This is a genomic window from Mesoplasma corruscae, from assembly GCF_002930145.1.
Classification (GTDB): Bacteria; Bacillota_I; Bacilli_A; order Mycoplasmatales; family Mycoplasmataceae; genus Entomoplasma; species Entomoplasma ellychniae.
The window spans coordinates 288358-346028 of the sequence record NZ_PHNF01000001.1; the positions used below are offsets into that span (position 1 = coordinate 288358).

At 26.8% G+C, this 57671-nt stretch carries 50 protein-coding genes, 1 other RNA gene, 1 pseudogene and 3 riboswitches (2 of these 55 only partly in view); of the genes and pseudogenes, 19 read left to right on the forward strand and 33 right to left on the reverse strand.

Features of this window, described 5'->3' with window-relative positions:
* The 7 genes and pseudogenes from lpdA to metG all read right to left on the reverse strand — a co-directional run.
* Window positions 1–1449 carry the 5' portion of a dihydrolipoyl dehydrogenase gene (lpdA, locus tag MCORR_RS01365; protein WP_104207808.1) on the reverse strand. 399 nt of this gene lie to the left of the window's left edge, so the window shows 1449 of its 1848 coding nt (coding positions 1–1449); the start codon lies at window positions 1447–1449; the stop codon falls past the left edge of the window.
* A 12-nt stretch (window positions 1450–1461) separates the two neighbouring features.
* Window positions 1462–2367 (reverse strand): annotated as a pseudogene (locus tag MCORR_RS01370) (dihydrolipoamide acetyltransferase family protein); the annotation flags it as partial.
* A gap of 26 nt (window positions 2368–2393) precedes the next feature.
* On the reverse strand, window positions 2394–3383 hold the full coding sequence (locus tag MCORR_RS01375) for an alpha-ketoacid dehydrogenase subunit beta (protein WP_104207810.1): 990 nt from the start codon (window positions 3381–3383) through the stop codon (window positions 2394–2396).
* Window positions 3383–4501 carry a pyruvate dehydrogenase (acetyl-transferring) E1 component subunit alpha gene (pdhA, locus tag MCORR_RS01380; protein ID WP_104207811.1) on the reverse strand — a complete coding sequence of 373 codons (1119 nt, stop codon included), beginning with the start codon at window positions 4499–4501 and terminating at the stop codon, window positions 3383–3385. The genes MCORR_RS01375 and pdhA overlap by 1 nt, the downstream gene beginning before the upstream one ends.
* A gap of 31 nt (window positions 4502–4532) precedes the next feature.
* Window positions 4533–5534 carry a lipoate--protein ligase gene (lplA, locus tag MCORR_RS01385; RefSeq protein ID WP_104207812.1) on the reverse strand — a complete coding sequence of 334 codons (1002 nt, stop codon included), beginning with the start codon at window positions 5532–5534 and terminating at the stop codon, window positions 4533–4535.
* A complete protein-coding gene (locus tag MCORR_RS01390) occupies window positions 5534–6898 on the reverse strand; it encodes an FAD-dependent oxidoreductase (protein ID WP_104207813.1) in 1365 nt (454 codons plus the stop codon). Before MCORR_RS01390 ends, lplA begins: the two co-directional genes overlap by 1 nt.
* Before the next feature lie 279 nt (window positions 6899–7177).
* Window positions 7178–8707 carry a methionine--tRNA ligase gene (gene metG, locus MCORR_RS01395; protein ID WP_104207814.1) on the reverse strand — a complete coding sequence of 510 codons (1530 nt, stop codon included), beginning with the start codon at window positions 8705–8707 and terminating at the stop codon, window positions 7178–7180.
* 70 nt (window positions 8708–8777) lie between these two features.
* A riboswitch (TPP riboswitch) is annotated at window positions 8778–8866 on the forward strand.
* 28 nt (window positions 8867–8894) lie between these two features.
* Between metG and MCORR_RS01400 the strand changes: the two genes are divergently transcribed.
* Window positions 8895–9548, forward strand: coding sequence for an energy-coupled thiamine transporter ThiT (locus MCORR_RS01400; protein ID WP_104207815.1), 654 nt, complete (start codon window positions 8895–8897; stop codon window positions 9546–9548).
* Between the two features lie 70 nt (window positions 9549–9618).
* A riboswitch (TPP riboswitch) is annotated at window positions 9619–9707 on the forward strand.
* 27 nt (window positions 9708–9734) lie between these two features.
* The gene (locus MCORR_RS01405; protein WP_104207816.1) at window positions 9735–10388 is read left to right on the forward strand and encodes an energy-coupled thiamine transporter ThiT; all 654 of its coding nucleotides are present in this window, start codon (window positions 9735–9737) and stop codon (window positions 10386–10388) included.
* A 19-nt stretch (window positions 10389–10407) separates the two neighbouring features.
* Here MCORR_RS01405 and MCORR_RS01410 read toward each other — a convergent pair whose 3' ends face one another.
* The 3 genes from MCORR_RS01410 to MCORR_RS01420 all read right to left on the reverse strand — a co-directional run bounded on the left by MCORR_RS01410 (window position 10408) and on the right by MCORR_RS01420 (window position 12289).
* Window positions 10408–11079, reverse strand: coding sequence for a hypothetical protein (locus tag MCORR_RS01410; RefSeq protein WP_104207817.1), 672 nt, complete (start codon window positions 11077–11079; stop codon window positions 10408–10410).
* 276 nt (window positions 11080–11355) lie between these two features.
* Window positions 11356–11841: a peptide-methionine (S)-S-oxide reductase MsrA gene (gene msrA / locus MCORR_RS01415; RefSeq protein ID WP_104207818.1), complete on the reverse strand. Its 486-nt coding sequence runs from the start codon at window positions 11839–11841 to the stop codon at window positions 11356–11358.
* A gap of 10 nt (window positions 11842–11851) precedes the next feature.
* The gene (locus MCORR_RS01420) at window positions 11852–12289 is read right to left on the reverse strand and encodes a MarR family winged helix-turn-helix transcriptional regulator (protein WP_104207819.1); all 438 of its coding nucleotides are present in this window, start codon (window positions 12287–12289) and stop codon (window positions 11852–11854) included.
* A 124-nt stretch (window positions 12290–12413) separates the two neighbouring features.
* Between MCORR_RS01420 and MCORR_RS03860 the strand changes: the two genes are divergently transcribed.
* Window positions 12414–14372, forward strand: a complete 1959-nt coding sequence (locus MCORR_RS03860; RefSeq protein WP_104207820.1) for an ABC transporter ATP-binding protein — start codon at window positions 12414–12416, stop codon at window positions 14370–14372.
* A 69-nt stretch (window positions 14373–14441) separates the two neighbouring features.
* Here the strand turns inward: MCORR_RS03860 and MCORR_RS01430 are convergent, their stop codons facing one another.
* The 5 genes from MCORR_RS01430 to MCORR_RS01450 are packed head-to-tail and all read right to left on the reverse strand — an operon-like array spanning window position 14442 to window position 19147.
* The gene (locus tag MCORR_RS01430; RefSeq protein ID WP_104207821.1) at window positions 14442–15254 is read right to left on the reverse strand and encodes a MurR/RpiR family transcriptional regulator; all 813 of its coding nucleotides are present in this window, start codon (window positions 15252–15254) and stop codon (window positions 14442–14444) included.
* Window positions 15255–15288: 34 nt separating this feature from the next.
* The gene (locus MCORR_RS01435) at window positions 15289–16404 is read right to left on the reverse strand and encodes a mannitol dehydrogenase family protein (protein ID WP_104207822.1); all 1116 of its coding nucleotides are present in this window, start codon (window positions 16402–16404) and stop codon (window positions 15289–15291) included.
* Window positions 16395–16814 carry a PTS mannitol transporter subunit IIA gene (locus MCORR_RS01440; protein WP_104207823.1) on the reverse strand — a complete coding sequence of 140 codons (420 nt, stop codon included), beginning with the start codon at window positions 16812–16814 and terminating at the stop codon, window positions 16395–16397. The genes MCORR_RS01435 and MCORR_RS01440 overlap by 10 nt, the downstream gene beginning before the upstream one ends.
* Window position 16815: 1 nt before the next feature.
* The gene (gene srlD, locus MCORR_RS01445) at window positions 16816–17562 is read right to left on the reverse strand and encodes a sorbitol-6-phosphate dehydrogenase (protein ID WP_104208014.1); all 747 of its coding nucleotides are present in this window, start codon (window positions 17560–17562) and stop codon (window positions 16816–16818) included.
* A 10-nt stretch (window positions 17563–17572) separates the two neighbouring features.
* Window positions 17573–19147 (reverse strand): PTS transporter subunit EIIC, encoded by a 1575-nt coding sequence (locus MCORR_RS01450; protein ID WP_219818479.1) that lies wholly within the window; start codon window positions 19145–19147, stop codon window positions 17573–17575.
* 229 nt (window positions 19148–19376) lie between these two features.
* Between MCORR_RS01450 and MCORR_RS01455 the strand changes: the two genes are divergently transcribed.
* The gene (locus MCORR_RS01455) at window positions 19377–19502 is read left to right on the forward strand and encodes a helix-turn-helix domain-containing protein (RefSeq protein ID WP_104207824.1); all 126 of its coding nucleotides are present in this window, start codon (window positions 19377–19379) and stop codon (window positions 19500–19502) included.
* 566 nt (window positions 19503–20068) lie between these two features.
* Here MCORR_RS01455 and MCORR_RS01465 read toward each other — a convergent pair.
* From MCORR_RS01465 to MCORR_RS01520, 12 genes are all read right to left on the reverse strand, one after another.
* Window positions 20069–22330: a S8 family peptidase gene (locus MCORR_RS01465; protein ID WP_104207825.1), complete on the reverse strand. Its 2262-nt coding sequence runs from the start codon at window positions 22328–22330 to the stop codon at window positions 20069–20071.
* On the reverse strand, window positions 22314–23375 hold the full coding sequence (locus tag MCORR_RS01470; protein WP_104207826.1) for an ATP-binding protein: 1062 nt from the start codon (window positions 23373–23375) through the stop codon (window positions 22314–22316). The genes MCORR_RS01465 and MCORR_RS01470 overlap by 17 nt, the downstream gene beginning before the upstream one ends.
* A gap of 78 nt (window positions 23376–23453) precedes the next feature.
* The gene (gene lysS, locus MCORR_RS01475) at window positions 23454–24953 is read right to left on the reverse strand and encodes a lysine--tRNA ligase (RefSeq protein ID WP_104207827.1); all 1500 of its coding nucleotides are present in this window, start codon (window positions 24951–24953) and stop codon (window positions 23454–23456) included.
* Window position 24954: 1 nt separating this feature from the next.
* Complete coding sequence (gene dusB, locus MCORR_RS01480) at window positions 24955–25932, reverse strand: tRNA dihydrouridine synthase DusB (RefSeq protein ID WP_104207828.1); 978 nt, start codon at window positions 25930–25932, stop codon at window positions 24955–24957.
* Between the two features lie 2 nt (window positions 25933–25934).
* Complete coding sequence (locus MCORR_RS01485) at window positions 25935–26252, reverse strand: DUF1904 family protein (RefSeq protein WP_104207829.1); 318 nt, start codon at window positions 26250–26252, stop codon at window positions 25935–25937.
* 68 nt (window positions 26253–26320) lie between these two features.
* Window positions 26321–27448: a ComEC/Rec2 family competence protein gene (locus tag MCORR_RS01490; protein ID WP_104207830.1), complete on the reverse strand. Its 1128-nt coding sequence runs from the start codon at window positions 27446–27448 to the stop codon at window positions 26321–26323.
* Between the two features lie 2 nt (window positions 27449–27450).
* Complete coding sequence (locus tag MCORR_RS01495) at window positions 27451–28596, reverse strand: carbohydrate ABC transporter permease (RefSeq protein ID WP_104207831.1); 1146 nt, start codon at window positions 28594–28596, stop codon at window positions 27451–27453.
* A 10-nt stretch (window positions 28597–28606) separates the two neighbouring features.
* A complete protein-coding gene (locus MCORR_RS01500) occupies window positions 28607–29647 on the reverse strand; it encodes a carbohydrate ABC transporter permease (RefSeq protein WP_104207832.1) in 1041 nt (346 codons plus the stop codon).
* Window positions 29637–31772 carry an ATP-binding cassette domain-containing protein gene (locus MCORR_RS03920; RefSeq protein ID WP_104207833.1) on the reverse strand — a complete coding sequence of 712 codons (2136 nt, stop codon included), beginning with the start codon at window positions 31770–31772 and terminating at the stop codon, window positions 29637–29639. Before MCORR_RS03920 ends, MCORR_RS01500 begins: the two co-directional genes overlap by 11 nt.
* 20 nt (window positions 31773–31792) lie before the next feature.
* Complete coding sequence (locus MCORR_RS01510) at window positions 31793–34093, reverse strand: lipoprotein (protein ID WP_104207834.1); 2301 nt, start codon at window positions 34091–34093, stop codon at window positions 31793–31795.
* A 106-nt stretch (window positions 34094–34199) separates the two neighbouring features.
* Window positions 34200–34260, reverse strand: a riboswitch (nucleoside riboswitch).
* Between the two features lie 90 nt (window positions 34261–34350).
* A complete protein-coding gene (locus tag MCORR_RS03970; protein WP_425437730.1) occupies window positions 34351–35316 on the reverse strand; it encodes an ABC transporter ATP-binding protein in 966 nt (321 codons plus the stop codon).
* A 614-nt stretch (window positions 35317–35930) separates the two neighbouring features.
* A complete protein-coding gene (locus MCORR_RS01520; RefSeq protein WP_104207835.1) occupies window positions 35931–36788 on the reverse strand; it encodes an Hsp33 family molecular chaperone HslO in 858 nt (285 codons plus the stop codon).
* 79 nt (window positions 36789–36867) lie between these two features.
* Here MCORR_RS01520 and serS point away from each other — a divergent pair, with 79 nt between their 5' ends.
* The 3 genes from serS to MCORR_RS01535 are packed head-to-tail and all read left to right on the forward strand — an operon-like array spanning window position 36868 to window position 40324.
* Entirely contained in the window at window positions 36868–38133 is a 1266-nt protein-coding gene (serS, locus tag MCORR_RS01525; RefSeq protein WP_104207836.1) for a serine--tRNA ligase, read from the forward strand.
* A gap of 15 nt (window positions 38134–38148) precedes the next feature.
* Window positions 38149–39507, forward strand: a complete 1359-nt coding sequence (gene mnmE, locus MCORR_RS01530; RefSeq protein ID WP_104207837.1) for a tRNA uridine-5-carboxymethylaminomethyl(34) synthesis GTPase MnmE — start codon at window positions 38149–38151, stop codon at window positions 39505–39507.
* Window positions 39508–39559: 52 nt separating this feature from the next.
* Window positions 39560–40324 (forward strand): hypothetical protein, encoded by a 765-nt coding sequence (locus MCORR_RS01535; RefSeq protein ID WP_104207838.1) that lies wholly within the window; start codon window positions 39560–39562, stop codon window positions 40322–40324.
* A gap of 11 nt (window positions 40325–40335) precedes the next feature.
* Here the strand turns inward: MCORR_RS01535 and MCORR_RS01540 are convergent, their stop codons facing one another.
* The 5 genes from MCORR_RS01540 to rpmH form a co-directional block, all read right to left on the reverse strand.
* Window positions 40336–40773 carry a nucleoside deaminase gene (locus MCORR_RS01540; protein WP_104207839.1) on the reverse strand — a complete coding sequence of 146 codons (438 nt, stop codon included), beginning with the start codon at window positions 40771–40773 and terminating at the stop codon, window positions 40336–40338.
* Between the two features lie 9 nt (window positions 40774–40782).
* Window positions 40783–40878, reverse strand: an RNA gene (ffs, locus tag MCORR_RS01545) — signal recognition particle sRNA small type.
* 17 nt (window positions 40879–40895) lie between these two features.
* A complete protein-coding gene (gene yidC / locus MCORR_RS01550) occupies window positions 40896–42146 on the reverse strand; it encodes a membrane protein insertase YidC (RefSeq protein ID WP_104207840.1) in 1251 nt (416 codons plus the stop codon).
* A 22-nt stretch (window positions 42147–42168) separates the two neighbouring features.
* A complete protein-coding gene (rnpA, locus tag MCORR_RS01555; protein ID WP_104205891.1) occupies window positions 42169–42498 on the reverse strand; it encodes a ribonuclease P protein component in 330 nt (109 codons plus the stop codon).
* A gap of 28 nt (window positions 42499–42526) precedes the next feature.
* Window positions 42527–42661: a 50S ribosomal protein L34 gene (gene rpmH, locus MCORR_RS01560; RefSeq protein WP_104205890.1), complete on the reverse strand. Its 135-nt coding sequence runs from the start codon at window positions 42659–42661 to the stop codon at window positions 42527–42529.
* A gap of 265 nt (window positions 42662–42926) precedes the next feature.
* On the opposite strand from rpmH, the gene MCORR_RS01565 reads away from it, so the two are divergent.
* Together MCORR_RS01565 and dnaN are read left to right on the forward strand one after the other, a co-directional pair.
* Window positions 42927–44249 (forward strand): DnaA ATPase domain-containing protein, encoded by a 1323-nt coding sequence (locus tag MCORR_RS01565; RefSeq protein ID WP_104208017.1) that lies wholly within the window; start codon window positions 42927–42929, stop codon window positions 44247–44249.
* Window positions 44250–44446: 197 nt separating this feature from the next.
* Entirely contained in the window at window positions 44447–45556 is a 1110-nt protein-coding gene (gene dnaN / locus MCORR_RS01570; protein ID WP_104207841.1) for a DNA polymerase III subunit beta, read from the forward strand.
* 25 nt (window positions 45557–45581) lie between these two features.
* On the opposite strand, the gene MCORR_RS01575 is transcribed toward dnaN, so the two are convergent.
* The gene (locus MCORR_RS01575) at window positions 45582–46547 is read right to left on the reverse strand and encodes a rod shape-determining protein (protein WP_104207842.1); all 966 of its coding nucleotides are present in this window, start codon (window positions 46545–46547) and stop codon (window positions 45582–45584) included.
* A 66-nt stretch (window positions 46548–46613) separates the two neighbouring features.
* Between MCORR_RS01575 and rnmV the strand changes: the two genes are divergently transcribed.
* The 10 genes from rnmV to tilS all read left to right on the forward strand — a co-directional run.
* The gene (rnmV, locus tag MCORR_RS01580) at window positions 46614–47147 is read left to right on the forward strand and encodes a ribonuclease M5 (protein ID WP_181021212.1); all 534 of its coding nucleotides are present in this window, start codon (window positions 46614–46616) and stop codon (window positions 47145–47147) included.
* 1 nt (window position 47148) lies between these two features.
* Complete coding sequence (gene rsmA / locus MCORR_RS01585) at window positions 47149–47961, forward strand: 16S rRNA (adenine(1518)-N(6)/adenine(1519)-N(6))-dimethyltransferase RsmA (RefSeq protein WP_104207844.1); 813 nt, start codon at window positions 47149–47151, stop codon at window positions 47959–47961.
* A gap of 170 nt (window positions 47962–48131) precedes the next feature.
* Entirely contained in the window at window positions 48132–50039 is a 1908-nt protein-coding gene (gyrB, locus tag MCORR_RS01590) for a DNA topoisomerase (ATP-hydrolyzing) subunit B (RefSeq protein ID WP_104207845.1), read from the forward strand.
* Between the two features lie 17 nt (window positions 50040–50056).
* Window positions 50057–52537, forward strand: a complete 2481-nt coding sequence (gyrA, locus tag MCORR_RS01595) for a DNA gyrase subunit A (protein ID WP_104207846.1) — start codon at window positions 50057–50059, stop codon at window positions 52535–52537.
* Between the two features lie 115 nt (window positions 52538–52652).
* Window positions 52653–54641 (forward strand): DNA polymerase III subunit gamma/tau, encoded by a 1989-nt coding sequence (gene dnaX / locus MCORR_RS01600; RefSeq protein WP_104207847.1) that lies wholly within the window; start codon window positions 52653–52655, stop codon window positions 54639–54641.
* 4 nt (window positions 54642–54645) lie between these two features.
* Window positions 54646–55236, forward strand: coding sequence for a recombination mediator RecR (recR, locus tag MCORR_RS01605; RefSeq protein ID WP_104207848.1), 591 nt, complete (start codon window positions 54646–54648; stop codon window positions 55234–55236).
* Window position 55237: 1 nt separating this feature from the next.
* Window positions 55238–55864, forward strand: coding sequence for a dTMP kinase (tmk, locus tag MCORR_RS01610; protein ID WP_104207849.1), 627 nt, complete (start codon window positions 55238–55240; stop codon window positions 55862–55864).
* On the forward strand, window positions 55852–56601 hold the full coding sequence (locus MCORR_RS01615) for a DNA polymerase III delta subunit-related protein (RefSeq protein ID WP_104207850.1): 750 nt from the start codon (window positions 55852–55854) through the stop codon (window positions 56599–56601). Before tmk ends, MCORR_RS01615 begins: the two co-directional genes overlap by 13 nt.
* Window positions 56602–57324, forward strand: coding sequence for a tRNA1(Val) (adenine(37)-N6)-methyltransferase (locus MCORR_RS01620; RefSeq protein WP_104207851.1), 723 nt, complete (start codon window positions 56602–56604; stop codon window positions 57322–57324).
* A 1-nt stretch (window position 57325) separates the two neighbouring features.
* On the forward strand, window positions 57326–57671 hold the 5' end (the start) of the coding sequence (gene tilS, locus MCORR_RS01625; RefSeq protein WP_104207852.1) for a tRNA lysidine(34) synthetase TilS. 842 nt of this gene lie beyond the right edge of the window; only the first 346 of its 1188 coding nucleotides appear in the window; its start codon is at window positions 57326–57328; its stop codon lies beyond the right edge, outside the window.

The window sequence follows — 57671 nt, forward strand, 5'->3', positions numbered from 1 at the left end:
TGGTTTGTTTGATTTAAATGCAATTCTATTTGCTGCAATAACACCCATATGTGATGCTACGTGAGCTAACATAATTTGACTAGTTACGTCACCAATAGCATAAACATTTTCTAGGTTTGTTTCACCATACTCATTTGTAACAATTGATTTTCTTGGACTTAATTCTAATCCAATTTCTTCAAACCCTTTAGTTACAGTTTTACGCCCAATTGATTCTAAACAGTAATCTGATTTAATTGTTTGGTCTTTTCCATCAACTTCAAAAGTAACTTCTTTACCTTTAATAGATTTAACTTTTGCATTAGTGTGAATAGTCATACCATTTTTTGTAGTTAATTCTTTTGTGATTAAAGAAATAATATCTTGATCTAATAGTGGAAGGATAGTTGGTGCTCCTTCAAGAACAGTAACTTTTGAACCAAGTGAAGCAAACAATGCTCCAAATTCAATACCAATAACTCCACCGCCAATAACTGTTAATGATTTTGGTATTTTAGGAATATTTAATATTTTAGTTGAATCAATCAAGAAACCAGATTTTCTTCCTTCTTCAAAACCAGGTAATGGTAATTCATTTGGAACTGATCCAGATGCAATAATTAAATTTTGAGCATAATATTTATCACCATTAACTTCAATAATATTTTTATTAATTGCTCTAGCTTCACCAATAATTTGGTCAACTTTGTTTTTAGTTAATAACATTTTAACTCCACCAGTTAATTTTGAAACAACTCCATCTTTTCTTTGAAGAGCTTTTGTTCAATTGACTGTAGGTTTTTTATTTTCACCCATTTCAATACCAAGGTTTGCAGCTTTATGAACTATGTCTTCGAAAACTTTTGCTGTTCTTAACAATGACTTTGTGGGAATACATCCAACATTTAAACAAACACCACCATAGTATTGCTTTTCAATAATTAATGTTTTAAATCCTGCTTGTGCAGTTTTAATAGCAGAAACATATCCACCAATTCCAGCTCCAATAACAATAACGTCATACTTTTCTTTAACACCAGTCATATCAACTGGTGCTGCTTGAGCAATGGATTGTGTTGGGGTTGGGGTTGGTTTTGATGCTTGTGGTGAAGGTCCTCTTGAAGGTATTACATCATTTGAAACCGGAGTTGATCCAACAACACTTGCATTTTCTTCAATAGGTTCATTTTTAGCAGCTTCTGGTTTGGTTTCTTCAACTGGAGTTGAATCACCTTTTCCATCATCAATTTCAACTACAACTTCTCCAACTTTGATTTCTTGTCCTTCAGTTATGTTAAGTTTTGCAATTTTTCCAGCAACTGGTGCTGGAATTTCTGAGTTAACTTTATCAGTTTCAACAAAGAATAAAGCATCACCTTCTTTAATTTCTTGTCCTAATTTAACAAGAACTTCGGCAACTTTACCCTCTGTTAATCCTTCTCCGATATCGGCGAATTTTACTTTATACATTCTATAATCTCCTTACATTAATAATAGAGCTGGATTTTTTAAGTAGTTTTCTAATTTCATTAAAAATCTACCTGCATCTCCACCATCTATAATTCTATGGTCACATGTCATTGAGAATGGCATTATTCAACCTGATTTTATTTCATCTTTAACAAAGATTGGTGTTTTTGTCATTGTTCCAACACCTAATATAGCTGATTCGGGTGAGTTAATAATTGGAGTTGCATAATCTAAGCCAACAGCTCCAAAGTTTGAAACTGTAAAAGTTGCATCTTTCATCTCACTCATTGCTAATTTACCTTCTCTTGCTTTAGAAGCTAGATCAGATATTTGAACAGCTATTTCAAACATAGTTAATTGATCTGCTCCTTTAATTACAGGAACCATTAACCCTTTTGGAGTATCAACAGCAACACCTATGTTAACATTGTGTAATTGTAAAATTGCATTATTTTCAACATCAGCTCTCACATTAACATTTGGCATTTCTTTTAAAATTTTTGCAGCTGCTTTAATAATAAAAGCTAAGTAAGTTAATTTGATCCCATTTGCTTCACAAGAATCTTTTAGCATTGCGCGCATGTTGTATGTTGATGAAATGTCTATATTTTTCATTCCAGTAAATGCTGCATTTTCTGTTTTAGATTTAACCATTGCTTTAACTGTTGCTTTTCTTATTCCATTCATAGGAACTGAATCTCATGATAAAGGTGCATCAATAGCTACAGATTTTGTTAAAGCAGGTTGAATATTATTTGAAGTTCCAGTGTTTGCGTTTGTTGGAATGCTTGTTGAAACATTATCTAAATCTTTAACTAAAATTCTCCCATGTGGACCAGTCCCAGTTAAAGTACTTAGGTCTATATTTTTAGCTGCAGCCATTTTTCTAGCTAATGGCGTAGCTTTAAAATTGTTTGTACTCATTTTTTAATGTACCTCTCTAATTAAAATTTGTAGTCTAGTACGTTTTGCATAGCTACCAATATTTTTTGTGGGTTTACTTGATGAAAACCTTCACCTCTGTCATAAGGAATAATAACATCATATCCTGTACATCTAGATAATGGTGCTTTTAAATATTCAAAGCATTTTTCATTAACTGTAGTTATAATTTCAGTTGAAACTGAAAATGATCTAACAGCTTCATGAACTACTAATAATCTACCTGTTTTTTTAACTGATTCGATTACCATTTTTTTATCTCATGGTTGAATTGATCTTAAATCAATCAATTCAATTGTTGCGTTCGGATGTGAAACTTTTAATAATTCAACAGCTTTCATACAATCGACAGTTTGTGAACCATAAGTTACAACAGTTAAATCGTTTCCTTCAAAAATTTTAAAACCTTCACCAATTGGCACAGTAAAATATCCTTCAGGAACTTCTTGTTTAAATGCTCTGTATAGTTTTGTTGGTTCTAAAACAATAACCGGGTCTGGTGATTCAATTGCTGCTAAAATTAATCCTTTTGTATCATATGGGGTTGATGGTAAAACAGTTTTAATTCCTGGTATATGTGCATAAATTACTTCTAATGCTTCAGAGTGATGTTCTAATGCTCTAATTCCCCCACCCATTGGCATTCTAATAACCAAAGGTGCAGTTCATTTACCACGACTTCTATTTCTCATACGTGAAATATTTGTAATAATGTTTTGCAGTGATGGTAAACCTAATCCTTGAAATTGTAATTCAATAACTGGTTTCATTCCATTCATAGCCATCCCTAACCCAACACCAGCAAACATTGCTTCTGATATTGGTGCATTGAAACTTCTTTCAATACCATATTTTTGTTGTAGTCCTTGAGTAGCTCTAAAAACTCCACCTTCAAGTCCAACGTCTTCTCCAAAAACAATAACATTTGGATCACGATCCATTGCTACATCAAGAGCTTCTGTTACAGCTTTAATACTATTGATAATTGCCATTAGTGGTGTCCTCCATCTTTTGATTCTGGGTATTTTGCAAAAAATTCTTTTGCTTCATTCATTTGTTCTTTTAAATCTTCAGTTAATTCAGAATATTGATAATTAAATATATCTTCAATTCCGTAGTTTTTATTTTCTTCTACTCAAGCAAACTCTGCAGCAATATGAGCTGATTGTTCTTCATCTAATTTGACTTGTTTTTCTTCACTTCATAATTTTTTATCAATTAAATATTGTTTCATTCTAATTAATGGGTCATAAAGTTTAGCATTCTCAAATTCAGGTTTTGGTCTATAAACATCTGGTGAGTCCGATGAAGAGTGAGCGCCTAATCTATATGTATCATATTCTATAAACACTGGTCCATTTCCTGATCTTGCGAATTCAACAGCTTCTTTAGCAACAGCTCATGAAGCTAAAAAATCATTACCATCAACTTTTATTGAAGGAATACCAGTTGCAATTCCTTTTACAGCTAAGTTTATAGATTTTGTTTGTTCATAAGTTGGTGTTGAAATCGCTCATTTGTTATTTTCAGTTATAAAGACAACGGGAACTTCATGAATTTTTGCAAAGTTCATTGATTCATAAGTTTCACCTTCACTCATTCCACCATCCCCAGTAGTTGTTAAAGCAACACCATCACGTTTTTGGTATTTTTCTGCAAAGGCTAATCCAGTTGCTTGTGAAAATTGAGAACCAATAATAATGTTTGGTGGTAAAGAATTAACCCCATCTGGTGCTTTAGCACCCATTTCATTTCCAGTTCAGTAAAGCATGATGTTTCTAATTGGTTGCCCCATAGTTAATCATGCTGCATTGTTTCTATATCCAGAAACAAAAAAATCTTTTTTGGGATCTAAAACCATTGTATACGCAACTTCACAAGCTTCTTGACCTGTTGAAGAAAGAAAAGATAATAATCTTCCTTGTCTCTGCATTTTATTTTGATAATCATCTTGTCGTCTTGATAAATTCATAATTGAATAAGCTTTAATAAGCTCTTCATCAGAAATTTTTGGCATTAAAGTTGGATTTATAACTTTACCATCTTTATCAATAACTCTAACAACCTCATCTTTTAAAGGATCGAATTTTCCGATATATTTTGTTTTCATTTATTTTATACTCTTTCTAGTTTATTTTTTATTAGAGGATTAAACCTAAAATATCTTCTATTTCAAATGCTTCCCCAAAAATTTGTTTCAAATCAAAATTATTTAATACATCTTTGATTTGTTGGTAATCATATGAAATGTTTGTTAAATGTTTTTCAAGTTCTTCAGTTCCTTCATAACCTAAAAAATCACCATATATTTTTATTTTTGAAATATTACCTTTATCAATATTTAGCTTTATTTCAAGCAATCCTTTTGTTTCTAAATATGCTTTTTTTGATAATTCAAAATCTTCATTTTTTCCAAATGTTCATTCTCTTAACTTGTATTTATTTTCTCATAAATTAGTAACTATATCTTGTTGGTTTGAATTCAAATTAATCCACTTAACTTCTTCATTAACTGTATAACTTTTTATAACACCTTCAATAAATGCTTCTATACTTACATCTTTGTTAATATCAGTTAATAATCTTTTAATATTTGCTACTCTTGCTGGTTTTGATTTAACTTTTTGGTGTTTTATTTTTTCAGGATCAACATTTAAATATTTAAGAATTTTAGGTAATTCAACATCAAACAATAAGGTCCCATGTTGTAAAACCTTTTCTTTACTTTTTAATTGTGCATTTCCAGAAATTTTATAACCATCAATTTCAATATCATTTCTCCCAGAAAAATTAGCATTTAAATTTTCTGATTGTAAATATTTGATAATTGGTTTTAAAACATCAGCAAAACTCGTTTCAGTATTTTTGTCGTTATTAACAATCAATGAATAACATACATTACCCATATCATGAAAAACGGTTCCTCCACCTGTATTTCTTCTTATAATGTGAACATTATCTTTCATAGCTTCATTAATATTAATTTCAGCATATGTATTTTGATTTCTACCAACAACAATAGTGTTAGCATTTTGCCAAATATATAATATTGGGTCATTAGTTTTAAAATGATATGTTAAATATTCTTCAAGCGCTAAATTGTATGATGGGTCATTAGTTTTAGAAATAATTAAATTAATCATTATTTCTTTTTAAAGTAGTTTAAACCTAAAACCTCTAATCCCGCTAATGTAACGAAATTGTATGGTTTATTAAAGTGAGGTAAAAAGAACATATCAATCAATGGAAGTTCATCAATTGTTAAATCTTTTTGAATACCTAAAGATAACATATGAATTAATTCAGTATGATTATTTTCACCAGCTACTTGTGCTCCAATAATTTTTCTAGTTTTTTTGTCTCAAACAATTTTAATTCAAGCTTGCTTGTAAGTTGCCATGAATTCTGGTCTATCAGAATCACTAAAACTTACAGTTTCATAATCTAATCCAAGTTTTTTAGCTGAAGTTTCACTAACCCCAGTTGAAGCCATTTTAAATCCAAAAACTTCAATACCATTAGCCCCAGTAAAACCAGGTGAAGGAAGTTTATTTCCATTAACAATATTAGCAGCAGCTAAAATCCCAGTTCTAACAGCTGTTGTTGCTAATTGGATAGGTACTTCAGCATTCAAAGCTTTGTTATATACTGTTGAGCAGTCTCCAATGGCATAGATGTCAGGATTTGATGATTGGCAAAACTCATTTGTAATAACAGCTTTTCTGTCACTTAAATCCACAACACCTTCTAATGGTTTTGTTTGTGCAACCACACCAACTGAAAAAACTACGTAATCAGTTTTGATTTCTTCTTTTGAAGTAACAACTGAAGTAACTTTACCATTTGAATCACCTTTAAATTCTTTAACACCTTGATTAAGTGCAAGTTGAACTCCAGCATTTTTCATTCTTTCTTCAACGTGTGAAGTAAATTCAGCATCATAATAAACTGGCATAATTCTGTCTGCAAAGTCAACTAATGTGACTGTTTTACCATGCGATACAAATGCATCAACTAACTCAACACCAATATAACCAGCGCCAACAACAGTTACATGTTTAATTGATGGGTCAATATTAGCTTTTTGGATCGCTTGAGCATGTGCATAATTTTTACAAATTTGAACGCCTTTTAAATCCAACCCTGGGATAGGTGGCAACAGTGGCCATGTTCCTGTAGCAACAATAACTTTGTCATAGTTATCATTATAAACTTCACCAGTTTCTAAGTTTTTAACTGTAACAGTTTTTGCTTTTTTATCAATAGACAATCACTCATGTTTCATTCTCACTGTGATTCCCTCTGATTTCAGAATTTCTGGGTTTGCATAGAATAATCCTTGAGGATCTTGGAATTCACCTTTAACTCATAATGCAATACCACAACCTAAAAATGAAATAACATCGTTTTTATCGTATGTTGTTACTTCTATTTCAGGGTTTAATCTTTTTAATGTTCTAACAGCTGTTGTACCAGCATGGTTAGTACCTAAAACTATAACTTTCATTTAAAGTCTCCTTTGATTTATTTATTTGGGTGGAATATTTTTTAAAAATTTACTGTCATTGTAGAAAATATTCTTATATAAATTATACTCCACATTATTTTTGTATAAACTAAAAAAAGTAAATTAAAAAATTATTTTTAGTTTATTTATTTGTATAATAAAACCCTTATAAAAAATAATTCAATTTTTAAATGAAAATATATTGTTTTATGAAAACTTTATTTTAATGCAATATTAAAATAAATAATAAAAATAACCTTAAAATGTTAAATTTTAAGGTTATTTAATTCTATTGAACAATATTTGCTTTGATTCAATTTTTTCGAATTTCATTTCTAAAATATTATCAAAGTTTATTATTTCAATTTGTTTTTTCGAAATACCCATATCATTAAACATTTTATCTGTGTTTTCAACCAATATAGGTTTTAATAACAAAATAACTGCCACTATAGCTTTTTGAAGAGTTATAAGAACTTCTTCAAGTTCTTCAAATCTCTCTTCTTTAGCTAAAGTTCAAGGAGTTTGTTCTTCAATATACTTATTTAAAGTTTTACCTAAATCTAAAACAACTCTTGTAGCTTCACTAATTTTATACTCATCCATTAATTTTTTATAATTATTAATTGTTGATATAACTTCTTTTTCAACAACACTATTCATTTTAATGACACTATGATTTAGTTTACCTTCAAAGTATTTAGTAATCATTTGATTTGTTCTTGATATTAAATTACCAACATTATTTGCTAAATGAGCATTATATGATTCAACGAATAAATCTTCAGTAAAGTTACCATCTTTTTCAGTTGGCAATTCATAAGCTATATAAAATCTAAATCCATCAGCGCCATATTTTTGAATTATTTTAATTGGGTCAACTACATTACCAATTGACTTACTCATTTTAGTTCCGCCACTAAGTATTCAACCATGCCCTAATAAATGGTTTGGTTGTCTTAAGTTTAGACCTTTTAAAATGGCTGGTCAATATATTGAGTGAAATCTAATAATTTCTTTTCCAGCTAAATGTAAAATTTCTGTGTCCTTATCGCCTCAATATTTATTAAAATTGCTATCATTTTCTTGTAAGTATCCAAGTGCAGTTATATAGTTAGTTAATGCATCAATTCAAACATAAACAATGTGTTTTGGATTTTCATTAATTGGTATACCTCAACTAAATGAAGTTCTTGTTACTGATAGATCTTTTAACTCTGGTTTGACAAATGAATTTATCATTTCATTTCTTCTATACGCTGGAATTAAAAAATCACTAGCTAAAACATCATTTTCTATAAAATTTTGAAATTTAGACAATTGTAAAAAATAAGTGTCTTCTTGAACAACTACAACAGCATTATTTGATATTTTACATCTATTATCTTTTGTGATTTGGTCAGAGTTTAAAAACTCTTCACAACTAACACAATAAAAACCTTCATATTTACCTTCATAAATATATCCTTCTTCTAATAATTTTGTAAATATCTTTTTAACAGTTTCTTCATGATAAACATCTGTTGTTCTAATAAATTTATCATAATCAATATACAAAAGATTTCACAAAGTTTTAAAACTTTCTACTTTATCTTTCAAATATTCCATTGGCGTTAAATTTTCTTCTTCAGCTTTTTGCTCAATTTTTTGCCCGTGTTCGTCACTTCCTGTTAGAAAGTAAGTTTCATAACCATCAAGTTTTTTATATCTTTTTAAAATGTCAGCTAATGTTGTTGTATATGCATGACCAATGTGTAAATTTCCTGAAGGGTAATAAATTGGGGTTGTTATGTAAAATTTTTTGGGCATATATGACACCTTTCTCTATTATTAAAATTATTTTATCATTTTTTAGGTTTTGATTTTGATATAATTTATTTATAAAAGGCAGAGGTAGCGAAAGCTTGAGAGAAACTCTTAAAACCTGATCTAGTTAAAACTAGCGTAGGGAGTCCTAAATTGATTTTTTCTGTTTTTTTATGTGGGGGTTTTTTACATGGAAAAACATTTTTTTATAAATGTTAAAAGGCTTAGAACAAAAGACATCGCCATAATGGGAACGATGTTATCAATATATGTTATCTTAAATGCAACCACAGCATTTTCTTTTTCTATTTTCTTTTTATCATTTAACTTAAAACTTATTCCAATATTTATACTAGCAGCTTATACTGATTGATTAAGAACTTTAATTATTGGTTTAATTGGGGGGTTAATTGGTTATTTTTTGCCAACTAACGCAGACGCGGGAATACCTTTAGCTTATATTTTTGATTATTACTTTCCATTATTGTTTGTTAGTTTTTGTAGCGTATTATTACCAAGAAATTATAAAAAAATAATTAATTATTCAAATTTTTATAATTCATTTATTGGCCATTTTTGAGGTGTTATAAAAACTTTTTTTATTTGATTGTGGCAACAAAAAATTTTTGTTTTAGTTTTAGCAATTTATGTAATAATGAGTTATTGTTCAAAAATAATAGGTGGAGTTTTATTTTGGTCTGCTGGCAAACCAGAAGGCGATAACGTTTGAATTTGATCTATGATTTATAATATACCAAACTCTATAAATAACTTTATTTTTTTCGTTTTATTTATTCCAATTACTTGTTACACAATAGAACCTATAAGAAAGCAAATATATTAAACAAAAAAATAAAAATTTTTTATTTAAATATAGCATTGAATTTTTTTGAACAATATTGATATAATTTATTTATAAAAGGCAGAGGTAGCGAAAGCTTGAGAAAAACTCTTAGAACCTGATCTAGTTAAAACTAGCGTAGGGAGTCCTAAATTGATTTTTTCTGTTTTTTTATGTGGGGGTTTTTACATGGAAAGACATTTTTTTTATAAAGTCAAAAAGCTTAGAGTAAAAGATATAACAACAATGGGTATAATGTTGGCTTTATATTTAGTTTTAAATGTAATGATAGGTTATTCTTTTGGTGGTTTATATTTTACAATTAATATACAATTCATTCCTATCTTTATTATGGCTATTTACACTGATTGGTTAAGAACATTAATTGTTGCAATGATTGGGTCTATAATTGCTTTTTTCTTACCAGCAAATTTAGATGCTGGTAATATTCCAGCTTACTTATTTGATTATGCAATTCCTTTATGAACAATAGCATTTTGTAGCTTATTTATGCCTAGAGAAATTAAAAACATTGTTAAATATTCAAGTTTTTATGATAAACGTATTGGTAAAATTTGAGGTTCAATAAAGTATAGTTTTATTTGAATTTGAAGACAAAAGGGATTTGTTATTGGCATTTTTGTTTTTGTAGTATTGTTTTTTATTTCAAAATCAATTGGTGGAGTATTATTTTGAAGAGGTGATAAACCAATTAATTTTCAACTATTTATTTGAGCAGGAGGTGTGAATCTACCTAACTCTATTATTGATTCAATTTTATTAGGTATTCTTATTCCATTAGTTTGTAATATATTACAACCAATCAAAAAACAAATATATTAAAAGGAATCTTCTTGCTTCCTTATTGTATTTTATCAAACACTTCGTTTACACTTTCAATATACAATTGATACGATTTTTTGGGAACATATTCAGTTTTTGAAGTGTTTTTTAAATTTGTAATTTTTTTATTTTTGTATATATCACGTAAGTCTTTCCACATATGTAACTCTTTTATTTTCTTTACTTTTATTTCAAAATCATTAGCTTCATTTGAAAGTTTGTTTCAAATGTAATTGAATTTAGAACCATTTTTGGTTCTTTTTATGACTTGCGATTCTGATGTTTTTGGGTGTTTAAATACCACTACCAAATCGTAAGAGTATTCTATACCACCACTAATCTTTTCATTTAATTTTTTCATTGTTATTGCTGTTGTTGAATCTTCTAGTTTTCAAAATTCTGGTTTTTCCAGCATTTCTTTAAATGCATTGAAAATGAAAAGCTTTATTTTTTCAGGTTCAAAATTCTGGTTTGGTTTTCTTTTCTTTGATTGCGACAACCAAATTTGAAAATCTAAATCAAATACACCATCGTTGTGTAAAACTAATTTCCTTTTTCCACTTCCTGTTAAATATATAAAACAGTTGACATTGAATTCTTGTTCGATTTGTTTTTTAACACGCTCACTAAACCAAGTCGTAATTTGTTTTTTTTGTTGACTATATTTACTTTTTGGTAACCATTCTAACATTGTTTGTATCTCCAATTTTAATATTTTTATTAATCACCCATTAAACTTATTTATATTTTAATTGCTTAAAACTTTTTATAATGTTGTATATTGGTTATGAAAAGCATTACTTTGTTTTAAAATATCTTAGTAAAATTTTTTTTTATTCTTTTTATTATGTAATTTTAGATAAAAATATTAATTACTTATCTGTTTTCATTTCAAGACCTAATTTTATTATTTAATTAAACGCTTTAATCTTAACTTGTATTAAGTTAAGATTAAAAAATTGTTTCCTTATTTTTTATATTTTGATAAATCTATATGGCAATACCCATTTGGGTTTTTGTCTAAATATTTTTGGTGGTATTCTTCAGCATTAAAAAAGTTTTTCAATAACTCATTTTCAACAACAATTTTTTGGGGATCATTGTTTTGTTTATCAGATATATAGTTTTTTGAATAATCTAATATAGTTTTATCTTTTGAGTAAATTCCAGTTCTATACTGAGTTCCTTTATCATTTCCTTGTTGATTTAATAAATAAGGATTTATAATCGAAAAATACAAATCAAGAATTTCTTTTAAACTTATTTGATTTTCATCAAATTCTATTTTAATAGTTTCAGTATGATTTGTTTTGCCCGTACACACTTGCTCATAAGTTGGATTATCAATATCTCCTTGAGCATAGCCAACAGTTGTTTTTAATATTCCATTTTGATAATCAAAGAATGCTTGAACACCTCAAAAACATCCTCCAGCTAAATATATTGTTTTCATTTAATATCTCCTATTTAGTTTTATGTTTATTAATCATATCAACAAACATTTCATTTATTCCACTTAAGTTATCTTTATTTAAATTCATTTCATCTTCATATGCATCAATCATTTTACAAACCTTTGCTACAAGCACTTCACCTTTATTTGTTAAATAGATTTCATTTTCATTTGCTCTTGAAGAAGTTTTGATTACTATAAATCCCTCTTTAATAAGTGTTTTTATGTTTCTATGTAATGTTGGTGTAGTGGTATCTGTTAAATAAGCTAACTCTGTTTGACTTATTCCTTCTACATTTTTAATAAACATTAAATGAAAATATGCTAATGGATATAATGATGGATATTCATGTGTTATTATTTTAGTTATTTGTCTTTTAATAATCATTATAAGTAGTTCACCCTTAAGTAAAACACTTAAATTATTTAAATTATATTTCTTTTTCATTGCATCCCTTTCGTTAAAATAGTAATATATAACTAACTTGTTTCATTTGAAATTAGTTATATTATTTGAAATATTTATTATCTTGTTAGATTTATTAATTTTACTAAAAAGTTAAGGAGATTATATGGAATTAAACAACAAAAAAATAAATGGTGTTAGTTATCACTTATTAGAAGCTATAAAAAATAGAAAAGGTTTTTCTATAGGGGTTTTATTACTCACTATTTTTACTGTTTTATTAATGGTTTGAAATATTAAATGCGTAGAATTGATTACTTCTTTATTGGTTTCTAAAAGTGTTATAGATTCTATGAAAGATATAGATCCAAAAAATATACAAACACTTATACAATTATTAAAATTACCAGAAGACATAAATCCTGATCAAATTATGAAGATATTAGCTAGTTGTTCAACAACACCAGAATTTTATCAAGCCATTATTCAAGAATTTTTTTATAAATTTATAAGTTATGATGGGTCACAAATTTATATTAATATTTGAGGGGTTAAGTTTGGTTTGTTTGTTTTAGCTTATTCAATGATAACGGATATAATTATTATAATTATTATGTCTTATATAAAATATATCTTTTCTGGGAATGTAGCTTTAGCTTACGAAAATAAATTAAGACGCCAACTAATTAGTAAATTAATTGATCAAGATGTTCAATTTTTTGATTTGAATCAATCAGGACAAATTATTTCAACAGTTATAAAAGATAGTGGGGTTTTGAATAACTATATTAAAGAAGCTCCAGTGATTATTCTTTTAGCAATTTCAACAACAATTTCTTCTGCAATTTTAATGTTAACTATTAGTTGAAAACTTGCGTTATGTGTATTTGGACTATTAATACTTTTTGTAATTATTATTTTTATTAGTATTAAAATTTCCAACAAGGCAACTAGAAAAATAAATGCTATAACTGAACAACAAAATAATGATATGAGTGAAAAAATATATAGTATTAAGTTAATTAAATCATCAGGCACTTTTGAAAAAGAAAGAAAACACTTTGATGACCTTATTCAAAAAACAAACAAAAAAGAGAAAAAGAAATTTTTTGTTGGCGAGTTACCCTCAGCTTTAATTATTGGTGGTGTTGGAAGTTTTTCAATGGCTTCTATTGTATTTGGTGTCTTCTTATTTATTAATGATACACAATCATTAATAAGTATCATTTCTTCTTTCACAACAGGTGTTATCACTATGACAATCCCAATTATGCAATTAAGACCTATTATTAACGAAATACCAAGAACCAAAATAGCTGCTTGTAATATATCAAAACTATTAGAAAGTGAAATTAGAATAGATAAATTTAAAACTCAAAGAATAAACGAAAAAGTGGAATCAATTAAGTTTGATAATATTAGTTTTATTTATCCAAATACTGAAAAAATTATATTAAAAGATTTTAGTGTTAAGTTAGTTAAAGGTAAGAAATATGCTTTTGTTGGGCCTACTGGCTCTGGTAAATCCACAATAGCTAAATTACTTTTAAGATTTTATGAAATTCAAAATGGTGAGATATTAATTAACAATAATATTAATCTAAGAGATTTAAATCTTAAATCTTGATTAGATAAAATAGGTTATGTTGATCAAGAACCACAAATACTAAGTGGAAGCATTTATGATAATGTAGCTTATGGTTTAGAAAATAAAACTATAATTGAAATAGAAGAAGCATGTAAAAAATCAAAACTACATGATTTAATTATGACTTGACCTGATGGATATAAGACAATTTTAGCTGAACGTGGCGCTCAACTGTCTGGTGGTCAAAAACAAAGATTAGTTATCGCTAGACTTATTTTAAAAGATCCTGAAATATTAATTCTTGATGAAGCCACTTCTGCACTAGATAATATTGTAGAATCTGAAATTCAAAAAGAACTTGAAGTATTAATGGAGGGAAGAACCACTATTTCTATTGCACATAGATTATCAACTATTAAAAACTTTGATAAGATATTTGTTTTAGAACCTGGTGTTGGAATTGTACAAACAGGAAATTTTGAAGAGTTAACAAAAAAAGAAGGACTATTTAAGGCTCTTTATAAATTATCAAAATAATGTATAGTTATTTATTAATAGGCAACTAAAAAATAAAAAAGGCTATTACAAGCCTTTTATAAATTTAAATTAATCTTTTTCTATTTTTTTGTTGTTCACAAATCAATTTACAAATAAAAAATCTAATGAATGCATAACTAATTGAGCTTTTATTGAGTTTATATCTCACAATAACGATTCATCACTATCAAACTTAATGAAATCAAGGAATAAATTTTGAAAATCACAAGTTTTATTAATAATTCCTAAAAGATTAGTTTTTTTAGTAAGTTGTTCAGCAATTCCTTTAATTAATGAATTGTTTCCAGATATCGTTATTAAAATAACACAATCATTTTTGGTAATCGTGTTTATGTATGTTTCAATAGACACTGGGTCTGATTCTGAAATTATATTTAAACCTTTTCAACGCATTCTTTGCACAAAATTTTTTGATATATTATATGAAAGATTAAACGCAAAAATAAATATTCTTTTTGAAGTTGTAAAGCAATCATTAAAAATTTTAATATCTTTATGTGAAAGATAATTAAATTGTTTTTCAAAAGATTCATTATGTATTTCTACATACTTTTTATAAAAGACCTTTGAATTGTTATTTATTTTTTCTGAAACATTTACAAAATTTCCATCAATAATAATAGATTTAGAAATATCTGAAAGTCTTAACTTTAATTCTCTGTAACCTTTTAAATTAAGTTTTTCTGCAAACCTTGTTATTTTTGTTGGGCTGGTGTTACACTCTTTAGCAATTTGTGTTGTTGTAATATTATCTATATTATTAAAATTCTGTAAAATAAATAACGCTATCTTTTTAGTTTCTGTGCTTTGGTTTTCGTTTGTTGAAAGAATTTCAATTTCTTTTAATAGCTTGCTATACATTTTTTCCTTTACATAATAAAAAGTGATTTCTTATTTAATTTATTATATATTTTTTTAAAGCATTTATTTCATTGATGGAAAAATTTAGGTTTGTAGAGCAAAAATTTAAAATTTCATTATTGTCTTTTATTTCTACATTTGTTTCATTTTCTGAAAGATAGTAATTGATTCCGTTTAAAAAACTCATATATATTGTTTCACAATTTAAAGAATATTTAATTGCATATAATATCATCGGAGATATTCTATCATCTGTTTTTAATTTTGATAATGTGTTTCTTGCTACTCTATGTAGATCATCATCAACTTTTTTATTCATAAATCTTTTGATAATACTTATTGCATATGATTTAAGTTCTTTAGCATCTGCATGAAATTTGTGTTCTAAAATTGAAATGCATTCGTCTAAATACTTTTCAGTAAAAAGTAATACCTCTGAATTTTGTAAAGCGTTATATATAGTTGAAATGGATTTAAATTTATCATTTTTATATATATATCAAGCAAGTGAACAATGCAAAGAATTTAACATATATAGTTTTTTTGAAACTTCAAAATCAATGTTTTTTGAAGTTTTTAATCCAGATAATTTAGGCACATCGCCAGGTCATTGATTAGCGTCATAAATTCAAGAATAATATTCTTCTACATTTAAACTTTTAGCATTTTTTAGTTTGCTTATAGGAATAATTCTATCAACAACACAATCAACAAAGAAGAATTTTTTTTGAGTTTCTTTTTCAAAAACTTTGTCTTTAAAAAAGCTTGATACTTTATTACCATTTTCACAACACATAACAATAATTTTTTTTGTTAATTTTTCTGCTAATTTTTCAAATCATGGTTTCAATTTTATTAAATTTTCTTTGCCAATAGATATTGTGATTAAATCGATGTTATTAAGTAAATTTGTGTTTTGCGGTTCAAAAATTTCATTTAAAGTTAACGCATTTTCAATTATATAATTTTTATTTACATTTTTTAGTTTATTTAAATATGTGAGACTAACCATTTTTGTTTTTTTCAAATCGTCTATAACTTGTTGGTTAACATCTAGAAAAGTGAAATTAATGTTTTTATTGTTATCTTTTAAAACTGGCAATATAAAACCTTTTCCAATGTTCCCAGCTCCTATGTGTACTATATTCATAATTCTTCTGCAATGATTAGTTTATTTAATTTTTCTTCAGTTGGCTTTAACAATAAATCTTCGTAAAATGTTTCATTCATAGCGTTTATTGCTAAGTTACTTAGTAAATCAATTTGGTCTTGATTTTTTATAGCAATACCAACAACTATTTGTACAAGTGAATCATCTCAAAAAATAGGTTTTTTAAGGTGATGAATTACAAGCCATGTTTCTGATATATTTTTACTTTCTTCATATGTCCCATGGGGTATAGCTATCTTATAACCTATATTAAAAGATGCCATTTTTTCTCTTGTATATATAGAATTCAAATATTTTTCACTAACACCTTTTTCTTTAAGATCGTTTATAATAGCTTTTAAGGCTTCTTTTTTATTCTTATAAGAACAATTCATTTTAACTGATTGCATATTACATCACCTGCCCACCAGTTATATTAATAGACTGACCAGTGCAATAACTTGCTTTATCTGATGTGTAAAAATATAACATGTTAAATACATCTTGAAAAGTACAACCCCTTTTTAAAGGGACTTTGTCAATATAGTGTTGTTTAACTTCAGATTCAAGAATATTTAGTTTAATAGCATATGATGGAATTAAAGATTCAAACATTTGTGAATCTAAAAGATTACCAAGCATTAAACAATTAACTCTTATGCCGTGTTCTGCTAAATCCAAAGCCATACTTTGTGTCAAACCGACACCGCCAAACTTAGCAGCTGAATATCCACAATTATACTTAGATCCTATTCTTCCAGATTTAGAATTGATTTGAATTATTGAACCTTGTGTTTTATTTTTAATCATTATTTTTGCAGCAGCTTGGGCTGTTAAAAAATACCCCACAAGATTTATATCTAAGCTTTTAATAAAGTCATTTTTTTTAAATTCAGTGATTTTGTTAGAAATTGCAAAACCAGCGTTATAAACTAAAATATCAATTTTTTCAATTTTTTCAAATGCTTTGTTTACTGATTCTTCAGAAGTTAAATCTGTTTCAATATACAATATATCACTAAATTCATTTTTTAAACTTTTAATAGTGTCTTTGTCATTATCAAGAACAATGACTTTATATTTTATTTCTTTAAATTTTAATGATAAAAACTTTCCTAAGCTTTTAGCACCACCTGCAATTACTACATTTTTTTCTATCATATTAAAATTAACCTCTTTTTTCTATTTGTACTGTTAAATTTTTATATAACTCATCATAAACACCAGGACCCATGAATTTTTGTATTGGGTAGATATATGAATTAGGAGCTTTTTGTTCAGCAAAAGTTTTAAAATTTTGCATAGTAACAACTACATCATAACTATCATTTAATTCTTTAACAGCAATATTTGTAACTTTAATCTCCAAATTATTTTGTTTAACTCATTTACTAACTATTCCTGCAGCCATTGCGCTTGAACCCATTCCTGCTTCGCAAGCAAAAACAATAGTTTTAACGTTTATTCATTGAAAATCTTTTTTATAAGTATTTTCTTGTTCTTTTTTATTTTCGTTAAATGAAATTCCTTCATCTGTTAATTGAAAATTCATTGATTCATCTCCACCTTTATTTTTGTCTGTAATCAATAATAATGCAGATATACCAAAAGCTATTAATACTCCAACCAAAACAGATAATAAGTTAATTAATAATGCATGCAAACCTGGTGATAGTGCTACCAAAGATATAATTGAACCAGGGCTTGGTGTTGCAATAGTTCCACCACCCAGATATGAAGTTATAAATTGTGAGCCAACAACACCCAACATTGTTGCAATCAACATTTTTGGTTTTGCTAAAATAAAAACAAAGTAAACCTCATGAATCCCTCCAATTGCATGTATCAATGAAGAACCTGCTGCATTATATCTATTTTCACCTTTAGTAAAACAAATATACGCTAAAAGCATTCCTAAACCTGGACCTGGATTTGGATCAAATAAAAAGAATATACTTCTAGGATTTTTTAACCCTTCAGCTGTTTGTTGGGCTATTTCATTGTAACCAATAGGCCCCATAACACCGTGATTCAAAGCATTATTTAAAAAACTTACTTTTACAGGTTCGGTGAAAATTCCCATTAACGGAGCTAACCATTTGTTACTTCCAAATAATGATATAATTTGAATCATTGTTCATGTTATACCTCACATTATTCAACCTCAGCCAAAAAATGTTACAAGTGCTAACAATATGCCAAAAAAACCTATACCAAAGTTTTTAACTAACATTTCATAACTTTTATTTATTTTTTCTAAATAAAAAGATTCCATTTTTTTAAGAAATCACCCAGACAAAGGACCAACAACCATTGCACCTATAAATTGATTAGGTGAACCAGGATGTGAACCATCAGCTAAAGTTATATGATTAGCATAAATTCAATCTGTCCCAATTATTGTTCCTAAAATTACAAAAGTAGCTAACATCCCTCCTCTTATTCCATAAATCATTCTTGCACCATTGAATGCAATTAAAATTGGAATTAAATATTTTAAACCAGGGTCAACTAAACGCCCCAACATTGGAGCATTAAATCATCCTAAAGGTTTGTTGTTATCATAGTCATATAAAAACATTGCGGTTCATAAACCTCATGCTAAAAGTACACCAATTGATGGCATAATCATTCCAGCCATAAAACTACCAACTTTTTGAACTTTTAATTTAAAATTTTTTCCTTTTAAACTTTTTTCAACTTTTAAAAATTTATTTTCTTCTAAACTCAGTTTTTCTTTCATAAAACCTCCTAAATTTATTATAAATAAAATTTTCACATTTTTGTAAATTTTTACATAAATATGTTTTTGTTATTTATATAATAGTTTTTGAAAATAAAAAAAGTTGCATAACAACTTTACGAATTAAAATTGGAACTGCAAAACTTATGAGAAAATTATCTCATAAGAGTTGTGGTTTTTTTGCGTAAAAAAGTAATTCCTTGACCGATCAAAGCCCAAAGGAATTACCATGAATAATTATAAACAAATTACTTTAAAAGAAAGAACATTAATAGAGTATTTATTCAATGTTCAAAAACAAAGTATTTCTTTTATAGCAAAAGAACTAAATAGAAATAGATCTACAATTTTATAGAGAAATACACAGAAACAAAGACGCTGTAATTTTCAAAGCTAAGGATGCACAGTTTACAAGAGAGAACAATAATATATTATCTCGTGAAATAGAAACATCAAGTATAAAAACTTTTTATTGTTCTTATACTCAAACTTTAACTCAAAGAGCTTTGGTATAGATGTTTGCGTATTTAAGTCAAAAGAATCCGGCATTACTGCGCCTTCTACTCAAACGGTTTATAACTTGAATCAAAAACAAAGATTAGTTATTGCCAGGCTTATTTTAAAAACCCTGAAATTTTAATTCTTGATGAATCTACTTCTTCACTAGATAATATTCTAGAATCTAAAATTCAAAAAGAACTTGAAGTATAAATGGAAGGTAGAACAACCATTTCTATTGCTCATAGATTACAACTATTAAAAGTTTGGATGAGATTTTTGTATTAGAACCTGGCGTTGGTATTGTTCAAACAGGAAATTTTGAAGAGTTAACAAAAAAAAGAAGTACTATTTAAAACCCTTTATAAATTATCTAAGTAATCATAAATAAAAAATATTTTTTCATGTACTAATATTTGTATTTTAGAAATTATTTTCAAATTCGATTAATTCTTCGGCTTTATTATAAAGTTCAATCTCGTTATCGATATTTATTCTTTTTACTAATCAACCATTCAATGTACATCTTTGTACAAAATCATCTATTCTATTTATTCCGTTAATTTCATGTAAGGTAACAACAACTCCAAATTTAATTCCTTCCCCATTTTTAACGCCTATTCTTTCTTTTGTTTTAATACTCATTCCTCACATTAGGTTTGGGTATGTTTTTTTGGGAATTTTTCTCTGTTTTGGTAGTTCACATATGTGTTTCACATTATCTCATTTTCCAAACCATTTTCTTGCGTATTCTTCTGTCAAATAATTTACGTCATCTGTTTCAAGGCTTTGCTTGTTATCATTTATTGAATTAATATTTCCATCAGGTTTTAATCTTCCAAAATAAATATCTAATTCAGTACTTGTATAGTCAACACCTTGCTTTCTTGAACAATTAGGAAAGTAGCAAAGTGTGGCTTTTGAAACATAAGGGTATTTTCCATTTTCTGTAGGCACTGGAAACCTATAATTGAAAGTATCATATTTTTCAGAAACACCTTCAATTAAAAATTTTATTTCTCCATTTTCACTATTTATTATATCTTGTATTTTTACAGGTACTATTCCGTGCCCTTTAAATTTTTTTTCATCTAATGATTTTTTGCTGTCTCAACCTATGGCCGAATCTATTAACAGCGCTTTTGCAACTTCGCGATTTAAACCTAAAACATTGATTAAATAAGATAATTTTCTTGAAATTCAAGGCGCAGCAAATGATGTACCAGAAACAAAGGCCCTACCATTTGGCTGACAAACCACCATGTAATCGCCATCTTCGTTGTTACCTCCAAAAAAACTTACATCTGGTTTTGTAAAAAACGATAGAACTATTCCTTCTCTTGAGTAGTTCGCTTTGTCTTTATTTTTTGTAACAGAGTTTACAACAATAGAGTTGATCGAGTCAGCTGGTGATCCAATTTTTTTTGATTTTTCTTTTTCTTTTAAATTTGTTCCCGAAACTACAAATATTACATCGTATTTAAATTGAATTTCGTCTAAAACACTAGCTTCTAATGAAATGAAATTATCGTTTATTTCATTAGAAGAACCTAAAGATAAGTTTCAAACCTTTATTTCGAGATTATCTTTTATTATTTTGATTATTTTGTTTATTACAACAGAAGAACTAAATTCACCATGAGTTGAAACACCAAAGTGTTTTACTTTGAATCTTCCACAACCATCATCCAAATGTTTGTTAAAAGATGGACCATCCACTATTATTGAACTTACAGAAGTTCCATGCACAAAATCTAACTCACTTATAGGTATTTCCTCATCTAAATGGTTTTCGAATTCTACTCATTGACTAAAATACACATTTGTATCAAACAAAGTGTCTATAACACCTATTGTGGGTTCATTTTTAGGTAACGGTATAACTATTTGCTCCTGGTTTTCATTCAAATATTGTTTTAGAGGGGGGATTTTCATTATGTCTTCGACATTCATCGAAATTAAGAATGGCGCTTTATCAAAAACTTTATCTATATCGTTATTTAGAAATTGAATAGTATTTTCGCCTATAAATTTATAATTTTGCTTTTTAATACCTATTTTAGTTAAAACTTCTTCTAAGTTTTCTTCTAAGTTGAAAAAAGTTATCGTTTTTTTGTTTGTATCTTTCTTTTTTAATTTAGGCAGCGATAATCTTTCTACATAAAAAGAATCAAAAAGAACTTCTTTAAATTTAGTTTTTGTTAAGTTTGGAAAATTTTTGAAATTTATTTCAGCAATTTTTGGTTTGATGAATTCTTGAAAGTTTTGTTGATCAAATTTTTGTGAAATAACTATATTAATTGTTTCCTCTAACCATTTTACTGATTTTTGAATTATTTCCGGAGAAACGAGATGTGTAATTATGTGTTTTTTGTTATTTTGAGAATATTTTGCGCCTACCATGGAATTATAAGATGGATTTTGATTAACGACAAACAAACCTTTTATTCTGTTGGATTTTGCAATAAGTTGTTTATAATGAACACTAATTAAACAATTTTTAATTAACTTGTTTTCTTTCCAAAAAAGTTGTATTTCTTCTAATTCTTTTTTTAATTTTGTTATGTTTGAAAGTTGTATTGTTGCATTAGCAGGTAAGTTAATTCCATTTGGTTTACTTCTATTAGATTTTTGTTCAAATCTTCCTTTTAAAAACAAAATTTTATTTTTACTTTGTTCCTTCATAACTTTGCATTCCTTTTAATTCCCTACTAACTTGACTTTTTGATATTCCTGTTAAAATTTCTATCTCTCTTACTGTGTAACCTTTTTCTTTTAAATTATTTATGTTCATGTATTTATTGTCAGTGTTTTTTAATAAGGTTCTTAAATATTCAAATTCATCATCTTTATCACTAAACGCCAAAGAAACTTTTATTAAGTTTTTTAAGTCTCCAGGCAAAGGTATAGAATGCATGTTTTTTATAATTTTTTTAAACAACACCATATTTCTTCCTTTATTTTTGAACTTTTTTAAAAAATCATTTAAAATTATTTCAGCTATCAAAATTAAATCATCAGTAGAATATTTATTAAAATCTATAACCGAATCAAACCTTCTGATTAGCGCTTTATCAAAATTATCAAATAAGTTTGTTGTAGCTATAAAAGGTATCGTTTCATTCATGGCATCTAATTCTTTAAGAAATGTTGAGGTAACTCTCCCCATTTCTCTTATGTCATTTGAATTTATTCTATCAAGTGCTATTGCATCCATCTCATCCAATAAAATAATTACATTTTCAGACTTTAGTGAGTTAATTTGTTTGAAAACACTACTTATGTTTTTGTTTGTTTGTCCCAATTTGCTATCTATCAAGTTGTTTATTTCTATAACATATAGTTTTTTGTTCAAAATTCTTGCAATCTGTTTGGCTGTCTCTGTTTTGCCAGTTCCGGGTAAACCCTGAAATAGAAATTTGTTCACCCCTACATTATTGTTTATTGCATTTATTATGCCTTTGATATCATATGCTATTGACTCAGGAAGTGGCAACGGTTGGTTTTTGTCATTAATAAAATTAGTGGCTTTTAATAAATCTGAAGAATAGTCAAGTTCCTGAGGCGTGAATGTATCAACTTCAAACAACAACCCCATTATATATTCTGAAATTTCACTATCACCATTGCTATCAAAAAATTTTGCTATTTCATGTGCTTCATTTTTAAATTCATAATCCTTAGATTCACAATGATATTTAATTAAATTCAATATATTTCTTTTTCTCATGCTTATCACCTTTTCTTCATTAAAATAATAACATATTGGGACAAAAAAAACCTTTTTGGGACAAAAAAGTTTTTTTCTCTATTCTTTATTTTTAAGTTGTGGAAATAATAATACATCTTTTATTGATTCACTATTAGTTAATAACATAACTAATCTATCAATTCCAATACCAATACCAGCAGTTGGTGGCATTGCATATTCTAAAGCTTCAATAAAATCTATATCCATTTCAGTAGCTTCATCATTTCCTGCATCAGCTTCTTTAATTTGATCATTAAATCTTTCATATTGGTCAATAGGGTCATTTAATTCACTAAATGCATTTGCGTATTCTCTACCAATAATAAATAGTTCAAAACGATCGGTGAATCTTTTATCATCTTTATTTGTTTTAGACAAAGGTGATATTTCTTTTGGGTGACCGTAAATAAATGTTGGTTCAATAATTGTGCTTTCAACAAATTCTTCGAAAAATAAGTTAATAATGTGTCCAACAGTTTGTTGATGTTTTTCAACATGTATGTTATTTTTTTTAGCTAACTCTAAAGCTTGGTCAATTGACATTTCTTTTCAAAAGTCAACACCAATTAAATTTTTAATCGCATCAACCATGTGTAATCTTTTAAATGGTTTTGATAAGTCTAATTGATGTTCACCATATTTAATAATTTGCGACTCATTAACTACTTCATTAGTTTTTCTAAATAACTCTTCAGTTAAATCCATTAAAAAATAAAAGTCTTTATAAGCTACATATAATTCAATGGAAGTAAATTCAGGATTATGTCTTGTGCTAATTCCTTCATTTCTAAATATTCTACCAATTTCATAAACTCCGTCAAACCCACCAACAATTAATCTTTTTAAATGTAGTTCTGTAGCTATTCTTAAGTAAACATCAGTATCTAGGGCATTGTAATGTGTTTCAAACGGTTTTGCAGCAGCACCACCCTTTATATTGTGCAATATAGGTGTTTCTACTTCCATATATCCTTTAGCATCTAAAACATTTTGAATAGTTCTAATAATTTTTGTTCTACAAATAAAAATTTTTTTTGTTTCGGGGTTAACAATTAAATCAACATATCTTCTTCTGTATTTTTCTTCTATATCTTGAATACCAGCATGTTTATCTGGCAACACTTTTAATGATTTAGAAAGTAGTGTATATCCTTTAGCTCTTAGTGATAACTCTCCATGATTTGTTTTCATTAAAATACCTTTAAAACCAACAATATCACCTAAATCTAATTCTCTAAATAAGCCAAACTCTTCTTCACCAATCTCATCTAATCTCACATACACTTGTAAAGAATCATTTTGATCATCAATATTAACAAAAGCTGCTTTGTTCCCAGCTTCTCTATATAATCTAATTCTTCCAGCAATTGAGATTTCTTTTTGGTTTAAAGATTCTAATTCTTCTTTTGTATACTTATTAAAATTAGATACTATTTCATTTAATGAATGAGACCTTTCATATTTTGTAACTTCAAAAGGGTTTTGACTTAATTCTTGAAGTTTTAATAATTTAGCACGACGTATTGTTTCTTGCTCTGTAAATTTTCTTTCTGACATATTATGCTCCTTTGTAAAGTTTTATTATATCTATAATATCATTAAACGCTTCAATTTGATTGGCTTGGTCTTTTAAACTGCTAATATTTTTAGTTTTATCTAGGGCATCTAAGTATCAAGTCAAGTGTTTTCTAAATTCCTTAATAGCAAATTCTTCATTACCTCTTCATTGGATTAAAAGTTTCGCGTGATTTAAAACTGTGGCTTCTCATTCTTGTAAAGTAGGTTTAGCTAATTCTTCACCAGTTTCTAAATAATGATTTATTTGTTTAAATATTCATGGATTACCTTGACTAGCTCTAGCAATCATTACTGCATCACAACCAGTTAAATCTAACATAGCTTTAGCACTAGGACCATCAACAACATCCCCATTACCAATAACAGGAATAGAGACCGCTTGTTTTACCTCTTTGATTTTTTCTCAATCAGCATGGCCAGTATAAAACTCATCTCTTGTTCTACCATGAACAGCAATTGCACTAGCCCCCGCTTTTTCAATTAACTTTGCTACTTCAACAGCATTAACACTATTTTTGTCTCAACCTAGTCTAATTTTTGCTGTTACAGGTTTTTTAGTGTTATTTACAACTGCTTGAACAATATCAAAAATAAGGTCTGGGGTTTTTAATAAACTTGAGCCACTAGCAGATTTAATAGCAACTTTTGGGGCAGGGCAACCAATATTAAGATCAATAATATCACAATCAACATTTTCATCAATTCATTTTGTTGCTGTAATAAATGAATTTACATCATTTCCAAAAATCTGCATGCTCATTGGGTGCTCTTCTTTATTAACTTCTAACATTTCATAGGTTCTTTTGTTGTTGTGTGTCATTCCTTCAATAGAAACCATTTCAGCACAAACAAGACTTGCTCCATGTTGTTTTGCTATTAATCTAAAAACAGGATTAGATATACCAGCCATTGGAGCTTGTACAAGTTTACCTTTTATTTCTATATTTTTAATTTTCATAATTATCCAAAGACCTGCCCTTCTACATAAAAATCTCTATTAATGTCTGTAAATTTTATTGAAATTATTTTATTTAAGTGCTTGAAATTATCTTCAATATGATTAACCATTTTTTCTCTTAATTCTATTTTTCTACAAATTCAGTTTATTTCTATATATACTTTTTCTTTATCACTTTCTGGTGATAGTATTGTTGATGGAATGTAGACATAAGAAATAGCGTTTGGTTTAGCCTGAATCAATAAAGCTAATTCATTTGTTTTTTTTGAATACTTAATTATTTCTTTTTCTGTTAGTCCATAAAATTTTAATATTGGCATAAGAACTCTTTTCTAATTAGTAATATTTTAACAAATAAAAAAATAAAGGAATTAACCTTTTATTTTTATTATTTGATTGAATCTAAAATTGTATTATTCAAAATTTCTATTTTATTTGTTTTAGATGATCATTTGAAAGAACTGTTTGTTTGTTTTTCTGGTATTTTAGAAAACTCTGAATCTAAATCTCCTGTTACAAAAAACTCAGCATCATTTCCAAATTGCTTGATTAATTTTTCTGTAATAGGTTTAGGGTTCATCGATTTGTGGCCTCCTGAAAATTTATCCCACTTAGATGTTGCCATAGTTGTAGAAAATATTGTATATTTTGAGTGACCTATAAGTTCTGCTACTTTTAATGTAGCTGAATTATCAGAGCTGTGATGTGCTGCTATTAGAAGTGCTGTTTGTTTTTCTTCAACTTTTTTCATGAATTTATCATCTCTAAGTATTCCTTGATTTTGTAAATCTCCCAAAACCAAAACTGTGTTACCATCAGCTGTGAACCTAATAACTTGACTAGTGTCATTTGGGTCTTCTCAAGGTCTTTCTTTCAAAGGCTTTAAAGTTTTATTTGAAGAATAAGAAGAAAGATTTTCAAAAGTTCCACCTAAAAAATTGTATTTTTTTGAAAATTTTGTATCAACTTTCCCATTTCAATTTGGAGCATTTTTTATAATTGTTGTTGTAAGGTTATCATATTCTAAAGGAGCTACAACTTTTGTTTTATCTTGTTCATAAGATTTTAAAATTTCAAAAACCAAATCATAATGATCTGAGTGTTTATGTGAAATGAAAATTCCATCAAGATATTGGATCCCAGCTTTATTTCTCATAAAATCAATAGCTCATTTTGAAGATGTTGTTTTCGCTTTTGTTCATTTTTTTTTAGGACTGACTTGATAATTATTTATAAAAAATTGTTCTGATTTTCTATTAGAATGACTATTTTCTATTTCAGCAAACTTTAATTCGTTTTCACTAGTTGAATCAACACCAGAACCTGCGTCAATCAAAACTGCATGAAAATCTTTTTCTACAATTGTAAAATTAGCATTCCCAACTGACATGACATAATAATTTATATTAGTTAGTTCTTTTGTTTTTGATGGTAAAAATATATAAAAAAGAATTGAACCAATTACTAAACAAAGTATTAAAATTAACGAAAGTATTATTGCTTTAACTCTTTTCATCATTACCCTTTAGAACTTGATGATCCTCTTTTAGAAAGACCATTGATTATAAATTTATTAAATACTACAAACACAACTAACATTGGTAAAATTGCTATAAAAGATGCTGCCATTTTAAGATTTATAGGGTTAAAACCAATTTGTAATTCTGGCTCAAGACCTGAAGTTTGCATCATTTTCCAAAGCATAATAGGTATTGTTTTTCACTCTGAGTTATCTCGCATTATAGTTACTGGCCATAGAACTGAGTTTCATGATTCAATAAAAGATATTATGAAAGCGGTAATAATAGTTGCACTAATAGCTGGTAAAGCAATTTTTAGAAAATATTGAAAACTAGAAAGACCATCAATTTTTGCCGCTCTTTTTAAATCACTATTTAATGAATAAAAAGCATTACTCATTAAGTAAATTGTAAAAACATTACCAATAAAAGGAATAATTAATGCCATTAAAGTATTTGTTCAGTTTAATTGAACCATAAGAATATATCTTCCAAGTAACATAGCTTCTCCAGGGACCATCATAATTGAAAACATTATCATCATGAATAAAGGGTTGATTTTTGTTCTTCAATTATAAATTGCAAATCCCCCAATAATAGAAGCTATCAATTGAGTCAATGTTGATAATATTGCTATAAAAAAGGAGTTTAAAAAAAATCTTTGAAAAGATATTGAGTCAGAAGAAACAGAACCAATAAAATTAAACATGTTTTTGTATGTTTCTAGACTTCAACTTTTAGGCCATAGCAATTCTCACAAAGTTGTTGTCTTCGTAGGATCAACTTCATCATAACTTTTAAAAGACGTAATTAACATTCAATAAAAAGGAAATATCGTAATAACAAACATAACTAAAAGTATAGTTCAATTCAAAAGTCCGGGTGCAATATTTTTATATCAAACATCACCAGACATCCTTAATGTATTTCTTTGTAATTTTTTAACTTTTTTTAAGTAAAAAAAGTTTTTAAAGTTTATTCATTTTAAAGAAAACTTAATGAAAAAAAACAAACTTATTTTCATAATAAACGCATTAAATCAATTATTAGACAAAATAATTTTTTCTTCTTTTTTTTCTATTTGACTTTCGTAATTAGAAATTTGAAAATTGTATTTTTCTCTTGATAAATTTTGGCTAGCCATATTTTCCTTTCTATCTGTATTTTTTATTTAAAAATTTAGATAATTTTTTATTAAATATTGTCATAAGCAAGGTTAATACCATAAGAACTATTGAAGCAGCTCCAGCTTTTCCATAAGAAGGTATACCACCTCCACTTGGATTAACTTTGTCAAATATATAATAAACAGCTGTTTGTGCTGAAGATTGTCTTGCTTCGGCATAGTTGTTAAATAAACCTAAAGGCATAAACTTAAACCCACCAATTATACTTGTGGTAATCATGTAAATTATTACTGGGAGTATTTGAGGTAATGATATTTTTCAAAATTGTTGTCATTTCGGTGTGCCATCTAATGAAGCTGCTTGATACAATCTTTTATCAACTCTTAAAAAAGCTGATGTGAACATTATTATTTTAAAAGGCAACATTCTTCATACACCAAATATAACAAGTAATATCATGGTATATTTTGGTTCTCTTCAATTTACATTAAAATCTTTTATAAAAATTTTCATAAATGTGTTTATAACTGGGTCACCGCCATTTAAAAATAACGTTGAGAAAACCATAGCCACAGCTAAAGATGATGTAACATAAGGTAAAAATAATGTTGATTGGAAAAAACCATATGCTTTTTTACTTAAAAGATTAGAAAGCGCTTTTGCAGTAAATAAAGCTATAAATAACGATATAGGCACTGAAATAACAACGTATATAAATGTATTTCTCAATGAATATACAAATTCTCTAGTTTGATCTTCAAAAAGTATAAATTTTATTTGTTGGAAGCTAAAAACAAAATTTCCAACAGATCCTCCATCACTAAAACCATATCTAAAAACTATAAATATTGAAAAATAAGAAAATATTAGAACAAATATTAAACCTGGTGTTATTCATAATAACTGATTTAAAAAGTCAAATTTACTTTTTTCCATATTTTTTGGTTTTGGTGCTAAAAACTTAGGTCTAAAGTCACTGTTTTTTTTATCCTGAATACCTTTAGGGTTATCTTTTAATTCATTGAACTCTTTAGTTTTTGTTTTTTTAGATCAATCATTATTTTGCATATTCAACCTCTATTTTATTTTGATTTTCATCAAAAACATAAATATTATTAGGGTCAGTATACAATTTTATAGTTTTGTTTTTTGCAACAATTTCTCAATCTTTTGGGTCTATAACTATCATTAGTTCTAAGTTATTTGTTTTTATTTTAACGTGATTTTGTTTACCTAATTGTTCAACTAAAACTACATGTCCTTCTGCTAAAAAAATTAAATTTTTATCTTTTTTTGTTAATATTTTTTCTGGTCTTATACCTAATTTGAAATTTTTAGATTCTGGTAGGTTTTTAAAGGTTAAAAACTCATTAGATGGTAATTTGAAACCACTTTTTGTTTTAGAAGTTTTTATAAAATTTATATTTGGTGTTCCTATAAAATTAGCAACAAACTCATTTGATGGGTGATTATATATATCTAATGGAGAACCTGATTGTTGCAAAACACCCTTATTCATAACATATATTGAATCAGATATACTCATAGCTTCTTCTTGGTCATGAGTAACAAATATAGTCGTAATTCCAACACTTTTTTGAAATCTTTTAATTCACTCTCTTGTTGTTAATCTTAATTTAGCATCTAAATTTGACAATGGTTCATCTAACAAAAGAATATTTGGTTTTTTTACAATAGCTCTTGCTATTGCTACACGCTGCTGTTGACCACCTGACAATTCACCTGGTTTTTTATTTAGCTGATTTTGTATTTCAACTTGTTTTGCTGTTTCAAAAACTAACTCTTTAATTTTTCTTTTTCTTGTATAAATTTGTTTTTTAATTTTGTTTTTTTGATCTTTTGTGTCTTCTAGAGAAGAGTTAACTAATAATTCTTGATCTAATGTTGAAAAATTTCTTAATAATATATCATTAACACGCATTTTTATATCAATTTTAATATTTTCTTCTAAATTGAAAGTTGCTTTATATTTTATTGAAAAATTAAATAAATTATTAAAATACCCAATTGTTTTAACAAATTTATTATTAGCATATTTTAATAAAATTTCTTTTTTAAATTTATCTAAGCTATTTTTAATTAAAGAATAAATAATTTCATTTTCAACTTTTAATTTTTTTGCTTCATTATTAATAAAATTAATTATTTCGCAGTTGACTTTAGATACGACATTGTTTTTAATAAAGTTAGATTCTATTTTAGTTTTTAAAGCAAGCAATAATTTTTCAATAATTGTATTAACTTCATTTAATTCATTATTAACGAAACTAAATGTTACTTCATCTTTTGTAATTTTGTATTTTTCGTACTCAGAAGATATTGAATTAGAAAAAATTACAATATTTAATTCTTTTTTTTGTTGCTTAGAAATTTCTTTCTTAGTCTTTTTCATTGTTTTTTTTAATTCATTTGTGTATTTAGAAAACGCTATATTTTTATCTTGAATGTTTTGTTTTAAATTTTTTATAAAAATAGAAAATCTAATGTCATATATTGATTCAAAAGACTTTAACTTTAAATGCAATTCATTCTCTACTTTATTAATAATTTTTTCAAAAGAAATTTTTATTTTATCATACAAATAAGTTTTAAGTTGATTAAATGCATCATTTTTTTTGTTTTCAGATCCTTGTGCTTTATTTATTACTGATACACAATACTCACTTATAGATTGTTTATGACTTCTTAGAAATTTAACCTTTAAATTTGATTTTAAATCTTCAAATTCATTGTTAAATTTATTAATTAATGAATCAATTTCTTTTTGTTGTTTTATTATTATTGAATATCCTTTTGATTCATCAATTGCTTTAATTCTTAATTTGTTTATTTTATTTTCATAACTTAATTCTTTTTTAAATTTTTTTGAATGATAAAGAGGATAAGCTATATTTTTAAATACACTCATGTGTGTATACAATGCATAACTTTGGAAAACTAAACCTATATTTCTTTTTTGGCTAGATTTGTGAGTTACATCAATCCCGTCAAAAAATATTTGACCAGAAGTTGTGTTAATTAATCCTGCTATGGCATTTAAAGCTGTTGTTTTACCACACCCAGAAGGTCCTAAAAGAGAAACAAGTTCACCTTTTTTTATTTCGATGTTTAAATTGTCAACAGCTAAAAAATTACCATAATCAATATTTATATTTTTTAGTTTAATGCTCATTTTAATCTCACTACTTAATTCTATTTATTTTTAATTTTTATTTTTTTTAATATGTCACCACCATCATGTGTCAGTATGTGATATGCCAATTTTGTAACATCAAGATTTGATGCACTTTCATAATTTAATAAGTCAGCAAATTTTGCTCCTTTTTTATACATTATAGAACTACCTTGGGTCTCAATTGTGGCTTGTTTAATAGCGTCTCTAAATTCGCTACCTATTGGTGATGGTGAAGATGCAACTAATATAGGTTTAGATTCATCATTTGTTTTTGATGAGTTAGATATTCCAGCTATTTTTGATAAGTAATCCTCTACAAAACCTGTATTGATAGAACTTATTGTAGCTCTTGTGTTAGTTTTTGAAGAATCTGATGCATCAGCCAATGGTGTAAATAAATCTTCAAATTTTGCATCTTGATTGTTTCTTATTTCTTTACTTAAGGTGTCAAGTTTATTAACTCTTTCATCTTCTGATTTATTTTCAAAAGTATAAGTTGTAACACCATCAGCTATATTTCTTGAAATTTTATTTCTTAAATATGATAAATTATTGATTTCTTCTAAAGTTGGTATTTTATTTTCAAAACCTTCAAATTTATATTTTGTTTCATCTTTATCAATATTTTCAATCATATCTTTTTTTAATGTTTCAAATGCAAATGCTTCTGCATTATTATAAGTTCCATTAATATATTCTTTAAAGATTTTTAATCCATCTTTTGTTGCAGGCATATAATTTGTTTTAAGCGCAAATTGTGCTGATTGCTTTGGTTGCATTATATATTGTAAGAAAGCAGTAACGCTTTTTTCTTTTTTATCCGCATTTTCACCATTTGATTTAAAGCCTGCTATACCAGGACCTTGTGACATGAAAGTGTCATTTTTATTTCCAATTGATGATGTTGTTATCAAATCTGCATTTGATGTTGCATAAGCAGAGTTTGATTTAGTTTTACCATTAGCATCTTTTGTTTCATATCTTAGTGTTGCAGATGTATAGTTATAAGCACCCGCAGATGATCCAGACCCAACAAGTGTTGTCCCATTTACAAAAGATTTACTTGTGTAAACTGCACCACCAGTTGTTGAATATTTACTCATAAAAACACCTTTTCATGCATCAAGCTTTTGACCATCTAATTTGTCATCAACCAAATTTTTAAGATCATCTAATAAAGCAGTTGTTTTTAAAAATGACTTTGAATTTTTATCTATTTGAAAATCTGTCCCAGTAACTTTATTTTTTGCATTAACATTTGTTTGAGAATTATAAAGGAAATTATTTTTGCTATCAGTAATATCTAAAGATCCGTTTTTTTCTGGGTTTTCTGCTGCTCAATCCATAAAAAATTTATTTTCTATAGAATCAATAGAAAATGCATAATGGGAATTAGAGTTATTTAAATCTGTTAATTTTTGAATTTCAGTTTGGTCTTGTGTAGCTAATATACTTTTTCCAAATGCTGTTTCGTTATAATCTATAGCACCATTAGTTTGATATATTGCTTTAATCACTTTTGCTATTGTCATGATGTTTTTTGAATCTTTAAAAATATTTTTTATTTCTTGAATATTAGTTACACCGCTAAGTATTGACTCAAAACTATTTCTATCTGATTCTGGTAATGTATTGTATGTATTATTAGCTATTTCTTTATTAAAATAACTTCCTTCATTTGCTTTTGGTCTACTTCCAAGAGAAAGTTTTCTTTCTGTATTATTGTATTCGTTAAGAATGTTTCTTATAGTTCCTTTATTTGTTTCTTGTCCTTCAATCAGTGTTTCTTGTAAATCAGCTAAAAGTCTAACATTAATTATTGAATAATCTACTGATTTTCCAAAGGGAAGTACTATTTGTTTACTTTGATATTCACCTTCTTTTAAATATGTTTCAGTAATTAAAGAGTCATTGAATTTTGAATACTCATCTTCACTACCATAAGAACTCTTCATATCTCTAACTTTGTCTTTTGCATTAGAGTATGTAAATTGTGAAACAGCATCACCATAAAATACATATAAGTCTGGTAAATTACCTTTTGCAGCTATGTTTTTTGAAATGTTTCCAGATTTTTCTCACCTAGCTTCAATTTTAGCCATTTCACCAGAATTAATTTGTTCAGCATAGGTTTCATTAAATTCATCAATTAGGTCTGAATAACCTTGTTGTTTATCTTTTGATGTAGTGCCTATTGTTTCTTGTGGCATTAAAAATATTGCATTTTTTTCTGGTTTAACACCCCCACAAGATACAGCAGTTAATGAAGCAGGAACAGTTAACGTTGTTGCAGTAAAGATTGATAATAATTTTTTCATTTTTCTCCTTAGGTTTTATTTATGAAATTTAAAATTATTTAGCAACTAATATAAAAAAGATAAAAAATCAACGCAATACAAACCAGCTGACCTTTCTATCTTTTTTAATTATAGTTTTAGATTGGTCTAAAGCAGGTCGATAACCCATTATGTTATCTTGTATAATTTTTATATTAAGTTGTTATTTTTATTTTATATATTTAATTTACAAAAAGGGGGGTTTTATAAATTAAAAAAATGGGAGACCCATTTTTTTGTTATGATCAATCAATTGATTGAGGATCTGCTGGGTTTGAGTTTTTTTCTAAACTGTCAATCAATCCATTTTTAATATGAATAACTGTGTTAGCAATTTTAGCTATGTTAGGGTTGTGAGTAACTACAACGATTGTTGTTTTTTGTTCACGGTTAACTTTAACTAAGATTTCAAGAACTTTACGTCCCATTTCTTCATCTAACGCACCTGTTGGTTCATCAGCAAATAAAATTTCGGGGTTTTTAGCTAATGCTCTAGCAATAGAAACCCTTTGCTGTTGTCCACCAGACATTTGGTGAGGATATTTATTAATTTGTTCTTTCATGCCAATTGTTTCAAAAATTTCTTCAATTGTCATACCTTTTTTCTTTTTGTTTGCTAAGTTTTGCCCAACTTCAGCGTTTTCTTTAGAAGTAAGGTTAGTTAAAAGGTTGTATTGTTGAAAAATAAATCCTACATTTTTTCTTCTAAATTTAGTTAGATGCGAATCTTTTAATAACGAAAGGTTTGAACCTAATACAAATACATCTCCTTCAGTTGTCTTATCTAAGCCTGATATAACATTTAAGAAAGTTGTTTTTCCAGAACCAGAAGGCCCAAGAATAACAATAAAATCACCTTTATCAAGTTGAATATCAATACCTTTTAAAATTGGAGTTTCTAAATCGCCAGTTTGGTATGATTTTCTGACGTTTTTTAATTCGATTATGTGCTTTTCAGTATTTGGTTTATGATCTTTTGTAGAAACTATTTCACCATCAGATAAAATTCTTTTTGAATACTTGTTAGTTAACTGATATTGGAATTTTTGTTTTTGTTTTAAACCTTTAACACCTTTATCAAAACCAGGTGTATTATCAATAGAAGTGTATTTTCTATCTTTTGATTTAAATTCTTCAAAAGTTTCACTTTCATTATCATAATTTATTTTTTCAATTGAAGTAATAATATCGGGATTGTTTTCCACCTCAGCATCCACAAAAGGAGAAATTGTTGTTTCTTCTTTAACGGGTTTAACTTCTTCTTTTTGAGATTCTTTTTGAGCTTTAAGCGCTTCTTTTTGAGCTTTTTTGATTTGTTTTCTTGTCAAAGGCTTTTCTTCAATAACACTTGGTTCTTCACCATCAAATTGCTCTAGTGTGTCTGTAATAAGAACTTCTTCTTTTTGAGATTCTTTTTGAGCTTTAAGCGCTTCTTTTTGAGTTTTTTTGATTTGTTTTCTGGTCAAAGGCTTTTCTTCATTAACACTTGGTTCTTCACCATCAAATTGATCTAGTGTGTCTGTAATAAGAACTTCTTCTTTTTTATTAGCTTTTTTTGTTTTTTTAGCTAATTTAGCATCTTCTTTAGCTTTTTGTTTAGCAATAGCTTGCTCATTAGCTTCAATTTCACCCTTAGACTTTTCACCGCGAGCATGTGCTTTATTTCTTTCTAAAACATCTTTATATTGATTAAGAACTTCTTCTTTAGAAGGCAGTTTTTTGTTTACGTCTTTACTCATAATTTTCTCTTTTCTTTCAAGTCATATTAATCACTTTAGTTAAAACAATATCAATAAAATTATATCATAGCATTTTTGTATTAAATCAATTTGTTTAATTCTGTGTACTTTATAGTGTAGTCTTTATTGCAAAAGTCACAATTAATGTAAACATTTTCTTTGTTATTAATTAATTCTAATAATTCTTCTTTTCCTAAGAGTTTAGCTAGGTTTAAAATTTTTTCATAATTGCAATTACACTCAAAAATTATTTGACTTGTTGAAAGAATTTGAGCATCATCTAAAATATCTTTTATAACTTCATAATAATTTGTTGATTTAACTAAAACATCAGTTAAATATTTTGTATTACCAATTTTATTTTCTAACATTTCAATATTTTCTTGAGTGTGTTTAGGTAATAATTGAATTAAAATACCTACTGCTTTATCGATTTTAAAACTATTATTAAAAGTAACATCTGTGGCTATCAAAGAAGTTATTTGACTACTTTTTTTCAAAAACTGCATAAAAATGGAATCCATATTTGAACCTTTTGTTTTAATTGATGAAATATATGGTGCTTTTAAACCCATATCTCTTGAGTAATAAATTTCTCCAGTTTTGCCTAGCATTAAATCCAAGGGATTTATATCCTCAGTAGTTTCACACATTTCAAAGTGTTTTACTTTACTTGTTGATCTTATTTTGTTATCTTCAAACTCTGTAATCATTCTTTTAATAACACCCTCATCAGTAGAATATGCTGTTGATATTTTGTTATTATCTTTATTATCTATAGCAACCAGTGTATTATTAATGGTAAATTTTGCTAAACAAATATTTACTATTGGTGAAGATTGTTGTAAATCACAAATTTTATTAATTGATTCTGAAATATCTACTATTGATATTTTTGCGTTGTGTTTGTTGCTTATCGCTCTAATTTGTAAATCCATGTTTGCCCTTTTTTTATTATTTTTAATGTAATATTATAATAACTTAAAAATACTTAAATGAAAGCAAGAAGGGGTTATTATGTTAGATATTAATTTTGTAGAAAACAACTTAGATTATGTTAAAAAACAGTTAAATAAAAGAGGTTTAGACTTTTCTTTAGAAATTGATTTTATTGTTAAATTAAACATTGAAAGAAAAAATGTTTTAAAAGATGTTGAAATTAAAAAATCATTAAAAAATAGTTTATCTAAAGAAATTGGTTTATTAATGAAGAACAATGAACTTGATAAAGTAGAAAAAAATAAAAATCAAGTTAATGAATTAAACAGTGATATTGAAGTTTTGGACAAAAAACTTTTTTCTATAATTAATAAACTAAACGAAAAATTACTTTATATTCCAAACATCCCAAACGAACATATGCCAATTGGTCTAAGTGATGAGGATAATCCAATTATTAAAGTTTGAAATTCAGATAATTTAGTTAAGCACAAAAAGCCACATTGAGAAATTGCTAGTCAATTAAATTTAGTGGATTTTGAGTCAGGACCTAAACTAAGTGGTAGTCGTTTTGTTGTTTACAAAGAACAAGGTTCTAAACTTGTTAGAGCATTAACAAATATTTTATTAGATAAGCATATATCAGTTGGTTATAAAGAAATTACAGTTCCTTTGATTGTGAATGCTGCTGCTATGCAAGGAACTGGTCAATTACCAAAATTTGAAGAAGATGCATATAAAGTTGGTGAGCAATATTTAATTCCCACTGGTGAAGTTCCACTAACTAACTTACACGCTAATGAAATTTTAGATTACAAAAAGTTACCAATAAAATATACAACCTTTTCTCAATGTTTTAGAAAAGAAGCTGGTAGTGCTGGCAAAGATACAAAGGGGTTAATTCGTTTACACCAATTTAATAAAGTTGAGTTAGTTAAAATAACAGACCAAGAGTCAAGTTTTAATGAACTAGAATTAATGCTGGTAGATGCTGAAAGTATTTTACAATTATTTAACCTTCCTTATAGGATTGTTGAATTATGCACTGGGGATGTTGGCTTTAGTAGTACAAAAACTTTTGATATTGAAGTTTGATTTCCAGAACAAAATAAATATAGAGAAATTTCAAGTGTTTCAAATTGTATAGATTTTCAATCTAGAAATATGGCAACAAGATATAAAACAAAAGATGGTAAAACCAAATTAGTTCATACACTTAATGGTAGTGGCGTAGCTATTGATAGATTAGTTGGTGCTATTTTAGAAAACTATTGAGATGGTGAAAAATTAATACTTCCTGAAATTTTAAAAGCTTGATTTGACAACCAAGAGTATATTAAATAATTAGGTCAGTGATTTATGAAAAGTATAAACCAAACAATAGTTGCACCAACAACTAGTTTAACTAATCAAGCCATTGCATTAATTAGAATTAGTGGGGATGAAGCGTTTGATATAATTAACAAATTAATAAAATATCCAATAGATAAAACAAAAAATGTTTTATTTAAAAAGTTATATGATGAAAAAGAATTAGTTGATGAAGTTATTATCACTTCTTTTGTTGCGCCTAATTCTTTTACGGGAGAAGATGTTATTGAAATTGCTTGTCATGGAGGTATTTTAAATACACAAAGGATTATTAAATTAATTATCAAAAAGGGTGCAAGAATGGCAAATAAAGGGGAATTTAGTCAAAGAGCTTTTTTAAATAACAAAATAGATTTAATTCAAGCAGAAGGCATTAATGATTTAATCTTTGCTAAAAATGAAATGGCACTTAAAATTGGTGTTAACAATATGGGGGGCATTTATAATAATGGGATTTTAGAAATTAAAAACCAACTATTAGATGTTATTTCAAGAATACAAGTTTCTATTGATTATCCAGATTATGATGATGTTGAGGGAAGTTCCATAGATGAATTAACGCTTTCTTTAGAAAAAATAAATGTATATGTAGATAAATTATTAAAAAGATCAAAATTAGCTAATTCAATTACAAATGGAATTAAAACAGCTATTGTTGGTAAGACAAATGTTGGTAAATCTTCATTATTAAATGCCTTAATTCAAGAAGAAAGAGCTATTGTCACAGACATTGAAGGAACAACAAGAGATATTGTCACCGGCCAAATAAATTTTCAAAATTTAACACTTGATCTTGTGGACACTGCGGGTATAAGAAAAACAAACGACATTGTTGAAAAAATAGGTATTGAAAAATCTTTAAATGTTATTGATAATTCTGATTTTATTTTGTTAGTTGTAAATGCTGAAAACATATATGACCAAGACAATAAGGATTTAATTTCAAAAATAGGTGATAAAAAACATTTAATTGTTGTTAATAAAAAAGATTTAATTTCAAATAAAGATATTATCGAAATTTCAAAAAAATTTAATAATGTTATTTTTACAAATGCATCAAATTATGATGTTGATGATTTAATAAATTGCATTGAAAAAATGTTTTTAAATGAAGAATTATTAAAAAATGAAAATTTAGTTTTAATAAATATTGAACAAATAAATTTGGTTGAACAAATAAAAGATAAATTGCTTAAGTCCTTAAACTCTATTCTTGAAGGTATGCCAATAGACATAGTTAATGTTGATTTAAATGTTGCTTGAAATTTATTAAATGAACTTGTTGGTGAACAATATGATGAGGAAATAATTGACAATATTTTCAAGAAATATTGTTTGGGTAAATAAAAAAATTGATATAATTTTATTAAATGAAAACAAAATAAAAGAAGAGGTTTAAATGAAAATGAACAAAATAAAGTTTTTAATAATTTTATTTCTTGCAATAGCTCCAATTTCTTGTATATTATTAGATGTCATTATGAATACAATCTATGGAATTCAATTAAAACAAGGATTAGAACCCCAAAAAGTTGGTTTTATTCAAACAGTTTGTGAACAAACAATTTACTTTTCTGTTTGGTCTGCTTTAGTTACGTCTTCTTGAGGATTTATTAAATTAATTAATTACATAAAAACTGATAAAAAAATAGTTTGAGTTGAATCTAAAAATACTGAAACAATGGTTTTAACTTACAGTTTTGTTTCAATGATAATATTTACAGGAGCAATGTTTATAGCAAGAGATACTGTTGTTGGTTTTACAAATTGATATAACACTATTAAGTCTGTTGTAGAACATTGAATTTGTCCATTTATTATAATGATCTATTATTTTTATTTTAGAGAACAACGTCCTGATTTAAGTTTGAGAAATTACATGATAAATCACGCTTGAAAAAATAACATTTTAGAGCTATTTTATGGTGCTTATTTAATAATAAGGGTGATTTACATTAAAAAATATATGGATTATAATGCATCACTAAGACCTTTTCCATATGAACAAATGGATCCTTATAAAACAAGTTTTTTTCAAATGTATGGTTTAATGCTTGCTGCTATTTTTGCAACTTATCTATTTAGCGGTTTATTTGAATATTTAAGTTTTAAAAATTCATTAATAGTAAATAAAAGAGCTTTAAAAAATTTTGAAAAAAATTAATTTTAACAATTTTAATTGTTATTTTTTTGTCTGTTTTTTTGAAAAAAATTATTTAGTATTTTGGAATAGGTTTCTTTTTGAAATTCATTTTCAATTTTAATTAAATTTATTGACTTTTCGTTAATTGACAATTTAGATTTATAACCAAACTTTTCGTTTTCTAGTAAATAATAAACTTTATTTATTTTGGCCTGTTTAATAGCTTGATAACACATCTCACAAGGCTCTAAAGTTGTATAAAGATTATATTTTTTAAGGTTCGTTGTTTTAAGTAATTTAAAAGCTTTATTTATTGCATTAATTTCTGCATGCCCTGACACTTTTAATTCTTTCTCTTTGTTATTTACCCCTTCACTTATTATTGTGTTATTTTCAAATATACAAGAATAAACTGGTACATCATTAGTTAGTAAACATATTTGAGTTTTTAATATTGAATCTTTAAACATATTAATCCTTTCAAAATAAAAACCATGATACAAGACACATTCTCTTATAGCTGCTACCTTCCGGTCCTGACTCATTCAAGCGTTATCTTTATCATGGCATATTTAATTATATAACATTTATATTAAATGTTGTTTGTTTTAATTTTCCTATTTTTTTGTTGTTTTCTTCTTCTATTTATTTCTTGACTAGAATTATTTGCTTTCTTTTTATTATAAAAAAAGAATCCTAGTGTTTGACAAATTTGGAATGTTGATGAGAATATTCAATAAATTGCAACACCAGATGCTACAGAAATAATAATTATAATAAATGTTAAAGCAAAAACACCTTGAATTAAATATTGTTTTTTTCTAGATTTTTTTTGTGCTACTGTCAATGTTGAAGAAGGTTGTTTTATTGATTGTAAAATTAATGGTAGCAACATTGAAAAAATTTGTAAAGGTAAATATATTGCAATTATTAAAATATAAATATACTCACCTTGTTTAATTTGTGATCAAGGTTTATCAATAAGAGATATTAAACCAACTGATGCAACTTTTAAAGATCTTGTAGATCTAACAATCGCATATGTGGCAAATAAAAATGGCATCGTTACAACAGCACCAGCCATTGCACTAAAAGGGGAAAAACCCTCTTTTTTATAAATAGCATTTATTTCTCTTTGTTGTTTTTGTTTAGCTTCTGGGGATTTGTCACCCTTATATTTTGCTGTAATATCTGCTGTTTTAAGTTGTACTCTTTGTTGCAAATCTTGATTAACTTGAGATTTTCAAGTAAATATAAGTGTAAAAGATTTAATTATTATAACAGTGAATAACATTGCAAATATAACAGCAATTCCATAACGTGTTTCATTTAATTCTGGGTTAAGCGAACTAGACATCATATAAATTAAAGAATTAAGCAATAATGCAATAGGGTATACAAAGAAACCATAAAATGGTGATTTAGTTTTTGAGAAAGCTTCTCCTCAACTTCCTATTACGTTGTATGCATATTGTTGCCCGTCCATATTACCAGTAATTATGTTTCACCAGTTTTGTGACGTGTGTTCGCCAAAAATTGATGTTACTATTTCAAAAGAAATACCAGCAGAAAAAACTTTTCTACCTGTTAAATCTGTAACGTCTTGAATTGCATATGGTGACTGATACATTTGCACACAACCTCAAAGCATTGATACAATTATAAATAAAAATGTTAATATTTTAACTCATCTCCATATTAATTTAATTCATCTTTTTCTATAATCAGGGTCTTTCATTTTTTCAGAAAAAGTTCTTTTTGTATTTAATGTTTGATTTTTACTCAAATAAGATAAAACTCTTGCATCTTTTGCAAAAAGCATAAACTGTTCATTATTATACATGATAGAACCCCCTGTATGATTTCTATTTAACTGATTTTATAAGATTTGTAAGATCTTTAGAAACTTCTTCAAAAGTTTTATAAAGTAAGTTTTTTCTAGCTATTATAATTATATCAAAAGGAGCATTAAAATCGTTTTTAATTATATCAAACACTATTGATCTAATTTTTCTTTTTATTTTATTTCTAAGCACTGCGTTACCTATTTTAGTTCCAACGCTTATTCCATACCTAAAATTTAATTCTTTATTTTTAGAATAATAAATTACAAATGTAGAATTTTTAAATGATTTATTTTTACCAATAATGGTTTGAAATTCATGATTTTTTTTTATTATTTTTTTGTTTTTCATATTTATTAAATAAAAAATAAAGCGGAAATTAAGCTGTTAATTTCGCTCTACCTTTTGCTCTACGTGCTTTTATAATTTTTCTACCGTTTTTTGTTGCCATTCTTGCTCTAAAACCATGTACACGTGAGTGTTTGATTTTTGATGGCTGTCAAGTTCTTTTCATATTCACAAACCCCCTTCTGCTCTTTTTCTTGGATAACTTAAATAATTATAATATGAAGTTTTACAAAAATGTTACTTTTGTTTGTATTTTTTTATTTATTAGTGTACCTATTTTTTATAAATTAATATTTTTTTATTTATTGTGGAAAAGTGGAAAAAACCCTTTTGCAAATGGTTTTAAGCATTTGTATAATCATTTTATATGTGGGTTTATTTAAGTAAGGTTGTTTTTTATTTTTTTGTTGATAACTATTATTTTTTTTGTGATGGAATTGAGTGTTGTTTGACAAAAAGTATTGTCAGAGTTGTATTTAGATAAGACTGTTGATCAAGAAATTAAAAATGAATTTTTGCCATTTACTAACCTTTACAAAAAAAATTCAAAAGAATTTATAATTGAGGCAAAATCTACTTTAGCTTTATCTTTTTTAAATCAAATAAGTGGTCAAATAAAAACTTTTTTATCCTCATATATAAACGGTGATTTTGAATTGTTGTTTTTTTCTACAAAGAATTTGCCAAAAATTGATCACGAAGCACAAAATGATTTAAATTTTATTAAAAGTGGTCAATTATTTGAAAATTTTGTTATTGGTAAAAGCAATCGACAAGCTTTTATTGCTGCTAAATATTTTTCTGAAAGTGTAGATAATTCTGTTTTTAACCCATTGTTCATTTATGGAGATTCTGGTTTGGGTAAAACACACTTATTAGAATCAATAACTAATTTTATTAAAGACAAATCTACAAATAATAAAGTTTTATATTTAAAAGCTGATGAGTTTACCTCTCAGGTTGTAAGTATTTTAAATAGTGGAGATGCAGATATTGAAAAATTTAAAAATGACATTTTAAAAAATGATGTTTTTATTATTGATGATGTTCACTTCTTAACAAAAAGAGATAAAACTAATGAGTTTTTGTTTTATATAATTAATAATTTTTTAGAAAACGGGAAAAAGTTAGCTTTTTCTAGTGATAAGAACCCTGAATCTTTAAATGGTTTTGAAAGAAGGATGATAACTAGATTTAATTCTGGTTTGTCGGTTTGTGTTGAAACTTTAGATCCACAAACTGCTGAAGATATTTTAAAACTTAGAATTGGTGAGTTCAAATTAAAAAGAAGTGTTGAGCCTGCTGCTATTAAATTTTTAGCTAATAATTTTGGTGGAGATGCAAGGAAGTTGAAAAGTTTAGTTAACAGACTAGAATTATTAGTTATGAGTAATCCTGTTGATAGTACAATAACATTGGACGAGGTTGTTGTTTTTTTTAAAGACATTCCTTCATCGAATTTGGGTAAATTAAATGTTAAAAGAATAAAAGAGATTATTGGTGATAAGTTTGGTGTGAGTGTTAAAGCAATTGATGGAAAAGCTAGAACGACTGCTATTAAAGATGCAAGACATGTAGCTATGTTTTTTGTTAAAATTCTCTTAAATCACACTTCTACTCAAATTGGTTCAGAATTTGGTGGTAGAGATCATAGCACAGTGTTAAGCGCTATATCAAAGATTGAAAAAAACATTTACGAAGACAAAAAGTTTAAAAAATTAATTGATAGTTGAAAAAATGAAATAATGAATTAGTGTGGGTTTTATTGGAAATGTTTTTGTATACTATTTTACTAAATTGACTTCTTATTTAAGTTTTTAAAACTTTTCCACAAAACAACAGCATAATAAAAATATATAGAAATAAGTAATTAAGTAAATAGAAATAATACATTTGCTTTTAAAATCATTTATGTGAGATAATAATATAAGTTTTAGATTGGGAGATATTTATGAATATTAAAATTAACAGACAAGCTTTTTTAGATGGTATTAACAGTGCTAGTAAAATTATTGATCCAAAAAGCTTGTCTCCAGCAACAACGGGTGTTTTAATAGAAGTTGGAATAGATAAACTAACAATCATTTCGACAAACAATTCAACAAGCTTTAAAGTTGAATTACATGAACAAAATTCAGATCTTGAAATTACAACCCCTGGAACAATATTAGTTAAGCCAAAATTTATAATTGATACTTTGAAAAAACTTGAAAATCAATTTATTAAATTGAATGTTTTTGAAGAAAGTGAATTAGAAATAATTACAGAAAAGTCATCTTTAAAAATTGGTTTACTAGATCCAGAAGACTTCCCATTACTTGGTTTTGTTGAAAACGGACTTGAAATAACACTTTCACCATTAGAGTTTAAAAGTACAATTAATCAATTAATTAATTCAATAAACCCCTATAAGGAAAGAACTGTATTAACTGGTTTAAATTTAAAGACAAAAGAAGATTCAATTGTTTTTTCTGCAACAGATTTATTTAAAATATCTTTAAAGAAAATACCAATCAATACTCAGGGTGAAAAAATAAATATAATAATTCCCCACAAAACATTAACAGAATTAATAAAATTGATTGAGAATGTAAAAAAATTAAAAATTGTTGTTTTTGATAACTACACAACTTTTGTTTTTGATAACAAAACTTTTCAATCAATTTTAGTTGATGGTAATTACCCTGATGTTGAGTCTGCTTTCCCATCTGTTTTTGGAACATTAATAAAAGTCAAAACAAAAAAATTATTAAAGTTGCTAAACAGATTTGAGTTACCTTTTGAATCATCAGACCCCACAATAAACTTAAACATTAAAAAAAATGAGATAACACTTAAAACAACAGTTGATTCAGTTAAATATGAAGAAACCTTTAACGACTTTAAGTTTGGTGGTGAAGAAATTGAAGAAGTTAAATTTAATACAAGATTTATTTTAGAAGCAATTAAAACATTTGATTGTGAAGATTTAGAAATTAAATTTTCATTACCTTCAAGAATGGCTGTTATTTCTTCAGAAGAAGAACCAAATTTAAAACAAATCATTTTACCAAGAGCATAAAAGACCTTTCAAAATGGAAGGTCTTTTATTTATTATATTTTATTGCACCTTCAATTGCTGAATAGCCTTTTTTCTTAGAAATTGTTACAGGGAAATTAAAAAAATCTTCAAAGAAATCTTTAACACCAATAATTCCAGCTAAATCACCAGAAACAAATAAACCATTTTTAATAACACTACTTCTAATAATTGGAGATGACGATTCAAGAACGTTTGTTATAAGTGTTTTATAATTTGTAAATAATCTGATAAATAGTTTTTTAATTTCAGCACTAGCACAAACAATAACTCTACGATCATTTGTTATTAAGTCTCTACCAAAAATGCTTAATTCTAATTCATCTCTTAATTTAATAATCGTTCCAATTGATCACTTAATCTTTTCAACTGTTTCATCATTAATAACTAATTGATATTGTTCCTTTATAAATTGAATTATCATATCATCAAGTTCTTTTTCCCCAGCAATTGTTACCCCACTTTTTTCAATTTTACCATTTATGATTAATGCAACTTTTGAACATGAGTATCCAATGTCTAATATTAAAACCCCATACTCATCATTTACATTAGCATTTGAACCTATTGCTGATAAGAGTGTTTTTGATACAAACTCAACAGATGAAGCCCCACCCTCAACTTTTAAAATGTTATATATAAAATTTCTAATAAATTCTAAATCAGAACTTGGAGAAGAGACAATAACCTCAGCATTTTTAAAAACATTAAAAAAATCCTCAACAAGAATTTTTAAATAAGCTTTAAAAATTTCAAAATCTTGAACTGCATAATTTTTTAGCAATCGAACAACAACTAACGGATCATCTAATCTACCAATTGCATTTTCGACATCTTTACCAACTAAAACAATTTCTTTTGTTAAATTATTTCAACAAACAACAGATGAGTTGTCATAAACTTTACCACTAATTGATGAAATAATTCTTGTGTAATTTTCTTCTAAAACTATACCAACTTTTTTATTTTTCATACTTATCACTCTATTCTATTCACTATATTATAATATATAATTAATTTTAAATTAATAATAGGTGGGTTAAACATGTTGAATCAAATAGTTGTTGTTGAGGGTAAAACTGATTCTCAAAAACTTAAAAAAATATTCGGAAATAAACTTCAAACACTTGAGACAAATGGATTAGCATTAAATCAAAAAACATTAGATTCAATTAAAAAACTAAGTGAAAACAACGAAATTATTATTTTTACTGACCCTGATGGGCCAGGTAAAAAAATAAGAGAAACTATAATTAAAGAAGTAAATAAAAACATTTATAATGCTTTTATAAACAAAAAAAGTTTTACTTTTCAAGACAAAAAAATTGGAGTTGCTGAAGCTAACGAAGAAGAGATTAAGAAAGCTCTTAACAACATTATTAAATATAATGTAAATAATGAATCGATTTCTTGAATAGAGTATAAACAAAATGATATTTATTTAAAATCAAATAGAAATAAGATATCTAAAAAACTAGAAATTAATTTAGAGTTATCTTCAAAATCTCTGTTTAAATGACTTAATTGAATGAACTTAGATGTTAATAGCATTAAAAAGATATTGGAGGAATAAAATGAAAGTGGTAGCTAAAAAAAAGTTTGGGCAAAATTTTATAAGTGATAAAAATCTTATAACAAAAATAATTAGTATTTTAGGAGAAGATAAAAATCAACTTATAATTGAAATTGGTCCAGGAACTGGGGCGCTTACAAAAAAACTTGTTGAAAAATTTAAAAAAGTACTAGTTATTGAAATAGATACAGACATGGAATTAATTTTAAAATCAGAAATACAATCACCCAATTTACAAATATTAATTCAAGATGTTTTAAAAGTTGATTTCAAAACGTTAATTAATGATGCCAAAAAAAACTTTAGTAAAATATCAATAATTTCCAATATGCCATATTACATAACAAGTGAAATTTTATTTAAAACACTACAAAACTCTAATAATTTAAATAAGGCTGTTTTTATGATGCAAAAAGAAGTAGCACAAAGAGTTTGTGCAAACCAAGGTGAAAATAATTACAACAACCTTTCTGTGGCTTGTAGTTTTTTTGCTGAAAAAAAATATGAGTTTACAGTAAAAAAACAAATGTTTTCACCTGTTCCAAAAGTTGATTCATCAATAATCTCATTAACTTTCAATAGTAATAAATCACACTTAGTTAAAGATCAAGAGTATTTTTTAGTTTTTGTCAGAAAAATATTTAACAATAAAAGAAAAACTATTTTAAATAATCTTTCAAATATAACTAATGATAAAGAACTATCAAAAATAATTTTGAAAGAAGCAAAAATTAATGAAAATCTTAGACCCGAAGTAATAAGTTTGGATCAATTTATCGACATTTTTAACATTTTTACTAAAAACAAATTATAAAAATAGTCAAAAACAACATAACAAGTTATTTTAAAAGCATTTTAAGGGCTTTTTTAAGTTTTTTAACTATCTTAAAGAAAACCACCCCTAAAGCAGGTTAAAACACTTAAAAACAATGATTTTAAAGCCATTTTATATTATAATATAATAAGAAAATAGGAGATATTAAAATGGCAGAACAAAATTATGGTGCTGAATCGATTAAGGTACTTAAGGGTTTAGAAGCTGTTAGAAAACGCCCTGGTATGTATATTGGGTCAACTTCTAAATCAGGTTTACACCACTTAGTATGAGAAATTTTAGATAACTCAATTGATGAGGCTATGGCTGGTTTTGCAGACAAGATAACCCTAACATTAACAAAAGATGGTGAAGTTATTGTAGAAGACAATGGTCGTGGTATCCCTGTTGGTGTTCAACAAGATTCTGGTAAATCTGCACTAGAATTAGTTTTTACTCAATTACATGCTGGAGGAAAATTTGATTCTGATTCTTATAAAATTTCTGGAGGTCTTCATGGGGTTGGTGCTTCAGTTGTTAATGCGCTTTCTTTATATGTTGATGTTGAAGTAAAAAGAGAAGGTAAAATTCATAAACAAATTTTTAGTGCTGGTGGGACTATTCAAACTGAAATTGAAATTATAGGCGAAACAGTTCAAACTGGAACAAAAGTAAGATTTAAACCTGATCCAGAAATTTTTACTGAAGTTATTGATTATGATTATGAAACAGTTAGAAATAAAGTAAAACAGCTTTCATATTTAAATAAAGGTCTTGTTATTCAATTTAATGATGAAAGAATTGATAGATCAATTGAATATCACTTTCCAAATGGGATATTGGATTATGTAAAAGAAAAAAATGAAACAAAACAAAAAATTAACCCATCAGTATATTACATTGATGGAAAATATGGAGATATTGAAGTCGAAGTTGCGCTTCAATACAATGCTGAATATCAAGAAAGTTTAATTACTTTTGTCAATAACATTAATACTCACGAAGGTGGAACACACGAAGATGGTTTAAGGCAAGCTCTTGTTAGGGTTTTGAATAGGTATGCTGAAAAAGTTGCCATTGGTAATAAGCAAGCCGCTAAATATTCATGAGATGATATTAAAGAAGGTATGGTTTGTATAGTTTCGATTAGACATACCGATCCACAATATGAGGGGCAAACAAAAACAAAACTTGCAAACCCTGATGCCAAAAAAGCTGTTGATGTTGTTGTTGGTGACTCTTTTGAAGAATTCTTATTAAAATCACCAGAAGATGCTAAAGCTATTTTGGATAAAAATGCAAATGCTCAAAAAGCAAGAATTGCTGCTCAAAGAGCCAGAGAAGAAACAAGAAGAAAATCAGCATTAGATACTTTTTCGCTTCCAGGTAAATTAGCAGATTGTGAAAGCAAAGACCCATCAATTGCTGAATTATACCTTGTCGAAGGAGATTCAGCTGGGGGTAGTGCTAAAACTGGAAGAAATCGTAAATTTCAAGCAATATTACCTTTAAGAGGAAAAGTTTTAAACGTTGAGCGTGTTGCTGAAGTTAGAGCTTTTGCAAATGCTGAAATCAAATCAATTGTTACCGCAATTGGAACTGGGATTAAAGAAGAATTAGATCTTTCAAAAATTAGATATGGAAAAATTGTTATTATGACTGATGCTGATGTTGATGGTGCTCACATTAGAACATTGCTACTAACATTTTTCTATAGATACATGAAACAATTAGTGGATAATGGAAATATTTACATTGCCCAACCACCACTATTTAAAATTGAAGCAGGCAAAAAAGTTGAGTATGCTTACTCAGATGCTGAGTTAGAAAACTTCAAACAAAATGAGTTTAAAGATTCAAGATATACAATTCAAAGATATAAAGGTCTTGGAGAAATGGACCCAATTCAATTGTGAGAAACAACAATGGACCCCGAAAAAAGAACAATGTTACAAATAACACATGAAGACGCAGCTATAGCCAACGAAGTGTTCTCTGATTTAATGGGAGAAGATCCAGAGTTAAGAAGAAACTACATTCAAGAAAACGCAGAATTTGTAGAAAATATAGATTTTTAATAGGGTAGGTAGAGAATATGAATGAAGATAAAAAATTAGAACATAATCATGGGACAATAAAACATATTGATATTGCGGCTGAAGTTAGAAAAGATTTCTTAGAATACTCAATGTCTGTAATTGTTAGTCGTGCTCTTCCAGATTTAAAAGATGGTTTAAAACCAGTTCACAGACGTATTATATATGCTATGAATGATCTTGGAATTACTTCCGACAAACCTCATAAAAAATCTGCGCGTATTGTTGGGGAAGTTATTGGTAAGTATCACCCTCATGGTGATACAGCTGTTTATGAGTCAATGGTTAGAATGGCTCAAGACTTTTCTTACAGATATCCTTTAGTAGATGGACATGGTAACTTTGGTTCAATCGACGGTGATGGAGCTGCTGCTATGCGTTATACAGAAGCAAGGTTATCAAAAGTTGCTAATTATTTAATAAAAGATATTGACATGAACACTGTGCCTTTTGCAGATAACTATGATGCTAGTGAAATTGAGCCATCATATTTAACTGGTTATTTTCCAAATCTTTTAGCTAATGGAGCAATGGGTATTGCTGTTGGTATGGCTACAAGCATCCCACCACATAATTTAAGGGAAGTAATTTCTGCTATTTCTGCTTATATTAGTAATAAAGAAATAACGATTGATGAAATATTAGATAATCACATATTAGGTCCTGATTTTCCTACTGGGGCATTAATGACTAACGGAATTAGAATGCGTGAAGGTTATAAAACAGGCCGTGGTGCTGTTATTATTCGTGCAAAAATAGCACTTGAAGAATCAGACAGACATGCAAGATTTATTATTACTGAAATACCTTATCAAACAAATAAATCAAAATTAATTGAAAGAATTGCTGAATTAGTTAAAACTAAACAATTAGATGGAATATCAGATATTAGAGATGAATCTAACTATGAAGGAATTAGAGTTGTTATTGAATTAAAAAGAGATTCAAACCCAGATGTTGTATTATCAAAATTATATAAATTTACTAATCTGCAAACATCTTATTCATTAAATTTACTTTCATTACACAACAATATCCCAATGCTGTTGGATTTGAAAACAATTATTAAAAATTATGTTGAATTTCAAATTAATGTTATTATTAAAAGATCTGTTTTTGAAAAAGAAAAAATCGAAAAACGCCATCACATTCTTGACGCTTTAAATAGAGCTTTGGATAATATTGATGAAATTGTTAAAATACTTAGAAGTTCGCCTGAATCAAGTGAAGCTAAAAGTAAATTAACTGAAAAATTTGGTTTTGATGAAGAACAAAACAAAGCTATTTTAGAAATGCGTTTACAACGTTTAGTTGGTCTTGAAAGAAGCAAAATTCAAACCGAAATGCAACAAATTAAAGAAAGAATTAATTATCTAGAAAAATTAATTTCAAATAATGATGAACAAAACGATGTTCTTAAAAATCAGTTAAATGAAATATCTCTAAAATTCGGTGATGACAGAAGATCTGAAATCATTGATGAAGGGTTGATGGATATTGAAGATGAAGAGTTAATTCCGGATGTCAAAACTATGATTCTTTTAAGTCAAGAAGGTTATATAAGAAGAGTTGATCCTGAAGAATTTAGAATTCAAAAACGTGGTGGGCGTGGTGTTAGTGTTAATTCAAATAATGATGATCCAATTGTAATTTCTGAAATGGGCAAAATGAGAGATTGAGTTTTGTTTTTTACTAATTCAGGTAAAGTATTTAGAACTAAAGCTTACAATATTAGACAGTACTCAAGAACAGCAAGAGGATTACCAATCATCAACTTCTTGAATGGGTTGACTAATGAAGATAAAATAACTGCAATATTACCATTAAGGAATGTTAAAGAAAAAATGAAGTACTTAACATTTATAACTGAAAAAGGAATGATTAAAAAAACCGATATTAAATTATTTGATAGCATAAACAAAAACGGAAAAATTGCAATTAACTTAAAAGAACAAGATCAACTAGTAACTGTTTTTGCAACAACTGGTGAAGATACAGTTTTTGTTGCAAACAAATCAGGAAAAGTTATAAGAATCCAAGAAAAAATAGTTAGACCTTTATCAAGAACAGCTTCTGGTGTTAAAGTAATTAAACTTGATAAAGAAGATGTTGTTGTTGGAGCGGTAAGTTCATTTGGTGTTGAAAACATAACAACAATTTCTGCAAAAGGAAGCTTTAAAAAAACAAAAATCGAAGAGTACAGAATTTCTGGGCGTAACGGTAAAGGTGTTAAGGTTATGAATATAAATATAAAAACTGGTGAATTTAAATCAATCATTGCCGCAAGAGAAACAGATTTAATTTGTATTATTTCAACAGATGGTAATTTAATTAAAACTAAAGTTTCTGATATACCTGTGTTGGGTAGATCAGCTAGTGGGGTTAGAGGAATCAAACTATCTGAAAAAAATAAAATTAAATCAGTTCTTCTTCAATACCGTAAACACGGTGAAGAAAACATTGATTTTGAAGAAGATTAATAAGTAAATAAAAAACGCAGAAATGCGTTTTTTATTTAAAACGTCCGAAAAATAAAATAAATTCTTTTAACCTTTTAAAATGATAAAATAAATAAAGGAAAGTGAGATCATCAGAATGAATAATAACACAACAATTTATCGTAAGTATAGACCAAGTAATTTTAATTCTGTTGCAGGTCACAAAAATGTAGTAGAAATATTAAAAAAACAACTTCAAACAAATAAAATTGCTCAATCATTTCTATTTGCAGGACAAAGAGGTACTGGTAAAACATCTATAGCAAGAATACTAGCTAAAAGTGTTAATTGTGAAAATCTAATTGAAGGTCTTTCATGTGAAACCTGTAAAAATTGTGTGTCTTCTAATGAACAAAAAAACCCAGACATTATAGAAATGGATGCAGCTTCAAATAACGGGGTTGATGAAATTAGAGATATAAAAAACAACGTATCAACATTGCCTTTAATTGGTAAATATAAGGTATACATTATTGACGAAGTTCACATGCTCACGAAAGCAGCTTTTAATGCTCTTTTAAAAACCCTTGAAGAACCACCAAAACATGCAATATTTATTTTAGCTACAACTGAGTATTCAAGAATACCTGCGACTATTATTTCAAGATGTCAAATATTTAATTTTAAAAAAATAGATAAAAGTGCAATTAAAGCTAGAGTAAAATTTATTATTGAGAATGAAGGATTTAAAGTTGAAGAAGAAGTTCTAACAGAAATAGCAATTCTTTGTGATGGTTCGCTAAGGGATGCTTCTAATATAATTGAACAATTAATAAATATATCAAACATACAAATTTCAATGAATGATTTAAAGTCAATTTTTTATGTTGCACCAAAACAAGAAAAAATAGAATTAATTCTAAATATAATTCAAAATAATCCTCAAAATATTATTAAGTATTTTGAAGATGCTGATAATCAAGGTATGGATTTTGATGTCTTAACATTAAGTTTAATTGAAATATTAAAAGAAATTATAGAGTTTAAATTTTTAAAATTAGAAAGTTACTTATCAGTTTTAGATCAAGAAGATTTAAACAATTTTAATGAAGTTGAAATAAAAGAATTATTCAAAATAGCAGACAACCTAAGTGAAGTTTATGCAAAAACAAAGGGTACAAACATCAATTTCAATTATCTTTTAATTAGTATTTTAAAACTTCTTGATAAAAGCATAGGTTTTACAATAAAAGATGAAATAGTAAATAAAAACACCGCTAATCATAAAATAAATTCTCTAGTTTTTAAACCAAGTGAAGCTGAAGAAACAATACAAACCACTAAACCTTTAACTTATTCTGCTTCAAAAGATTTTATGAGCGAATTTAATGAAAAAGCAAAGGAAGAAATAAAACAAGAAGAAATTAAAAACGTTGAACATAATCTTTTTTCAAATCAGAATCAAACAAATAAAACTCTTGAATTTACATTTAATAAATCAGAAGAGATTATGGAAACAAACAAACAAGAAAAAATATCAGAAGAAATTATTGTTGATCAAAAAGAAGTATTATTTGAAACAGTTGATTCAATTATTTTTGATCTAAAACAAAAAATATTTGAAAATGAAAACAAAAAATCATTTCTAGTTTCAATAATAGAAGTAATAAATTTATTATTAAAAGCAAACAAAGATACAAGAGAGGAAAACCAAATAATTTTAGACAATATATTTAATGTTGATAATGAAGGAAAATTTGTTAATAAAGAATTAGCTAATGAATTATCGCCGCTTATAGGCTTTAAAATAATAGCTAGCTCAGAAAACCAAATATTATTAAGACACGATAATTTTAAAAATGTTAAATATCTTTGCTACTCACTTTTAGAAGAATCCTTTTTAAAAAAAATTAAAACTATTTTTAAGGGAAGAATCATCATTCCTATATCAGAAACATTATGAAATGATATTAAAATTGAATATAAACAATTAAAAGAAAATAACACTTTACCCAAATATATTCCCAGAAGTTTTAACGAATATTATGAAGAAAAAAGAAAATCACTTTTATCAAGTAGTGTTGATGAAAAGACTTTAAAAGCTGCTTCTGAATTATTTAATATAGAAGATATGGAAGTGGAATAAATAAATGAAAAATAATTTAATAGAAAAAATTGTTTATGAAATTTCAAAAAATACAAGTTTAACCCAAAAAACAACACAGAGATTATTGAATAATTTAATTAAAGACCAAGATATTTTTAATAACTTTATCAAAAACTTAGATACTTTAAAAACACAAGTTTCAATGTGTTGTATTTGCAACTATTACAAAATAGATAAAAAATGCATTATATGTTCTGATGAATCAAGAGACCAAAATATAATTTGTGTAGTATCTAATCAATTAAATGTTGATAATATTGAAAAAAATAATCAATATAAGGGTTTGTACCATGTTCTTGATTCAGAAATAAATTTAAATAAAAATGTTTCTCCAAATGATATAGATTTTGAAAGTTTATTTAAAAGACTTTCAAAATCAAAGGAATTGATATTAGCCTTAAATGCTACTTTTGAAGGTGAATTAACCGCTAATTACATTTATCATGAAACAAAAAAACTGAATATTAATGTAACTAGGATTGCTAAAGGGATTCCAATGGGGGGTTCATTAGACTACATGGATGAATCAACGTTGATTGATGCATTTAAAAATAGAAAGAAATACGAGGTTTAATATGTTTATAACTTTAGAAGGAATGGATGGTAGTGGCAAAACAACTGTTATTCAAAGATTAAAAAAAGACTTAGAAGCACAAGGATATTCTGTTGTTTTAACTAGAGAACCTGGCGGCCTTGAAATTTGTGAAAAAATTAGATCAATACTACTTGATAAAGATGACAATAAAATAGAGTCTTGAACCGAAGCTCTTTTATTTATAGCTGCTAGAAAAGAACACCTTGAAAAGTTAATTAAACCCGAACTTGAAAAAGGTAATATTGTTATTTCAGACAGATTTTTAGATTCAACATCTGCTTATCAAGGAGGGGCTAGAAATTTAGGGGTTGAAAGAATTCAATCTCTCCAAGAAGAAATACTCGGTAATTGTTTGCCAAATCTAACTTTATATTTTAAACTTTCTTTTGAAGAAGCTGAGAAAAGAATTTCAAAAAGACTAGAAGATAAAAATAGATTAGACGAAGAAACACAGTTATTTAAAGAAAAAGTTAAAGAAGCATTTGAAAAAATTGTTATTCAAAACCCTGAAAGAGTTAAAGTTGTTGATGCCTCGCTTGATGAAAATGGTGTCTATGAAAGTTCAATCAAAATAATAAGAGAAGAATTAAGTAAATGAAAAAAATAGAGATTAAAAACAACTTAGCAAAATTAATAAAAGAAAACAGAATGTTTCATTCTATAATTTTGTCAGGAAAAAATTATGCTGAAGTTATAACAGTCTCTAATGATCTGGCAAGAATGTTTTTTTGTGAAAAAACAAACATTGATAATGATAAGTGCAATGCTTGCAAAAGATTTTTATCAAATAATATAATTGATTATTTAAAAATAGGTGATGGTAATTTACCAATTACAAAAGTGCAAGTACAAGAAATTATTTCAAGATTTTCGCTTACTTCAGTTGAAAAATTTAATAAAAAAGTTTATGTTATTGATTGTGCTGAAAACCTTAAAAATGATGCTGCTAACTCTTTACTTAAATTTTTAGAAGAACCACCAATAAACACATTTTCAATATTGCTAACAAAAAATAAAACAGATATTTTGCCAACAATAAGATCTAGATGTAATCTCATAAATGTAGAAAACGAAAAGATAATAGATTGTAAAAACAATATATTAGTAGATATGCTTTATAAAAATAAAGAAGATATACTATTATCTAATATTGATATTAAAAAAATTGAAAAAAGCGAACTAATTAAACTATCAGAAGACGCTTATGAAATAATAAAAGAAAAATTTCCTTTAAACACAAATTTATTTGAAGTTTGATTAGAGTTTATTTTGGACTTAAAATTTTCTATTTCAAAAAATATAAGCATAGATAATTGATTAATAAATGTTACAGAGGTGATCTAAGTGAAGGTTTTAAATAATTTATTAGATTACAAAAACAGAAAAATTTTTCAAGATACTGAAATGTTTAATTTTACTCTTGATAGTGTTTTAATATCAAGATTTATAAAACTAAATAATAAAAGAAAGAAAATAGCAGACTTTGGAACTAACAACGCTGTTATTCCTTTAATAATAAGTAAATATACTGATGCTAAAATTTATGGAGTAGAGATTCAAAGTGTTGCTGCAAAGATTGCAGAAGAAAATATAACAATTAATAGTTTAGAAAATCAAATTAAAATAATTAATAAAGATATTAAGGTTTTTGCAAAAGAAAACGCAAATCAATTTGATATGGTTATTTGCAACCCTCCATTTTTTAAAAAACATGAAGAATCAAAAACTAAAAAAATTAGTCAGGAAGTTGTTAATGCTCGTCATGAAACACTAATAACACTTGAAGAAATTATTCAAAGTGCTAAACTCATTTTAAAAAATGGTGGATCTTTAACACTGGTTCACAGGCCAGAAAGAACTGGTGAAATAATTAATTTGTTATATAAATACTCATTTTTTCCAAAAAGAATGCAATTTGTTTATTCTAAAAAGAATGGAGTGGCTAAAACAATGTTAATTGATGCTATTTTAGAGGGTAATGAAGGTATGGAGATACTTGAACCAATAATTTCACACAATGATGATGAGTCTTATACCAACCAGTTACTAAAGCTGTTTAAGGATTAATATGAAATTAGATAAAAATAAAAAATATATTATTGGTGTTTCTGGTGGCCCTGATAGCATGTATCTTTTAGAATTTTTAAAAAAAGAACAAATAAAAAATGTAATAGTTTGTCACGTTAATTATCATTATCGTAAAGAATCAAATTATGATCAAAAAATTGTAGAAGACTACTGTGCTATAAATGATTTAAAGTTAAAAGTTTTAAACGTAGATCAAGATTACAAAAAGTTAAATAGCAATTTTGAATCTTGAGCAAGAGAAGTAAGGTATAACTTTTTTTTAAAAATAGCAAAAGAAAATAATTTTGAAAATTTGTTGTTGGGTCACAATTTAAATGATTCAATAG